At 68.7% G+C, this 46584-nt stretch carries 52 protein-coding genes; 25 read left to right on the top strand and 27 right to left on the bottom strand.

The genetic code is table 11. The annotated features are described in order from the left end of the window. Positions 1-90: 90 nt before the first annotated feature. From dpsA (IEX91_RS04480) to IEX91_RS04460, 5 genes are all read right to left on the bottom strand, one after another. A complete protein-coding gene (dpsA, locus tag IEX91_RS04480) occupies positions 91-651 on the bottom strand; it encodes a DNA starvation/stationary phase protection protein DpsA (protein ID WP_188877345.1) in 561 nt (186 codons plus the stop codon). After that, complete coding sequence (gene dpsA / locus IEX91_RS04475) at positions 648-1223, bottom strand: DNA starvation/stationary phase protection protein DpsA (RefSeq protein ID WP_188877344.1); 576 nt, start codon at positions 1221-1223, stop codon at positions 648-650. The genes dpsA (IEX91_RS04480) and dpsA (IEX91_RS04475) overlap by 4 nt, the downstream gene beginning before the upstream one ends. Continuing rightward, a complete protein-coding gene (gene dpsA / locus IEX91_RS04470) occupies positions 1223-1768 on the bottom strand; it encodes a DNA starvation/stationary phase protection protein DpsA (protein ID WP_188877343.1) in 546 nt (181 codons plus the stop codon). The genes dpsA (IEX91_RS04475) and dpsA (IEX91_RS04470) overlap by 1 nt, the downstream gene beginning before the upstream one ends. 126 nt (positions 1769-1894) lie before the next feature. Beyond that, on the bottom strand, positions 1895-2539 hold the full coding sequence (locus IEX91_RS04465; protein WP_188877342.1) for an SDR family oxidoreductase: 645 nt from the start codon (positions 2537-2539) through the stop codon (positions 1895-1897). Positions 2540-2748: 209 nt separating this feature from the next. Continuing rightward, the gene (locus IEX91_RS04460; protein WP_188877340.1) at positions 2749-4086 is read right to left on the bottom strand and encodes an RNase J family beta-CASP ribonuclease; all 1338 of its coding nucleotides are present in this window, start codon (positions 4084-4086) and stop codon (positions 2749-2751) included. A 281-nt stretch (positions 4087-4367) separates the two neighbouring features. Here IEX91_RS04460 and IEX91_RS04455 point away from each other — a divergent pair, with 281 nt between their 5' ends. Beyond that, entirely contained in the window at positions 4368-4631 is a 264-nt protein-coding gene (locus IEX91_RS04455) for a hypothetical protein (RefSeq protein ID WP_188877339.1), read from the top strand. 8 nt (positions 4632-4639) lie between these two features. Here IEX91_RS04455 and IEX91_RS04450 read toward each other — a convergent pair whose 3' ends face one another. Beyond that, the gene (locus tag IEX91_RS04450; protein ID WP_188877338.1) at positions 4640-5029 is read right to left on the bottom strand and encodes a nuclear transport factor 2 family protein; all 390 of its coding nucleotides are present in this window, start codon (positions 5027-5029) and stop codon (positions 4640-4642) included. Between the two features lie 106 nt (positions 5030-5135). On the opposite strand from IEX91_RS04450, the gene IEX91_RS04445 reads away from it, so the two are divergent. Beyond that, a complete protein-coding gene (locus tag IEX91_RS04445; protein ID WP_188877337.1) occupies positions 5136-9455 on the top strand; it encodes an Eco57I restriction-modification methylase domain-containing protein in 4320 nt (1439 codons plus the stop codon). A gap of 554 nt (positions 9456-10009) precedes the next feature. Here the strand turns inward: IEX91_RS04445 and IEX91_RS04440 are convergent. Beyond that, positions 10010-10414: a nuclear transport factor 2 family protein gene (locus tag IEX91_RS04440; protein WP_211086339.1), complete on the bottom strand. Its 405-nt coding sequence runs from the start codon at positions 10412-10414 to the stop codon at positions 10010-10012. 107 nt (positions 10415-10521) lie between these two features. Between IEX91_RS04440 and IEX91_RS04435 the strand changes: the two genes are divergently transcribed. Beyond that, positions 10522-10992 (top strand): FKBP-type peptidyl-prolyl cis-trans isomerase, encoded by a 471-nt coding sequence (locus tag IEX91_RS04435; protein ID WP_188877334.1) that lies wholly within the window; start codon positions 10522-10524, stop codon positions 10990-10992. 31 nt (positions 10993-11023) lie between these two features. On the opposite strand, the gene IEX91_RS04430 is transcribed toward IEX91_RS04435, so the two are convergent. Further along, entirely contained in the window at positions 11024-11581 is a 558-nt protein-coding gene (locus IEX91_RS04430; RefSeq protein ID WP_188877333.1) for a class I SAM-dependent methyltransferase, read from the bottom strand. A 199-nt stretch (positions 11582-11780) separates the two neighbouring features. Here IEX91_RS04430 and IEX91_RS04425 point away from each other — a divergent pair, with 199 nt between their 5' ends. The 3 genes from IEX91_RS04425 (at position 11781) to IEX91_RS04415 (ending at position 14681) form a co-directional block, all read left to right on the top strand. Continuing rightward, entirely contained in the window at positions 11781-11978 is a 198-nt protein-coding gene (locus IEX91_RS04425) for a heavy-metal-associated domain-containing protein (protein WP_188877332.1), read from the top strand. 111 nt (positions 11979-12089) lie between these two features. Continuing rightward, positions 12090-13520, top strand: coding sequence for a permease (locus IEX91_RS04420; protein ID WP_188877330.1), 1431 nt, complete (start codon positions 12090-12092; stop codon positions 13518-13520). 108 nt (positions 13521-13628) lie between these two features. Beyond that, positions 13629-14681, top strand: coding sequence for a VOC family protein (locus IEX91_RS04415; protein WP_188877329.1), 1053 nt, complete (start codon positions 13629-13631; stop codon positions 14679-14681). Between the two features lie 33 nt (positions 14682-14714). Here IEX91_RS04415 and IEX91_RS04410 read toward each other — a convergent pair whose 3' ends face one another. Next, positions 14715-15323: an AsnC family transcriptional regulator gene (locus IEX91_RS04410; RefSeq protein ID WP_188877328.1), complete on the bottom strand. Its 609-nt coding sequence runs from the start codon at positions 15321-15323 to the stop codon at positions 14715-14717. A gap of 151 nt (positions 15324-15474) precedes the next feature. Here IEX91_RS04410 and IEX91_RS04405 point away from each other — a divergent pair, with 151 nt between their 5' ends. Next, entirely contained in the window at positions 15475-15909 is a 435-nt protein-coding gene (locus tag IEX91_RS04405; protein ID WP_188877327.1) for a universal stress protein, read from the top strand. A gap of 55 nt (positions 15910-15964) precedes the next feature. Continuing rightward, positions 15965-16381 (top strand): nickel-responsive transcriptional regulator NikR, encoded by a 417-nt coding sequence (gene nikR, locus IEX91_RS04400; RefSeq protein WP_188877326.1) that lies wholly within the window; start codon positions 15965-15967, stop codon positions 16379-16381. A gap of 155 nt (positions 16382-16536) precedes the next feature. Here the strand turns inward: nikR and IEX91_RS04395 are convergent, their stop codons facing one another. After that, positions 16537-17184 carry a hypothetical protein gene (locus tag IEX91_RS04395; RefSeq protein WP_188877325.1) on the bottom strand — a complete coding sequence of 216 codons (648 nt, stop codon included), beginning with the start codon at positions 17182-17184 and terminating at the stop codon, positions 16537-16539. A gap of 181 nt (positions 17185-17365) precedes the next feature. Here IEX91_RS04395 and IEX91_RS04390 point away from each other — a divergent pair, with 181 nt between their 5' ends. Next, positions 17366-18382, top strand: coding sequence for a zinc-dependent alcohol dehydrogenase family protein (locus IEX91_RS04390; protein ID WP_188877323.1), 1017 nt, complete (start codon positions 17366-17368; stop codon positions 18380-18382). A 5-nt stretch (positions 18383-18387) separates the two neighbouring features. On the opposite strand, the gene IEX91_RS04385 is transcribed toward IEX91_RS04390, so the two are convergent. Beyond that, the gene (locus IEX91_RS04385) at positions 18388-18936 is read right to left on the bottom strand and encodes a GNAT family N-acetyltransferase (protein ID WP_188877322.1); all 549 of its coding nucleotides are present in this window, start codon (positions 18934-18936) and stop codon (positions 18388-18390) included. 129 nt (positions 18937-19065) lie between these two features. Here IEX91_RS04385 and IEX91_RS04380 point away from each other — a divergent pair, with 129 nt between their 5' ends. Together IEX91_RS04380 and IEX91_RS04375 are read left to right on the top strand one after the other, a co-directional pair. Further along, the gene (locus tag IEX91_RS04380) at positions 19066-19581 is read left to right on the top strand and encodes a hypothetical protein (RefSeq protein WP_188877321.1); all 516 of its coding nucleotides are present in this window, start codon (positions 19066-19068) and stop codon (positions 19579-19581) included. After that, positions 19578-20105, top strand: coding sequence for a hypothetical protein (locus IEX91_RS04375; protein ID WP_188877320.1), 528 nt, complete (start codon positions 19578-19580; stop codon positions 20103-20105). Before IEX91_RS04380 ends, IEX91_RS04375 begins: the two co-directional genes overlap by 4 nt. A gap of 43 nt (positions 20106-20148) precedes the next feature. Here the strand turns inward: IEX91_RS04375 and speB are convergent, their stop codons facing one another. From speB to IEX91_RS04340, 7 genes are read right to left on the bottom strand one after another with little or no spacing between them, the layout of a single operon-like run. Then, on the bottom strand, positions 20149-21066 hold the full coding sequence (gene speB, locus IEX91_RS04370) for an agmatinase (protein ID WP_229772785.1): 918 nt from the start codon (positions 21064-21066) through the stop codon (positions 20149-20151). Between the two features lies 1 nt (position 21067). After that, positions 21068-21787: a cysteine hydrolase family protein gene (locus IEX91_RS04365; protein WP_188877319.1), complete on the bottom strand. Its 720-nt coding sequence runs from the start codon at positions 21785-21787 to the stop codon at positions 21068-21070. Further along, positions 21784-22764, bottom strand: coding sequence for an agmatinase family protein (locus IEX91_RS04360; RefSeq protein ID WP_188877318.1), 981 nt, complete (start codon positions 22762-22764; stop codon positions 21784-21786). The genes IEX91_RS04365 and IEX91_RS04360 overlap by 4 nt, the downstream gene beginning before the upstream one ends. A 43-nt stretch (positions 22765-22807) precedes the next feature. Then, positions 22808-23605 (bottom strand): ABC transporter permease, encoded by a 798-nt coding sequence (locus IEX91_RS04355; protein WP_188877317.1) that lies wholly within the window; start codon positions 23603-23605, stop codon positions 22808-22810. Next, a complete protein-coding gene (locus tag IEX91_RS04350) occupies positions 23602-24522 on the bottom strand; it encodes an ABC transporter permease (protein ID WP_188877315.1) in 921 nt (306 codons plus the stop codon). The genes IEX91_RS04355 and IEX91_RS04350 overlap by 4 nt, the downstream gene beginning before the upstream one ends. Beyond that, positions 24515-25606: an ABC transporter ATP-binding protein gene (locus IEX91_RS04345; RefSeq protein WP_188877314.1), complete on the bottom strand. Its 1092-nt coding sequence runs from the start codon at positions 25604-25606 to the stop codon at positions 24515-24517. The genes IEX91_RS04350 and IEX91_RS04345 overlap by 8 nt, the downstream gene beginning before the upstream one ends. A 1-nt stretch (position 25607) precedes the next feature. After that, complete coding sequence (locus IEX91_RS04340) at positions 25608-26738, bottom strand: extracellular solute-binding protein (RefSeq protein ID WP_188877313.1); 1131 nt, start codon at positions 26736-26738, stop codon at positions 25608-25610. A 268-nt stretch (positions 26739-27006) separates the two neighbouring features. Here IEX91_RS04340 and IEX91_RS04335 point away from each other — a divergent pair, with 268 nt between their 5' ends. After that, positions 27007-27741, top strand: coding sequence for an MBL fold metallo-hydrolase (locus IEX91_RS04335; protein WP_188877312.1), 735 nt, complete (start codon positions 27007-27009; stop codon positions 27739-27741). Next, complete coding sequence (locus IEX91_RS04330) at positions 27738-28046, top strand: putative quinol monooxygenase (RefSeq protein ID WP_188877311.1); 309 nt, start codon at positions 27738-27740, stop codon at positions 28044-28046. The genes IEX91_RS04335 and IEX91_RS04330 overlap by 4 nt, the downstream gene beginning before the upstream one ends. Here IEX91_RS04330 and IEX91_RS04325 read toward each other — a convergent pair. Genes IEX91_RS04325 through IEX91_RS04305 form a run of 5 tightly spaced genes read right to left on the bottom strand, consistent with a single transcriptional unit; the run spans position 28043 to position 32891 of the window. Further along, positions 28043-28750: an ABC transporter ATP-binding protein gene (locus IEX91_RS04325; protein WP_188877310.1), complete on the bottom strand. Its 708-nt coding sequence runs from the start codon at positions 28748-28750 to the stop codon at positions 28043-28045. The genes IEX91_RS04330 and IEX91_RS04325 overlap by 4 nt on opposite strands. A 3-nt stretch (positions 28751-28753) precedes the next feature. Continuing rightward, positions 28754-29659, bottom strand: a complete 906-nt coding sequence (locus IEX91_RS04320; protein WP_188877309.1) for an ABC transporter ATP-binding protein — start codon at positions 29657-29659, stop codon at positions 28754-28756. After that, positions 29656-30744, bottom strand: a complete 1089-nt coding sequence (locus tag IEX91_RS04315; protein ID WP_188877308.1) for an ABC transporter permease subunit — start codon at positions 30742-30744, stop codon at positions 29656-29658. The genes IEX91_RS04320 and IEX91_RS04315 overlap by 4 nt, the downstream gene beginning before the upstream one ends. Further along, positions 30745-31620, bottom strand: a complete 876-nt coding sequence (gene urtB, locus IEX91_RS04310) for an urea ABC transporter, permease protein UrtB (RefSeq protein WP_188877306.1) — start codon at positions 31618-31620, stop codon at positions 30745-30747. Beyond that, positions 31617-32891 carry an urea ABC transporter substrate-binding protein gene (locus IEX91_RS04305; protein ID WP_188877305.1) on the bottom strand — a complete coding sequence of 425 codons (1275 nt, stop codon included), beginning with the start codon at positions 32889-32891 and terminating at the stop codon, positions 31617-31619. The genes urtB and IEX91_RS04305 overlap by 4 nt, the downstream gene beginning before the upstream one ends. A gap of 460 nt (positions 32892-33351) precedes the next feature. On the opposite strand from IEX91_RS04305, the gene IEX91_RS04300 reads away from it, so the two are divergent. Genes IEX91_RS04300 through IEX91_RS04265 form a run of 8 tightly spaced genes read left to right on the top strand, consistent with a single transcriptional unit; the run spans position 33352 to position 39342 of the window. Next, a complete protein-coding gene (locus tag IEX91_RS04300; protein WP_188877303.1) occupies positions 33352-33759 on the top strand; it encodes an urease subunit beta in 408 nt (135 codons plus the stop codon). Further along, entirely contained in the window at positions 33756-35456 is a 1701-nt protein-coding gene (gene ureC / locus IEX91_RS04295) for an urease subunit alpha (RefSeq protein WP_188877302.1), read from the top strand. The genes IEX91_RS04300 and ureC overlap by 4 nt, the downstream gene beginning before the upstream one ends. Then, positions 35453-35785 (top strand): urease subunit gamma, encoded by a 333-nt coding sequence (locus IEX91_RS04290; protein ID WP_188877301.1) that lies wholly within the window; start codon positions 35453-35455, stop codon positions 35783-35785. The genes ureC and IEX91_RS04290 overlap by 4 nt, the downstream gene beginning before the upstream one ends. Then, a complete protein-coding gene (gene ureG, locus IEX91_RS04285; RefSeq protein WP_188877300.1) occupies positions 35782-36411 on the top strand; it encodes an urease accessory protein UreG in 630 nt (209 codons plus the stop codon). The genes IEX91_RS04290 and ureG overlap by 4 nt, the downstream gene beginning before the upstream one ends. Then, positions 36412-37470 (top strand): urease accessory protein UreD, encoded by a 1059-nt coding sequence (locus tag IEX91_RS04280; RefSeq protein WP_188877299.1) that lies wholly within the window; start codon positions 36412-36414, stop codon positions 37468-37470. A gap of 12 nt (positions 37471-37482) precedes the next feature. Continuing rightward, complete coding sequence (locus IEX91_RS04275) at positions 37483-38157, top strand: urease accessory protein UreE (protein ID WP_188877298.1); 675 nt, start codon at positions 37483-37485, stop codon at positions 38155-38157. Then, complete coding sequence (locus IEX91_RS04270) at positions 38154-38915, top strand: urease accessory protein UreF (RefSeq protein WP_229772784.1); 762 nt, start codon at positions 38154-38156, stop codon at positions 38913-38915. Before IEX91_RS04275 ends, IEX91_RS04270 begins: the two co-directional genes overlap by 4 nt. Before the next feature lie 43 nt (positions 38916-38958). Beyond that, positions 38959-39342: a ribbon-helix-helix domain-containing protein gene (locus tag IEX91_RS04265; protein WP_188877297.1), complete on the top strand. Its 384-nt coding sequence runs from the start codon at positions 38959-38961 to the stop codon at positions 39340-39342. A gap of 12 nt (positions 39343-39354) precedes the next feature. On the opposite strand, the gene thiD is transcribed toward IEX91_RS04265, so the two are convergent. Further along, positions 39355-40563 carry a bifunctional hydroxymethylpyrimidine kinase/phosphomethylpyrimidine kinase gene (gene thiD, locus IEX91_RS04260; RefSeq protein ID WP_188877295.1) on the bottom strand — a complete coding sequence of 403 codons (1209 nt, stop codon included), beginning with the start codon at positions 40561-40563 and terminating at the stop codon, positions 39355-39357. Between the two features lie 149 nt (positions 40564-40712). Between thiD and IEX91_RS04255 the strand changes: the two genes are divergently transcribed. Then, positions 40713-41624, top strand: coding sequence for a TIGR03571 family LLM class oxidoreductase (locus tag IEX91_RS04255; RefSeq protein ID WP_188877294.1), 912 nt, complete (start codon positions 40713-40715; stop codon positions 41622-41624). 21 nt (positions 41625-41645) lie between these two features. Here IEX91_RS04255 and IEX91_RS04250 read toward each other — a convergent pair whose 3' ends face one another. Continuing rightward, positions 41646-42500, bottom strand: a complete 855-nt coding sequence (locus IEX91_RS04250) for an alpha/beta fold hydrolase (protein WP_188877293.1) — start codon at positions 42498-42500, stop codon at positions 41646-41648. 60 nt (positions 42501-42560) lie between these two features. On the opposite strand from IEX91_RS04250, the gene thiE reads away from it, so the two are divergent. Continuing rightward, positions 42561-43205 carry a thiamine phosphate synthase gene (gene thiE, locus IEX91_RS04245; protein ID WP_188877292.1) on the top strand — a complete coding sequence of 215 codons (645 nt, stop codon included), beginning with the start codon at positions 42561-42563 and terminating at the stop codon, positions 43203-43205. Continuing rightward, positions 43202-44029: a hydroxyethylthiazole kinase gene (gene thiM / locus IEX91_RS04240; RefSeq protein ID WP_188877291.1), complete on the top strand. Its 828-nt coding sequence runs from the start codon at positions 43202-43204 to the stop codon at positions 44027-44029. The genes thiE and thiM overlap by 4 nt, the downstream gene beginning before the upstream one ends. A gap of 37 nt (positions 44030-44066) precedes the next feature. On the opposite strand, the gene IEX91_RS04235 is transcribed toward thiM, so the two are convergent. Then, entirely contained in the window at positions 44067-44513 is a 447-nt protein-coding gene (locus IEX91_RS04235) for an Hsp20/alpha crystallin family protein (protein ID WP_188877290.1), read from the bottom strand. Between the two features lie 197 nt (positions 44514-44710). Here IEX91_RS04235 and IEX91_RS04230 point away from each other — a divergent pair, with 197 nt between their 5' ends. Next, on the top strand, positions 44711-45511 hold the full coding sequence (locus IEX91_RS04230) for an aldo/keto reductase (RefSeq protein WP_188877289.1): 801 nt from the start codon (positions 44711-44713) through the stop codon (positions 45509-45511). A 1-nt stretch (position 45512) separates the two neighbouring features. Here the strand turns inward: IEX91_RS04230 and IEX91_RS16250 are convergent, their stop codons facing one another. Further along, positions 45513-46346 (bottom strand): SDR family oxidoreductase, encoded by an 834-nt coding sequence (locus IEX91_RS16250; RefSeq protein WP_211086362.1) that lies wholly within the window; start codon positions 46344-46346, stop codon positions 45513-45515. Positions 46347-46584: the final 238 nt, after the last annotated feature.

The raw sequence follows: 46584 nt of genomic DNA, 5'->3' as shown, positions 1-46584 counted from the left end.
CGCGGGGCACAATATCGGTGCGGTAAAGCCCCGTCCTCAAGCAGTGACCGAGGGCCGCAAGGCCCGAGGGAGCGAGTAGGGCGGGGTAGTTTACTCGTCGGTGCGGACGAGGGTGTCGTCCGCGAGGAACTTCTCCACGTCGTGCGCGTCCGTCTCGATCGTGCGGAGGTGCCCGCGGAGGATCTCGACGGTGGTCTCGTCGCCGAGCTCGTGGGCGAGGGCGACGTGGTCGCGGAGCTGCGCGACGAGAGTCGCGTACGCCTCCAGGTCGTGTTCGAGGGACGGACGGAGCGCGTAGACGTCCGCGCCCTCGATGGTCATCGGGGCGTGCTGGCGGATCCCCATCGGGCCGTTGACCGGGACGCCGCCGAGGGCGTGGACGCGAATGGCGATCTCGTCCGTCGCCTCGGAGAGGCGATCCGCGGCGTCCTCCAGGAACTCGACGACGGGACGGACCTCCCGACCTTCGAGAGTCCAGTAGTGCTTGCGCAGCTGATTGAAGAGGATGTAGAGGCCGGAGAGATCGGCGTTGAGCGCCTCGACGACGCGCGCGGCGGCCTCCCGATTGAGGCGGAGTTCGTTGTCGACGACGGTGTCCCACTCCTGGCGGAGCGCGTCGTCGCCGGGGTTGCGGAGGTGCGGCGCGCTCATCGGGATCCCTCCGTGACGAGCGCGTCGTCCGCGAGGAAGTCCTCGATGTCGCTCGCGTCGTCTTCGAGGACTTCGAGGCGATCCTGCAGGAGTTCGACCGTGGCCTCGTCGCCCAGTTCCTTCGCGAGGCCGACGTGCTCGCGCATGCTGGCGACGAGCGTCGCGTAGGCCTCCAAGTCGCCCTCGAGGGAGGCTCGAAGGTCGAAGTGGTGTTCGGCCTCCAAGTGGACCGGCGCGTACTCCTGGAGGTTCGGGGGCGTGCTCGCCGGAACGCCGCCGAGCATCGTGATTCGCTCGGCGAGGTCGTCGTTCAGGTCGCGGGCGCGTTCGTACTGCTCCTTGAGCACGTCCGCGACGTCCTCGTGTTCGGCCCCTTCCGCGGTCCAGTAGTGCTTTCGCAGTACGTAGAAGAGGTTGAACGCGCCGGCGTGGTCGGCGTTGAGCGCCTCGACCATCCGTGCGGCGTCGTCCCGATCGAGCCGGACGGCGTTCTCCGTGATCGTCCCCCACTGTTGGCGGACGGACGCGCCGTCGAGCTCGCGAACCAGACGCCCGGTCCGTGGTTCAGCCATTAGTTGGTCGCGCTTTCGAGGACGAGGGTGTCGTCTTCGAGGTAGTGATCGACCTCGTGCGCCGCGTCTTCGAGGTCTTCGAGGACGTCGCGCAGGAGCTCGCTCGTCGCGTAGTCGCCGAGGTCCTCCGCGAGCCCGACGTGGTCGCGGACCGACTCGATGACGTCGCCGTACATCTCGCGGTCGTTCTCGAGCGACGTGCGGATGTCGTAGACGTCCTCGCCCTCGAAGTCGACGGGCGCGTGCTCTTCGAGAGCCGCGGGACCGCTCACGGGGACGCCGCCGAGCGCCTGCGCGCGCTCCGCGATGTCGTCCGCGGCGTCCTCGGCCTCCTCGGCGCGCTCGCCGAGGAACTCGTGGAGGTCGTTGAACTCGGCACCCTCGACGTTCCAGTGGTGCTTGCGGAGCTGGTGGTAGAGGACGTACGACGCCGCGAGGTCGCGGTTCAGCGCCTCGATGATCTGTTCGGCCTTCCCTCGATCGAGTCGCAGCGCGTTCTCCTCGACGGTACCCGCTTCACGACGGATCGTCTTCTGGGTGTTCATCGTATTACCTACTATGCGCCCTCCCCACTTAAGGCTTTCCGCCAACGGGAACAATTCTTGTCCCATCAAAAAATTAGGGTTACCTAAAACAAAACCATCGCCGCCGATCGGTAGCCACGCCGCACCTCACGCGTCGAGCGGCGATCGAAGCGCCCGCTCGATCGGCGTCTCACCCGAAAGCAGTTCGAAGGTCAGATCGTGGGTGCTCGCCATCGGCAGGGACGCGACGAGCGTCGCGGCGACGTCCTCGCGGGGGATCGTCGCGTCCGACCGATCGAGATCGGCGCCGGTCCGGATCCGTCCCGTGCCCGGCTCGTCCGTCAACGCCCCGGGTCGCACGATCGTGAACGTCAGCGCGCTCTCCCGGAGGTACGCGTCCGCGTCAGCCTTCGCGCGCAGGTACTCCCGGAGTTCCTCGGGGCTCTCCGCGGGCGCGTCGGCGTTCATCGCGCTCAGCATGACGAAGCGCTCGACGCCCGCGTCCTCGCAGGCGTCCACGCAGTTCTCCGCACCGTCCCGGTCGACGCCCCACACGTCCGCGCCGCTCGATCCCGCGGCGAAGATCACGGCATCGACGCCGGCGAACGCGTCGTCGAGCGAGGTACGATCCGTCACGTCGCCGCGCACCGGCGTCGCGCCGAGCGCCGCGACGTCGTCCTCGTACGCGTCCGTTCGCACCATCCCGTACGCCGTGTGGTCGTCGTGTTCCGCGAGCAGACGGGTGACGTGCTGACCGACCGCGCCGTGCGCACCCGCGACGAGTACGTCCATACGGACCCGTGGGTGCGCGCCGCCCAAGAGCGCTGTGCCCGGCGAGGCGCCGAGCGCGCGGGCGGCATCCGGCCGCGGCTAGCCGGCCGAAAAGAACGGAGAACGGGAGAGTCACGCACACGCGCGGAGCCGAGCGTCAGCGAATCCGCGTTTACTCGCGCCTCACGACGTTCAGCGCTCGTGTGTTCGTCCGACGCAGAGGCGTCGGACTACTCGGTCAGCTGGACGACGTTACCGTTGCGCGAGATGTGAAGGTCCTCGCCCGTCGTGTACCCCTGGGACTCCGCCAGATCGACGTACGGCGCGACGCCGGAGAGCGACTGGTGGGCGGGGATGATGTTGTCCGGGCGGACGGCCTCCAGCATCTGGTAGTGGCCCTCCTCGCGGAGGTGACCGGAGACGTGGACCTCGTCGTAGATGCGCGCGCCCTGCATCTTCAGGAGCTTCTCGGCCGCGTAGCGCTGCCCCTCGTTGGTGGGCTCGGGGATGACGCGGGCGGAGAAGACGACCTTGTCCCCCTCGTCGAACTGGAACGGCGTCTCGTCGCGCGCCATCCGGGTGAGCATCGCGCGCGGTTCGCCCTGGTGGCCGGTGACGACCGGGAGGAAGTTACCCTTCCCCTCGTTCATGATACGCTTGAATGCGCGTTCGCGCGAGCGGCGATGCCCGTAGATCTCGAGGTCGTCCGGGATCGGATAGCCGAGATCGCGCGCCGTGTTCGTGTACTTCTCCATCGAGCGCCCGAGGAGGATGGGCTTCCGGCCGATCTCCTTCGCGAACTCGACGAGGCTGTAGACGCGCTCGACGTGGCTGGAGAACGTCGTCGCGACGATCCCGCCCGTGTAGTCCTCGAAGCTCGTGAGGGTGTCGCGGAGGTGTTCGCGTGCGAGCGACTCGCTCGGCGTGCGGCCCTTCCGACCGGCGTTCGTGCAGTCCTCGATGTAGCAGAGGACGCCCTCGTCGCCGAGTTCCTCGAAGCGCTCCATGTCGAAGGGGTCCTCGAGGACCGGGTTGTGGTCGATGCGCTTGTCGAGACCGTAGACGATCGCGCCCTCCGGCGTGTGGAGGACGGGGCTGACCGCGCCGACGATCGAGTGCGTCACGTGGACGAACTCCATGTCGACCTCGTCGCCGATCTCCATCGTCTCGCCGGCCTCCATCTTCACGAGGTCGTTGTCGACGTCGAACTTCGACTCGTCGTCGATCTCCTGACGGACGAGTTCGATGGTGAACGGGGAGCCGACGACGGGCGCGTCGTAGCGGTGGGCCAGCTTCCCGATGGCGCCGATGTGATCGAGGTGGCCGTGCGTCGGCACGATGGCCTTCACGTCGCCCTCGAGTTCGGACATGACGCGATCGTCCGGGATGGCGCCCATGTCGATCAGGTCGAGGCTGTGCATCTGCTCCGTGCGGACGTCGTCGTGGATGAGGACCTGCGAGAGGTTGAGCCCCATGTCGAAGACGACGATGTCGTCGTCCACACGGACGGCCGTCATGTTGCGGCCGACTTCCTCGTAGCCGCCGATTGTCGCAATTTCGATTTCCATATGTATAGCCGATCAATGCGTTCCTGCGACGACGCCCGCAACCGTCGACGACGCAGCGCCCACCCGACCCGTACGGTCGAGCATGGCGGTGCGTCCCGGACGAACGCGTCGTCGCGGACCGCACGTCTTTCGGATACGTGAACTGTGGGGTCCGGGGCTTAAGAGCTTCCGGGTTCCCACCGCCGCGGGGGACGGAGTCGAGCGTCTCGATACGTCTATCGAGGCCGCAATAGCCCTCGGTATCGGGTTTCTTGGACGCGCCGCCCGTCCGATTCGACCGTATGTCACGCGCACTCCTCTTGCGGTGTCCGGTCTGTGACGCGACGCACGCGTTCCGCGGCGACCGAGACGACCACGAGAAGGCGGAACTGCTCGACGCGACTGCCGATCACCTCCGTAACCACTCGCTCGGCGAGAGCGCCCGCGCGATCAGGAAGCACGAGGCCGTCGCCGACGCCGAGGAGCGCATCCTCGCCGACGACGAAGTCACCCGGCTCCCGACCGACGGCTGGGCGGAGACCGCCGAGGCCGCTGTCGTCGACTAAAGCGCGCCTCAGTGCTCGATGCCGCCCACGACCTCGGTGTGCGCGATCAGCCACTCGCCGTCGACGCGGCGGTACTCGTCGCGGTACGCCGCCTGTTCCGTCCCGGTCTCGCCGTCCACCGCGTAGTGGAGCGTGAGGTACCACCGGCCGGTCGCGGCGTCGCCCTCGACGTCGATGACGGGGTTCGTGAGGACGTGGGCGGTCTCGTCGAAGGCCTCCTCGATGCCCGCGGCGAACTCGCGGAGTTCCCCGCGCCCCTCGAAGCGCTCGCCCTCAGGGGTGTCGAAGCGGGCGTCCGCCGTGAAGCAGTCGACCACGGCGTCGTACTCCCGGTCGTCGATGCGGTACGCGTACTGCCGTTTGACGCGCTCGATGGCTCGGATGTCAGATGGGGACACACCCCAGGTTCGTTCGGCGAGCCACATAATACGCGGGTGCGGTGTGCTTAAGTCGCCGTAGGGAGTCGGATCGTCCCAACCGCTGACAGTCGGCGCGCGCCACACGATGCACTCGACACCCACCTACCGAACGAACCGGGACCTCTTCTCGAACCACTATCTCGACGACCACCTCCGCGGGACCGAACCGTGGACGTCGGTGGACGACGACGACGTGCGAGCCGCCTACGAGTCGATCCGCGAGCGCTGGCTGGCGAAGCGTGATCGCGTCGCCGACTACAACGAAGCGCAGCTCGAACGGAACTTCATCCGGCCGATCTTCGACGACCTCGGGATCCCCTTCGAGATCGAGGAGACCGTCCGGCGGACCGCGCGCCGTCCCGACTACGGCTTCTTCCCGAGCGCCGACGCGGCCGACGCGGCGTTCGACCGCGAGGACTTCTACGAGGAGGCCGTCGCCGTCGCCGACGCGAAACGCTGGGGGCGCAAGCTCGACACGCGCGGCGAGGCCAAACGCGACTTCGAGAACCCGAGCTACCAGATCCACGCCTACTTACAGGAGACCCCGGCCGAGTGGGCCGTCCTCACGAACGGCCGACAGTGGCGGCTCTACTACGGGCCGACGAGCCACCGCCTCGACTCCTACTACGAGATCGACCTCCCGGCGCTCCTCGACGCGATGGAGTCGGGCGACGCCGGGCTGGCCGCGTTCAAGGAGTTCTACTGCTTCTTCCGCCACGAGGCCTTCCTCCCGGACGCCTCGGGCGACTGCTTCCTCGACGACGTCCACGACGAGTCGAGCGTCTTCGCGGAGGCCATCGGCGAGGACCTCCAGAACAACATCTACGAGGCGATCCGCGTGCTCGCCGAGGGCTTCCTCGACCGCCACGACGACCTCTCCGAGGACGACCTCGATCTCGTCCACGACGCCTCGCTCATCTACCTCTATCGCCTCATCTTCGTCCTCTACGCCGAGAGCGAGGGCCGCGACCTCCTCCCGACGGACAACGACATCTACGCGGAGAGCTACGCGCTCAACGACCTGAAACGCGAGGTCGCGTCGAAGCGCGACGAGACGCGCCAACACTACCAGCCGTGGCAGACGACGCTCTGGGACACGCTCGCCGAACTCTTCGAGCTCATCGACCAAGGGAGCGAAGCGAAGGACATCGACCCCGATACGCTCTCCGTCCCCGCGTACAACGGCGGGCTGTTCCGCACCGATCCCGACCCGGACGACAGCGCGGAGGCGCGCTTCCTCGCCGCCCACGAGGTCGGCGACCGGCACCTCGCCGAAGTCCTCGACCTCCTCACGCGCCGCGAGCGCGAGGACGGGGAGGAGAGCGCGAGCGGGAACCGGGCGGACGCGGACGGCCGGGTGTTCGTCGACTACTCCTCGCTCGACGAGCGCCACCTCGGGTCGATCTACGAGGGTCTCCTCGAATACCGCCTCGACGTCGCGGACGAGGCGCTCACGCTCGACGACGGCGAGTACGTCCCCGCCGACGAGGGCGACGCCGTCGCGGTCGAGACCGGCGAGGTCTACCTCCGCACGGACGCCGGCGAGCGCAAGGCCACCGGGTCGTACTACACGCCCGAGTACGTCGTCGAGTACATCGTCGACGAGACGCTCGGCCCGCTCGTCGACGACATCCGCGAGGACCTCCTCGCCCAGGACCCCTTCGAGCAGGCCGGCGGCGGCCAGTTCGCCGCGGAGTTCGCCGAGCGCGTCTTCGAGTTGAAGGTCCTCGACCCCGCGATGGGCTCCGGGCACTTCCTCGTGAACGCCGTCGACTACCTCGCGCGCGAGATCATCGACGCCCAAGAACGCCAGGACCAGCAGGCCGCCGCGGCCGGCGACGACGCGCGGATCAGCGACCCCACCACCGAGGAGGGCGAACTCCGCGACATCAACTGGGCGCGCCGGAAGGTCGCCCAGCAATGCCTCTACGGCGTCGACCTCAACCCCCTCGCCACCGAGCTCGCCAAGGTCTCCCTCTGGCTTCGCACCCTCGCCGCCGAGCAACCCCTCGCCTTCCTCGATCACCACCTCAAAACCGGAAACTCCCTCGTCGGGAGCGACATCGAGGCCGTGCTCGGCGACGCCGACGACGCCGACGAGGGCGGGCAACTCACCCTCCAGCAGTCCTTCGACCACACGCGCCAGCGCGCCCTGGAGCACGTCATGGAGCGCTTCACCGACCTGCTCAGCATCGACAACGAGACCCTCGCGGACATCAAGGAGATGGAGGCCGTCTACGAGGACGTCCGCGACGACGACCTCTACCAGCGCCTGCTGGCGATGGCGAACGTCCACACGGCGTCGGAGTTCGGCCTCGACGTCCCCGACGACGCCGAAGAACGCATGGCCGAAGCCTTGCGTGACGACTCGTGGGCCGACGTCGAGGACCAGGATTGGTTCACGAGCGCGCAAGCCATGGCCGAGGACGAAGCCTTCTTCCACTGGGAACTGGAGTTCCCCGTCGCCTTCTACGGCGACGACGGCGAACGGCTGGCGAACGCGGGGTTCGATGCCGTGATCGGGAATCCGCCGTACGTGAAGATACAAAATCTCCGACAGAGTCACTCAGAGCTAGCCGATTATCTGGTGAATAGTCCGGAGTACACAACAACGGAGGCACGGTTCGATATTTATGCGCCGTTCGTTGAGCGCGGATACTCATTAGCGTCAAAAGGACGTTTGACGTACATACTCCCGAATAAATTCTTCAAATCCGACGGCGGAAAGGGTCTCAGAGAATACCTACTCGATAAGCAAGCCATCTCCGAGATCGTTGACTTCGGTGATTTTCAGGTATTCGATGGAGCGATCACGTACACCTGTATAATGTCGTTATCGGAGCGGCAAGATCAGTTCCAGTATATCGAGGCGTATGATGGTGTTGACAGCCCAGAAGAGGTGGGGTCGTTGCCGAGCGTTGAAGTCGAGTTAGAAGATTTAGACGACAATCCGTGGACATTGGTGGGGCCGAGGGAGAAGCCAATTCTTTCGCAGATGGAGACAGTCGGGAACCGACTGGAGACGTACACCGAATACATCTCCGAAGGGGTCGTTTCTGGCGATAACGACGTGCTGTTCGTGGAGGTAGTGGAAGAACGGGGGAATGAAACTCGAATCAAGTCAAGCGTGAACGGGAACGAGTATCCGATAGAGAGTGATCTCGTGCATCCACTGATAGCCGGAGATGAGATATATAGGTATTCGCCGCTAAAGACAGACTTGGCAGTGATATATCCGTATAGTATCGACTCGGGATCCACTGAGCTGATTAGCGAGGATATTATTAAATCTAAATACCCAAAAACGTACGAGTATCTGGGTTCGTTTAGAGAGCGGCTGGGCGACAGGGGAAGCAAGACTATGGAGTATCCTTCATGGCACGCGCTGTGGCGTCCGCGTGAGAAATCCCTCTGGGAGAGCCCGAAACTCCTCGTACCGGACATCTGTGAGCGGAGTGAATTCACCATCGATGACGAAGGGGGAGTGTATATACCAAATTCTGGGTACGGGCTTGTTCCGAAGGAAAATACGAAAGGGATGAGAGCATATCTCCTCGGAATCCTAAACAGCACCCCAGCGTGGTTTTATATCTATCATAATTCGCCGGTTCTTGAAGGAGATTTCCGGCATACACTCGCATCGTATCTCTCCGCTATCCCAATCCCACCAGTAGAGAAGTCATTCGGTGAGATGCTATGTGATCCCGGGGAGGTGCAAGCGATGCCCTACGAAGCGATTCGGGAACAAAACCCCGATCAAGAAGCGATTTCCTACTTGGTGCGACGGATCCTTTCACACAAATCTGACCGCGCATCCCTCAATCTCTCCCTCCTCGACTACCTCGGGAACTACGCCGAGGGCCCGAAACTGCCCGACGTCGGGCTCTATCAGCCGACGGGCGCGACCGTGTTGGACGCGACGACGGAGGCGTACGAGAAACTGCGCGTCGGCGAGGTGCGGACGGTCCGCGACGGCCGTCGCGTGACGGTGGAGGCGACGGCGCGCTACAAGCCGGAGGACGAGGACGCACACGAGACGGACCGCTGGGGCTACACGGAGACGGACTACCACGAGGCGTTCGCGCTCGCGGACCTCGACGAGACGGAAGCGACGCTGATCGAGGCGTTCGTCCCCGTCGCCGTCGCGGAGGCGGACGGGTTCGCGGGCTTTCGGGACAACGCGACGAAGACGAACTCGCTCGTGGACCGCCTGAAAGCGATCACGCTCCCCGATCCCGACGACGTCGCGGCGGACCTCGAACGCTACGCGGAGACGAGGGAGCGCGCCGCGGAGCTCGACGAGAAGATCGAGGAGACGGATCGGCTGATCGACGAGATCGTCTACGACCTCTACGACCTCACCAAGGAGGAGATCGAGATCATGGAAGAAGCGGTCGGCGAGTAGAGCGGGAACGTCGAGCGCGAAGTGCTCGGAATTTTTCACCCTCGCGGGACCTGCGGCCCCGCTAGTCGCGCACTCGCGTTGCTCGCGCGGACCGTGTTTTTGCGGTGAGCGGTCGCCGGAGGCGACTCGAACCCGAAAAAGATGGTCGACGGTCGTGGAAGAGGCGGTGGGGGAATAGGTCGTCACGTCGTCGACGGAGCGGAGCGACCGACACACCCCGCAACGAGTGACTGACGGGATCGGAGGGGGACGTACTACCGACCGGACACACCCCACAACGAGTGACTCCGGAATCGTCGCACGAAGGGGGGAGCCAATCGCGGTAGTCGTCGAAGTCACTCGGTGTCCGGTGTGTCCCGTCGTTGAGAGGCGAAAAGGCGTGAGTGGAGACACAGCTCATAACGAGTGACTGACGGGGTCGAAGGGAGTGATGCACTGCCGCCAGACACACCCCACAACGAGTGACCAGGTAGGTCGGACACGACTCGGACTATCGTTCTTTCACTCGGTGTCGGGTGTGTGGGCGCGACACCGTCGTCGCCTGAAATCCCGATTCAGCGCGGCAGTCGGACGCCGTAGGTGAGGTCGACGTCGGCGATTCGCCACGTGTCGTCGACGCGCTCGAAGGCGTCCTCGTAGGTGGCCTGCTGGACGGCGGTCTCGCCGTCGGCGGTCTCCTGGTAGAGCGCGAGGTACCAGCGGCCCGTAGCCGTGTCGCCCTCGACGTCGACGACGCCGTTCGTCAGGGTGTGGGCGGTCTCGACGTACGCGTCGTCGAAGACCTCGGTGGCGAACGTCCGGAGTTCCTCGTGGCCCTCGAAGGCCGTTCCGTCGTCGCCACAGAAGCGGCCGTCGTCGGTGAAGAGGGCGACCCACGCGTCGTAGTCACCGTCGTCGATGCGGTACGCGTACCGGTGTTTGAGTCGCTCGATGGCGGCGACGTCGTCATCGTGGTTCACATCGGCGACTGGGACGGCCGCGGGCATAAGGACTGGCGTCGCGGCGCACGGTGCCCGCGGCGCGCCTCGATACCATCGCTTTTCCGCGTGGGGGCACTCTCCCGAGTGTGAGTATCACCGACGGCAACACGGTCACGTTCGAGTACACTGGACGACTGGACGACGGCACGGTCTTCGACACCTCGCGCGAGGACGTCGCGGCCGAGGAGGGACTGGCGGACGCCCAACCGGAGCGCGACTACGACCCGCTGACGGTCGAAGTCGGGGCCGGCGCGGTCATCGAGGGCATGGAGGACGGCCTGCGCGGCCTTTCGGCGGGCGACGCGGAGACGTTCGAGATCCCGCCGGAGGAGGCGTACGGCGAGTGGAGCGAGGAGGCGGTACAGGAGTTCGAGACGGACGAGCTGCGCGGGATGCTGGGCGAGACGCCCGAGGAGGGCGCGTACCTGCAGGCGCAGAACGGCCAGCAGGGCGAGGTCGTGCACGTCGACGAGGAGACGGTCCGCGTGGACTTCAACCCGGAGCTGGCGGGCGAGACGCTGACGTTCGAGGTCGAAGTCGTCGACGTCGAGGACTGACGGGACCGAGTAGCCCGGCGGAACGGAGGAGCTACCGGATCGCGGTGACGGCGAGGGTCTCGACGCGCTCGTCCGCGCGTTCGACGTCGAAGCCGGCGTCGGCGAGCATCGTCGCGGCCGCGTCGGCATCGTAACGCTCGCTCAGCGGCGGGCCGGTCTCCCCCGCGCCGGCGGCGCTCCAGTCGACGACAACGAGGCGAGCCCCGGGTCGGCAGACCCGCGCGAGCTCGGCGACGCTCGCCTCGTCCGCGAACTCGTGGAACGTCATGGTGCCGTACGCGCCGTCGAGGGCGTCGTCGGCGAACGGCAGATCACCGACGGCAGCGGCGACGAGGTCGACGTTCGAGGCGACTCCCTTCTCGCGGTAGTAGTCATGCATCTCGGGTTGGACGTCGACCGCGTGCAGCGTCCCGACGAAGGGGGCGACGTCGTCCGCGTAGAACCCCGTCCCGCTTCCGAGGTCGGCGACGGCGGCTCCGGGATCGGGAGCGAGCGACCCGAGAAGCTCCTCGCGCGAACAGTAGCGGTAGCGGTCGGCCGCGTCCTCGAGGGCCGCGGCCTTCTCGGTGTCGAACGTGTGAAAGCCCATGACTTGCCTTCGCGCGCCAGCGTCAAAGTCGGCGGGGGCGCCCAGCCACGGCCGCGTGCATCGGCATCGTCGATCGTCGGACGGCACAGACGACATCGCGGCGCACCGATCGAGTTGGGAATCCGAAGCCGAACGCCGATCGGAGTTCGCTTCCGAAGGCGCAAACGGCGTAAGTGGGGCCACCCTACGAGTATCCGTCATGACGAAGACCTACACCGTCACGGGAATGTCGTGTGACCACTGCGAGCAGAGCGTCGAGGACGCGGTGGGCGAGCTCGACGGGGTCGAAGACGCCGAGGCCGACAACGAGGCGGACACGCTCGTCGTCGAGGGCGAGCCGGACGACGACGCAGTCGTCGCCGCCGTCGACGAGGCCGGCTACGAGGCCTCGGCGTAACGCCGGCCGCGAGTCGACCGCCACCGGTCCGCAGAACGCCCCGTCGCGCCGGCCGTCGTCGCGCGTCGACGGGAGAACCGACCGCCGATCCGCCCAGCACGAACGTCACCGATGGACACGCGCGACTACCTGATACTCGCCGGAATGGCCGTACTGGTCGTCGTCGTCGGCGCGATAGCGACGACGAAGCCGCTCGACGCCTTCCTCCTCGACGGGGCGATCGAGGCCGCGAGCACGACCGCCGCGATGGTGTGGATCACGTGGTGGGCGCTCGTCTTCGGCTTCGCCATCGCGGGCGGCGTCGAGGCGTGGGTGGACTCGGACGACATCGCCGACCACCTCGCGGGCGACGGCCCGCGCGAACTCGCGCTCGGGACGTTCTTCGGCTTCGTCTCCTCCTCGTGTAGCTACTCCGCGATCGCCACCGCGAAGAACCTCTACAAGAAGGGCGCGAGCGCCGGCGCGAGCCTCGGCGCGTTCATGTTCGCCTCGACGAACCTCGTCATCGAGATCGGCTTCGTCATCTGGCTGCTGCTCGGCTGGCAGTTCGTCCTCGCGGACTTCCTCGGCGGCCTCGTCCTCATCGTCCTCCTCGCGCTCGCCTTCCGCTACCTCGTCCCCGACGACCTCCTCGAACGCGCCCGCGAGCACGCGACGGACGACGACGACACCGTCAGCTGTCCGAACTGCGGGATGGACGTCGACCCCGACGAGACGGAGTACACCCGCGAGGTCGAGGGGACGACCTACTACTTCTGCTCGCGCTCGTGCGTGGAGTCGTGGGACCCCGAGGCCGCGAACACGACGATCCGGGAGCGCGCGACGTCGCTCGCGGGCTGGCGCGACCTCGCCGACAAGCAGTGGAAGGAGTGGGGGATGCTCTACGACGAGATCGCGCTCGGCTTCGTCTTCGCCGGGATCCTCGCCGGCTTCGTCCCCCAGTCCGTCTGGACGGCGCTCTTCGGCGCCGAGGTCCTCGGCTCGCCCGCGATCACCGTCGTCTCGATGGCGCTCCTCGGTGCGGTCGTCGGCGTCGTCACCTTCGTCTGCTCCGTCGGCAACGTCCCCTTCGGCGCGTTGCTCTACACGAAGGGGCTCCCCTTCGGCGGCGTCCTCTCCTACATCTACGCGGATCTCGTCATCCCGCCGATCGTGGAGGCGTACCGGGAGTACTACGGCGGGACGTTCGCGGCCGTCCTCTCAGCCCTCATCTTCGTCGCCGCGGTCGTCACCGGCGCCCTGCTCCACGGCGTCTTCGTCGCGCTCCACGGCCTCACCGGGATCGTCTTCGTCCCCGATCCGGCGACGGTGACCGTGACGGAGTTGCACATCGAGCTCAACTACAAGGCGGCGCTGAACGCGATCGCCGTCGTCGTCTTCGCCGTCCTCTACTGGCTCCACCGGACGGGCGACGGCGCGACGGACGGCGGCGGGGGCGGCGGCCACGGCCACGATCACGGTCACGACGAGGAACACGCTCACGATCACCACGAGGGGGAACACGCGTACGGCCGCGAAGGCGGGGACGTCGCGGTCGACTGAGCGCGCGGCGGGTGCCGGGGTCGCGCCGACACGCGAATCGACCCCGGATCGGGGCGGTGACGTCGGGGTTAGCGCGCTTTGAAGGCGCTCGCGCTCCTTCGAGTACCTATGGCAGACCCGAACCCGACGCCGGGCATCCACCACGTGACCTGCGTGGCGAGCGACCCGCAACAGAACCTCGACTTCTGGGTGGAGACGCTCGGCCTCCGCCTCGTGAAGCGCTCGATCAATCAGGACGACCCGGGCACCTACCACTTCTTCTTCGCGGACGCGGAGGGGACGCCCGGGACGAGCATGACGTTCTTCCCGTGGGGCGATATGCGACGGGGGAAAGTCGGATCCGGGCAGGTCGCCCGGACCGCCTTCCGCGTCCCCGCGGGGAGTCTCGACTACTGGGAGGCGCGCTTCGACGACTACGGCGTCGACTACGACGACCGGGTGGAGCGCTTCGGCGAAACCGTCCTCCCCTTCCGCGACCCGGACGGCCTCCCGGTCGAGCTCGTCGCGGTCGAGATCCCCGACGACGATCCGACCGTCCCGTGGGAGGCGTTCGTCCCCGCCGAGCACGCGATCCGGGGGTTCCACTCCGTGACGCTCTGGCTCACCGATCCGGACCGGACGATGGACCTCCTCGAAACGATGGGGCTCGAACGGGCCGGCACCGAGCAGTCCCCGAGCGACACCCCCGGCGACGAGCGCACGCGCTTCGCGGCCGCCGGCGCGGTCGGCACGTACGTGGACGTCCTCCCGACCGTGGCCGCGAGCCGGCAGGGCCACGGCACCGTCCACCACGTCGCCTTCCAGACGCCGACGGACGACGACCAGGACGAGATGCGCACCGCCGTCCGCTCGATGGGGCTCCGTCCCACCCAGCAGATCGATCGCCACTGGTTCCGCTCCGTCTACTTCCGGGAGTTCGACGGCGTCCTCTTCGAGCTCGCCACGTCCGACCCGGGCTACGCGAGCGACGAACCCCTCGACGACCTCGGCGGCCGCCTCGTCCTCCCCGGGAGATTCGAGGACCGACGCGAGGAGATCGAAACGAACCTCCCGGAGGTGACGATCCCGACGCCGGAAGACGCGCCGGGAGACGCATCGAGCGATGGCGACGAGGACGGCGACGATCGAAACGCCGACGTCGAGGCCGACGCGGACGACTAGCGGGACGACCCGGAAGATGGAGAAAGGGGAGGGCTACGGTTCTCCCGATCCGTCGATCCCGTCCGCGAGCTCCTCGTACCGCTCGACGAAGCGCGCCTCGCAGGTCGGACAGCAGAACCGATAGCGTTCGCCGCCGAGGCGCGCGCTCGTCCCCTCGTCCGTGACGGTGTTCCCGCACTCCGCGCAGGCGACGGCGAGATCCGCGTCCGCGAGGTCGTTCGTCCAGTCGCTGGCCGCGAGAACGGAGACGTCGTAGTCGGCGACGACGGCCGTGTCGAGCGCGTCCGCCAGCCACGACTCGACGTCCGCGTTCGGGAGGCTGACGTGCGCGACGACGCGCGCGTCCGCGCTCCGATAGACGTGTTGGGTGCCCTCGGCCTCGCGCAGGCCCGCATAGACGTCCGTGGCGTGACCGGGGTCGACGGCGACGTCGACGAGGAACGCCACGCGGTCCGCGAACGTCGAACGGTCGACGTCGACGGTGAAACGAGTGATGACGCCCGCCTCCCGGAGCCGCGAGACGCGATCCGAAACGGCGGGCCCGGAGAGGCCGACCTCGTCCGCGATCTCGCTGTACGGTCGACGCGCGTCCGCGTGGAGGAGTCGGAGGATCTCCCGGTCAGTCTCGTCCAGATCGTGCACGCCCCGACTAGCGCCCGCGGAGGCAAGGCGATTTCGGGGTGCCCCGGGGCGCGGCGGGACCGGCGCGTCGGGAGCGCGCCGCGAGCCCAACCTACTTCATCGGGGACGGCGAAGGGACGCCCGTGCGACGAAGCGCTACGGGTGAGCTGGTGTGACGTACGAGAACGTGCTCGTGCCGACGGACGGGAGCGGCGGCGTGCAGGATTCGGTGACGCAGGCGCTCGACATCGCGGAACGCGCCGGCGCGACGGTCCACGCGCTCTACGTCGTCGATGGGAGCCTCCGGAAGCGCCTCGGTGACGCCGCGTTCCCGGACGACGACCTCCGCGTCACGGGCGAGAACGCCGTCGCGTCGATCGAGGGGGCGGCCCACCGCGCCGGCCTCGGCGCCGAATCGGAGATCACCGAGGGCGACCCCGCGGACGAGATCCTCTCCTACGTCGCCGACAACGCGATCGACCTCGTCGTGATGGGGACGCACGGCCGCGAGGGCGCCGCGCGCGCCGTTCTCGGCAGTACGACCGAGCGCGTCCTCCGCCGCGCCGACGTCCCCGTCCTCGTCGTCCGCGCGACCGACCACGAGTAGGGGCACGCGGCGACGAGGCGGACCGCTTAACCGGACCAGTACCGAACGACCGGTCATGAGCGACGGCCTCGAACGAATGAGCGTCACCGTCCCGTCCGACCTCCGCGACACCCTCGACGACGTGGTGGAGACGGGGGACTACGCGAGCCGCTCGGAGGCGACGCGCGACGCGCTCCGGGCGTTCGTCACCGAATTCAATCGGCAGACCGGGCTCGCCGGGGCGCTCAGCGGCACCGTCGTCGTCCTCTACGATCACGACCACAGCGGCGTCGCCGCGGCCATGACCGACCTCCAGCACGACTTCGCGGACACCATCATCGCCGTCCACCACGTCCACCTCAGCGACCACCTCTGCCTCGAATCCATCGCCGTCGAGGGCGACGGCGAGCGCATCGAGGCCCTCCTCGACAGCCTCCGTCCCCTCGAAGGCGTTCACCACGTCAAACTCACCGTCGTGGACGCCGAGGGCTGAGCCACGCTCGTCCGGAGTCGATGGCGATCGTGATAGTGTGGCTCCGTCGAAGCCGTAAAGAAGCGTCCGACAGACGCCGAGAGCGCACCATCGCCCGGTTCACGCACACCGTCGGTCGGTCGCGCTGACCGAGGGATGACCGATCGGCGTCGTGCTCAGAGACCGAAGTGCGCGTCTCGCTCAACGACGGTGTATCCCTGCGCCGCGAGCGCGTCGTCGCGGTACCGGTTCGCGACGAGCTGTTGGGGGATGCGTCGTAGGCCGAAGCGGCGATTCGAGGTATATTCAACCTCGATGACGGTACGGTCGTTCGTCTCACCGATCGTCGAGGTGTACGTGGCCCAGGGCTGAGCGTTTACCGTGACCTCTGATTCGACCAGACAGTCGCCGTTTGGTGCGGCGTCCGTTCGCGTGCGGACGCTCACCGCGACGGAGCGCAGTCCGAAAAGGTACGAGACGGTGTAGATAGCGACGCCGTCGTCCGTGGTTACCTCGTCGGCCGCGCCCCACTGAAGTGCGAGCACGGGCGGGATCGGGCCGGTAAACTCATCGACGACCGCGTCACGCTCCGCGTCCGTTCGGAGTCGAAACGTCCCCCTCGATTGAAGGACTGGAGAGCGTGCGGTGACGAGCAGGACGGCCGCGACGACGACCGCTGGTAGCAGTGAGGTCGCGAGGTACGTCCCGAGGAACAGCGACACCGCGAGCACGACGACGAGCGCGCTAACGGGGCGTTCTCGCCTGAGATAGCGCGTCACGACGTCGAGCGCTTCCGGTGGCCGCTCGATATCGTCGGAGGGCATCATGGAGACCACCCGTCGTCGGATCATTAGCTCTGTTGAAACGCGCTCGGAGTCTCCGGGTACGACGCGCCCGGGCGTGAAAGGACGAACGTCTCTCCGAGAGCGGTTTCGGGGGGTCACCAGAGCCGGTGGTTTCCGACACCTCCCGGAGCTACAAGCCCCGTCCGGTCCATCGTCCCGTATGCGCGCGTACGAACTGCGAGAGCACGACCCCGAGTTCCAGGGACTGGAGATCGTCGAGCGCGAACGCCCCGAACCCGGCCCCGACGAGGTGCTAGTGGAGATCGAGGCGGCCTCGCTCAACTACCGCGACCTCGCCATCGCGGCGACGGAGTTCGGCTATCCGGGCGAGGAGTATCCGATGATACCGCTCTGCGACGGCGCGGGCGACGTCGTCGAGGTCGGCGAAGACGTCGAACGCCTCGAAGTCGGCGATCCGGTCGTCGCGCCGTTCTTCCCCGACTGGGTGGACGGCCCGGCGACGCCGGAGAAGACGCACACGGCGACAGGCGGGAACCGACCGGGGACGCTCGCGGAGTACGCGGTCTTCCCGGCGGACGCGACGCCGCGGATGCCGGCGTCGCTGGACTACGAGGAAGCCTGCACGCTCACGTGCGCGGGGTTGACGGCGTGGACGGCGCTCGAAGAGCACGGCGACCTGACGGCGGGCGAGAGCGTCCTCTGTCTCGGGACCGGCGGGGTCTCGACGTTCGCCCTGCAGTTCGCGGACGCGACGGGCGCGACCCCGATCGTCACGTCCTCCAGCGACGCGAAACTCGAACTCGCGGAGACCCGCGGGGCCGAGGCGACGATCAACTACGAGGAGACCCCGGAGTGGGACGAAGCGGTCCTGGAGGCGACGGACGGCGTCGGCGTCGATCACGTCGTCGAGGTCGGCGGGGCGGGCACGCTCGAACGCTCGCTCCGAGCGGTGCGGTACAACGGCGAGGTGCACCTCATCGGCGTGCTCTCGGACCCGAACTCGGAGATCGCGCCGCGCGCGATCCTGGAGAACGCGAGCAGCGTGCGCGGCGTGAGCGTCGGGAGTCGGGCGGCGTTCGACCGGATGGCGCGCGCGATCGACGCGAACGGGATCGAGCCGGTCGTCGATCGGATGTTCGACTTCGAGGACGCGACCGCGGCGTACCGCTACGTCTGGAACGGCGAGCACACCGGGAAGGTCGTCATCGAGGTCTGATCCGATCAGGCGAGGTCGCGCTCCATCTCGAATTCGAGGGCGCGCTCCTCCGTGATCTCGAAGTCGTAGTGCTGGTAGAGCGATACCGCGGGGCCGTTGGATTTCTCGACGTGGAGCCAGACCGTCTCGACGCCGCGCTCGCGGCCGTATTCGAAGAGCGCCTCCATCGTGTGCGTCCCGACGCGGGCGCCCTGATAGTCGGGCTGGACGAAGATGGCGAGTTCGTGCGCGTCGCCGTCCGGGACGAGGACGGCGTGGGCGACGGGGTCGCCGTCGTGCTCGACGAGGACGTGTTGGGCGCCGAGGTCGCCGAGGCGTTCGATCCATGACCGGACGGCGTCGAGCCCCATCGGCGGGAGCCCCTGCGCGCGGTCCTCGAACCCGAACGTCCCGTACATCCCGGCGAGGGCGTCCGCGTCGCCGTCCGGGAGGACACCGCGATGTCCGGTGATGTCGAGCTGTCGCCCCGCGCGATCGGTGACGGCGGCGACGTGGACGCCACCGTTAGTTGACGAAGTGGTACCGATTTCGGATTCAGAGGGGCTTTTCGACATCTTGTTCTCGAATCTGTGTACGTACGCATCATACAAATAGGTTTTTGTGCCCATATTTTCACTAGATATGTTGTCTGCGTGGATAGGGAATCGCCCACCTACAAGCGAATCGCGGACGACAGCGACCGTATGTCGGTCCTGGATCTCCTGATCGGCGCGAGTGTCGGCCAACGCGTCGTCGTCGTCGGAACGCTCGTCCTCTACGGCTATCTGGCCGTACGTCGGCCGTCGACGGCGCGCGCGGCGGCGGAACGCGGGGCGAAGACGCTGGGCATGCTCACGACGCTCGTCCTCGCCGCGCTCCTGTTGGCGAGCGCCATCGGCCGACTCCTCCCGCGAGACGCCGTCGCCGGACTGATCGGCGGTGCCGCGGGCGTGCCGGGCGTCGTGCTCGCCGGCCTCGTCGGGGGCGCCCTCCCCGGCGGTCCCTACGCCGTCTACCCCATCATCGCCGAGGTCGCGGACAACGGCGCGGGACTGGCGGCCGTCCTCGCGCTGCTCGTCGGCTACGGCGGGATCGGGCTCTTGCGCGTCCCGTACGGCCTCGTCTTCTTCGAGGAGCGGATCGTCGCCGCACGCGTCGCCATCGGCGTCGTCGTGACGGTCGCGTTCGCCGCCGTCATCGCGGTGGTGATCGGTGCGTGAGTCGTCTCGACGTGCTCGTCGGCGACTCGTGGGGACAGCGCGTCGTCGTCCTCGGCACGCTCATCCTCTACGGTTATCTGGCCGTCACTGACCCGGGCGTCGCCCGGGCCGGCCTCGCGGGCGGGCTCTCGACGATCACGAGCCTCGCCACGACCATCGTCGCCGCGTTCTTCCTCGCGAGCGCCATCGGGGAGCTCCTCCCGGAAGAGAGGCTCGCCGAGTTCCTCGGCGCGTCCGCGAGCGCCCACGAGGTCGTTGCCGCCGGTCTCGTCGCCGGCCTCGTCCCCGGCGGACCGTACGCCGTCTACCCCATCATCGACCGGATGCGCGATCGGGGCGCGGACACGCCCGCCGTCCTCACGATGCTCACCGGCTACAGCCTCATCAGCGTCGGGCGCGTGCCGTACGGCCTCGTCTTCTTCGGCCCGCACGTCGTCGGCCTCCGACTGCTGATCGCGGGGACCGCGACGGTCGCCGTCGGGACCGGGCTGTTCGGCGTCGGCGCGCTCCGCCGCGGTACGTGAGGCGCGGCAACGCGAGTTCTCCCTCTCTCCCCGTCCCGAGGAGTCAGGCGATCGACCCGCCCTCGCGCGCCGCGCACAGCGCCTCGAAGAGGACGTTCGCGGCGAGCACCGCCGTCACGTCGCCGTGATCGTACGGCGGCGCGACCTCGACGACGTCGACGCCGACGAGGTCGCGCGTGAGCGACAGGAGCTCGCGCGCGCTCATTCCGCCCGGCATCGGCGTCCCCGTTCCGGGAGCGAACGCCGGATCGACGACGTCGACGTCGATCGTGGCGAACGTCGGGCCGTCGACGTGCGCAGCGATGGCGTCGCCGATCGACGCGACGTCGTGGGCCGCGAACTCGTCCATCGTAAAGTAGTCGATCCCGGCGTCCGCGAATCGCTCGACGTCCGCGGCGCCGTAGAGGCCGCCGCGGTCGCCGATCCGGATGGACGTCTCGGGGTCGATCAGCCCCTCCTCGATCGCGTGGTGGACGGTCGTGCCGTGGTTGTACGGCTTCCCGAAGTACTCCATCCAGAGGTCGGCGTGGGCGTCGAACTGCACCAGCGAGACCGGACCGTGCTCGGCGGCGACGGCGCGCAGGACGGGAAGCGTCGTGGAGTGATCACCGCCCGCGAGAACCGGAAAGACGCCGCGGGCGAGCACGGACGCGACGCGCGACTCGACCGCCTCGAAGGTCGCCTCGGTGTAGCCGGGGACGACCGGCGCGTCGTCGTGGTCGACGATCGAGAGGTCGCCGAGCGATGTGTCCGTGGCGGGGTTGTACGGTTTGAGGAGGGTCGACGCCGCGCGGATCGCGCGCGGACCGAATCGCGCGCCGGAGCGGTACGTCGTCGCGTCGTCGTACGGGACCCCGAGGAAGGCGACGTCGGCGTCAGTCCCGTCCAAGTCGGGGCGGTGCGGCGAGCGCATGAACGTCGCGACGCCGGCGAAACGCGGCGTTTGGAGCGGGTCGCGCACCCTACTTGCTCACGTCCGTCGATACCGCGCCGACGTCGTCCGTGACGCGGCCCGTCTCTGTGACGCGCCGAACGACCGGGTTCCCGTCGTAGTCGGCCAACGCGCCCGTCACGTCGTCGAGCCCGCGGACCCCGCGGGGCTGGAGGTAGCGCATACAGCGGAGGCCGATCTCGTGGAGCTCCGCCGTCGGGGCGGCGACGCACTCCTCGACGGCGCGAAAGGCGTACTCGCGCTCGTGAGCGCCGTGGGCAGTGTAGTGGACGCAGACGTTCGTCATGGTTCCCGCGAGGAGGACCGTATCGACGTCGTACGTCGCCAGCAGGTGTTCGAGCTCCGTCCGGTGGAAGCAGTTGTATCGGCGCTTCTCGACGACGTACTCCGCGGGCGGGAGGTCGTCGCCGTCGGCATCGACGTCGAGGTCGGGGTGCAACCGCTCGGCGGCCGACCCGCGGAGAGTGTGTGGCGGCTCGCAGGACTCGAGTTCCGCGCCGTAGTCCGCGAAGTCGGGGCGGTGGAGCTCCTTGAACCAGATCACGGGCACGTCGGCGTCGCGGGCGGCCGCGACGAGCTCGTTCGTGTGCTCGATGATCGCGTCGTAGCCGCCCGCGACGGAGCCGGCGTCGGAGACCATCGCCTCGTCGGTCTCGGGGTCTCCCTGCTGGAGGTCGATGACGAGGAGCGCCGGCGTGTCGCCGATCGGGGAGCCGTCCGTCGGGATCACAGGAATCGACTCTCCAGGAAGCGGACGACGGCGTTCGCGCCGAGCATCGGCGTCATCTCGTTCGCGTCGAGGCCCGGGGCGACCTCCATCAGGTCCATCGCGCCGATCGCGTCGCAGTCGCCGAGGAGGTCCATCGCGCGGAAGAGGTCGGCGGCGGAGATCCCGCCGAACTCCGGCGTGCCCGTCCCGGGGGCGAAGGCGGGGTCGGTGACGTCGATGTCGACCGTGAGGTAGACGTGATCGACGCCGTCGCTCGCGTGCTCGATCGCGTCGGCGACGCAGGCATCGATCCCCCGCTCGCGGACGTCGGCGGCGGTGTCGAGGTGGACGTCGCCGTCCGAGACGAGATCGGCGAACGCGGGGCGTTCGTACCCGCGGAGGCCGATCATCGCGTGGTTCTCGTAGCCGCCGTGCTCGGAGTCGTCGATGCGCGCCATCGGCGACCCGTGCCAGTGCTCGCCGTAGAGGTCGCTGTCGTCCGTCGTGTCGCTGTGCGCGTCGAGGTGGACGAGTCCGACGTCGGCGTCGACGGCGTCGGCGTACCCGCAGAACGCCGGGTACGTGCAGTAGTGATCGCCACCGAGGACGACGGGGAAGGCCCGCTCCGCGACCGTCTCGACGTACCCCTCGATCTGCGAGCGGGTGCGATCGACGTCGTTGGGGACGACGGGAACGTCGCCGCAGTCGCGGATCTCGATCTCGCCGTAGTCGACGGTGCGCTCGGTATCGACGTTGTACGCGCCGTCGGGCGCGCCGACGAAGTACTCGTACCACGCGCTCGCTTCGCGGAGCGCCTTCGGCCCGTACCGCGTTCCGGGACGCCGCGAGACGGCGCCGTCGTAGGGCGCGCCGACGACGGCGATGTCCGCGTCGACCGTTTCGGGATCGGCCGACGGCGCCTTCAGAAAGGTCGATGCGCCGGCGAAGCTGAGTTCGGGAAGCGATTCGTACGCTGCGTCGGTGGGTTCGTGACTCATGTGTGTCGATGGTGGGTGGTTGCGGTCCTGTGCGGGCGTGTCGTCACTCCCAGATCCCCCCGGAGAGCCGGTCGATGCCGAACATCACGGCGACGGTCGCGAGGATGAACACCACGCTGATCGCCGCGATGATCGGGGAGTAGGAGTAGCGCAGGCTGGTGAAGATCTGGATCGGGATCGTCTTGAACGCGAAGCCGGCGACGAGCCACGCGATGATGTACTCGTTGAGCGAGAGGATGAACGCGAAGAGCGCGCCGGAGAAGACGTTCGCTCGGACGAGCGGGAGCGTGATGGTTCGGAGCGTCGTCAGCCGCGACGCGCCGAGGTTCCGCGAGGCCTCCTCGTAGCTCCGGTCGACCTCGTCGAGCCCCTGCGAGATCAGCACGAAGGGGAACGGCGTGACGAAGACGGCGTGCGCGACGACGAGGTTCGACACCTGGCCGACGACGCCGAGGCTGACGAAGAACGTCATGAACGCGACGCCGAGGATGACGGGCGGGAGGAGCGTCGGGACGGTCGTGAGCCCCGCGAGGAGCGCCCCGAAGCGGTAGTCGTACCGGTAGAGCGCGTAGGCCGACGCCCCGCCGATGGTGGTCGCGAGGATCGCGGAGCCGAGGGCGACGACGAGGCTGTTGCGGAGCGCCGTCATCCACTGCGACGACGCGGCGAGCTCGTGGTACCACCGGAGCGAGAACCCCTGGGGCGGGAACTGGAGGAACTCGCCGGGGGTGAACGACATCGCGGCGATCGTCACCAGCGGGAGGAGGATGAACACCAGCACCGCGGAGACGTACGTGCGAAGCGCCAGCCGGCAGATCGCGTCCCGGATACGCGTGTTCACGCCTCCACCTCCGCGTCGCTCGGGTCGGGATCGGAATCGCGGACGATGAGCGCGACGCCGCCGACGACGACGGCGATGAAGACGACCAACACGACGCTGATCGCGGCCCCGAAGGGGACGTTCCCCTCGACGCCGACCTGATTGCCGATGAGGACGGGGAGCGTCCACTGCGACGGCCCGCCGAGGAGACGGGGGAGGACGTAGACGCCGAGCGAGAGGATGAAGACGAGCGTCGTCCCGCTCGCGATCCCGTTCTTCGAGAGCGGGAGGGTCACGCGCAGGAACGTCGTGACCGGCCCCGCGCCGAGGTTCCGCGACGCCTCCTCGAGGCTCCGGTCGATGTCCTTGATCGTGGTGTAGAGCGAGAGCACCATGAACGGGAGGAAGACGTAGACCATCCCGACCAGGAGCGCGCCGAGGCCGGGCGTGAGCGCCTCCCCGGACGGGACGAGACCGAGCGCCGCCAGCGCGCGCGTGACGATCCCGCGCTCGCCGAGCAGGACCTGCCACGCGTAGCCGCGGATGATGAACGTCAGCCAGAGGGTCGAGACGACCGTCGTCAGGTACGCTTGGCGGCGGAAGCCGCCGTCGAGGCGCGCGAGGTAGTACGCGAGCGGGTAGCCGAGGACGAGACACGCTAAGGCGGTCGCGACGGACACCTCGAAGGTGAACAGCGTCCGACCGAGGTAGAGGTCGCTCGTGAGGAAGCGAGCGTAGTTTTCGAGGGTGAACCCCGGCGCGAAGTAGCCGCCTTCGACGTTCTGGTAGAAGCTGAAGACGAGCAGGAGGCAGAACGGGACGCCGAAGAGCACCACGAGCATCGCCACGGGGTACGAGGCGACGAGGTACTTCGGCGACGGGAGCGACCCGGTGAAGGCGCGGCGGTCGTCGGCGTCGACGTGGGTCGTATCAGTCATCCGTGGTCCCGACGAGTAGGCAGTCGTCGACGGGGGCGCTGGCGACGACGGGATCGCCGACGTCGAGTCCCGGACTCTCCGCGTCGCGCACCGAGATGAGCGTTCGCTCGCCGGTGTCGACGTGGTACTCGACGCGATCGCCCATGAACTGGCGGAGTTCGATCCGCCCCTCGAAGGCGTTCACGTCCGGGTCCGCACCGCCGTCGGCGGCCGTCGCGTCGAGCGCGGTCCGCTCTGGGCGGACGACGACGGAGACGTCGTCACCCGGCCCCGCGACCTCGTCGGCGGTCGCCCGGAGCGCGTGATCGCCGCAGTCGACGGTCGCGACGCCGTCGTCGAGGCGCGTCACCGTCCCTTCGAGGACGTTCGCGGTCCCGATGAAGTCGGCGACGAACCGGGAGTTCGGGTCGTTGTAGATCTCCTCCGGGGGGCCGACCTGCGCCAGGTGTCCGTCGTTCATCACGGCGATCCGATCGGACATCGTGAGCGCCTCGGTCTGGTTGTGCGTGACGAGCAGCGTCGTGATATCCGTCTCCTGCTGGATGCGTTTGATCTCGACCTGCATCGTCTCGCGCAGTTTCTTATCGAGGCTCGCTAGCGGCTCGTCGAGCAGGAGGACGTCGGGCCGGGGAGCGAGGGCACGCGCGAGCGCGACGCGCTGTTGTTGGCCGCCGGAGAGCTGTTCCGGCGTTCGGTCGGCCGTCCCGGGGAGTTCGACCAGATCCAGCATCTCCTCGACGCGGGCGTCGACGTCGACGTCCTCGTGGCCGTCCTGAACGCGCAGGCCGTACGCGACGTTCTCGGCGATCGTCATGTGCGGGAAGAGGGCGAAATCCTGGAACACCATCCCGGCGTTGCGGTCGTCCGGAGCGACGTCCGTCACGTCGCGGCCGTCGATGCCGACCGTCCCGCTGGTCGGCGACTCGAACCCCGCGATGGTCCGCAGCGTCGTCGTCTTCCCGCACCCCGAGGGGCCGACGAGGGTGACGAACTCGCCGTCCTCGACGACGAGGGAGACGCCGTCGACGGCGTGCACGTCGTCGTTGTACCACTTGTCGACGCCTTCGAGAACGATTCCGGTCATGTCACGACTGGATGATCAGCTCGTTCCACTGTTGGTTGATGAACTGCTCGCGCTCGATGTACATCTCGTAGTTGGGGACGATCGCCGCATCGAGGCCGGGACCGACGATCTTCTCGAACGTCTGGTCGTCGAGCGAGGAGTGCTGCTGCTCGACCGTCGGCGCGGTGTAGAGGTTCCGCGAGACCGTATCCTGGACCTCGGGTCGGGAGGCGTAGTCGATGAACTCGACGATCGCGCCGCGCTTGTCGCTCGTCCGCGGGGCGACCCACCGACCGCTGTCGAGGAGCGACCCCTCGTCGACGAACGTCGAGGTGACCGGAGCCCCGTTCTCCTCCATCACCACCGTCACGTCGTTGTAGAGCATGCCGGCGGGCGCGTCGCCGCTCTTGAGCTGCGCCTCGAAGTTCGCCTCGTTCGTGTACCAGAGACTGGACTGCGGTTTGACCGCCGCCAGCTTCTCGAAGACCTGCGTGATACCGTCTTTCGTCGAGAGCAGGTCCTCTCCATCGAAGTGCGTCGCCGCCGTGATGTCGAGGAGGAAGCTCGTCTGTGCGGGCGTCAAGAGCCCGAGTTGGCTCTCGTACTGCGAGTCCCAGAGAGCCGTCCACGACGTCGGGGGGTCGGCGAGCACCTCCGTGTTGCTGACGAGGTTGATGAACCAGGCCTGTGAGCCGACGCCGATGATCTCGTCGCTGTCGCTCGCGCGGGTGATGAGGTCGTCTGAGACCTTCGGGACGTTGTCGAACTCGTCGTCGGACCACGACATCCAGAGGTCCGAGTGACGACCGCGAAGAGTCCCGATCGCGGACATGTCTGCGACGTCGACGGGCGCGTTCCCGCCGCGGACGGCGCTCTCGAGTTTCGGCAGGACGTTCGCCGCACCGCCCTGTGCTTGGGACTCCACCGGGATCCCCGTCTCCTCGCGGAAGGGCTGAATGAGGTGTTCGTCGAGGACCTCCTTGAACACGCCCCCGAAGACGGAGACGACGAGCGGGTCGTCCTCGGTCGGCGTCACCGTCGTCTCGGTCGAGGAGCCCGATCCGCCGCCACCGCCGAGACAGCCGGCGAGTCCCGTGAGGGCGAACGCGCTCCCCGCCGCACCGGTCAGGTACGACCGCCTTGAAGTGCCCATTCTATTTGTTATATTCTTTTTTGGTTCTGTTTTGCCATCCATATTGGCGCATTCTATGCGTTTTGTTTTCTACTGAAAGGCTTTTCTCTTATATCCACCAACTGGAGGCATAGGAGTGGGGTCGGGTTTGGTCGATGACCACGGGTATAACCAACACATATTGTATAAGGTCACCCCCGGACGGTGGACGGATACGGATTGTTTGGTCCAGTACCCAACAGTACGTGGAAAGCGCTTATCCGCGTCCGTGTGGAGACGCCGGTCGAAGATGACCGATCGACCGCCGACGGCCGACGCGCCCGATCAGAGACGATCCGCGACCGAGACCGGGAGCGACGGGGTGCGCTCGCCCGCCGAGGGCGTCCGCGAACTCCGGCTCGGGCCCGACGGGAGCGATTACTTCCGCGCGTACGTCGTGACCGGCGAGCGCCCGACGCTCTTCGACGCCGGTCCGGCCGAGACGAACGAGACGCTGATCGAGCGGCTCCGAGGCCTCGGCGTCGAGGTTGAGCGGCTGGTCGTCACGCACGCGGACTTCGACCACGTGGGCGGATACGACGCCGTCGTCGACGCGTTCGACGTCGAGACGTACGTGCCGCGGGAGTCGGACGTCGCGGACGACGTCGCCACACCCCCGGACGTGCGCTACGGTCACGGGGACGACGTCGCGGGCTTCGAGGCCGTCCACGTCCCCGGGCACAAGCCGGACAACTACGCGTTCGTCGACGAGGGACGCGACCTCGGCATCCTCGGCGACGCGGTCATCGGCGCCGATCGACGCGGCCTCCCGGCCGGCTACTTCCTCCTCCCCGAAGCGATCTACTCGCACGACCTCGTCGCCGCGGAGCGGAATCTGGAGCGGCTGCTCGACTACGAGTTCGAGGTCGGGCTCGTCTATCACGGCTCGTCCGTACTGGATCGGGCGCGCGAGCGCCTCGAGGCGTACGTGGAGTTCCCGAACAAACCGGAGTGGGACGGGGACGACCCCGGGGTCGGGTCGTGATCGTCGCGCTCTCCGAGGTCCCGCTCGTCCCGGAGACGCGAGAGCGCGCGCTCGACGTCCTCGCGTCGATGGCCGCGGAATCGCGCGCGGAGGCCGGCGTCGTCGACTACCGCGTGACGACCGACGTAGAGGAGCCGAACGTCGCGCACATCGTCGAGCGCTACGAGGACGAGGCGGCCTTCGACGCCCACGAGAACAGCGCGCACCTCGACGCGTTCCAGTCCGAGATAGCGCCCCTCATCGACGGGGAGGCCACCCTCTACCGGTACGCCGTCGAGCGCGAGGACGTGCTCCCCGGGCCTTAGACGGCCAAGTACGAGGCGATGGCGTCCTCGTCCTGCAGTTCCTCGGGACCGACTTCGTCGACGATGCGCCCGCGTTCCATGGCGTAACACCGATCGGCCATGTCCTGGATCGCGCCGAGGTTCTGCTCGACGAAGAGGACGGTCGTCCCCAGCTCGGCGTTGAGCTCGCGGAGGTTCTCGCTGATCTCCTCGACGATAGAGGGCTGGACGCCCTCGCTGTGCTCGTCGAGGAGGAGCAGGTCGGGGTTGCCGACGAGCGCGCGCCCGATGGCGAGCATCTGCTGTTGGCCGCCGCTCATCGTCCCGGCCTTCTGGGTGCGGCGCTCGTCGAGGATCGGGAAGTAGTCGTACACCGCGTCGTAGAGGTCGCGTTCCCGATCGCGGTTGACGCCCTCGCCGACGAGGAGGTTCTCCTCGACGGTGAGGTCGGGGAAGACGTCGCGGCCCTGCGGGATGTAGCCGATGCCCGCGTTCGCGCGCTCGTCGGCGGTCGTCCCCGCGAGATCCGTCCCCTCGTAGCGGACGACGCCGGAAGCGGGTTCGAGCAGGCCGATGATCGTCTTCATCAGCGTCGACTTCCCCGCGCCGTTCTTCCCCATGACGCCGACGATTTCGCCGTCTTCGACGGTGAGGTCGACGTCTCGGAGGACGAGGGTGGAGTCGTACGCCGCGGACACCCCCTCGCAGTCGAGGACGGGCGGCACGGCTCACTCACCCCCCAAGTAGATCCGCCGGACGTCGTCGTCGTCGCGGATCGCTTCGATCGAGCCCTCGCGGAACACCTCGCCGCCGTGGAGGACGGTCACCTCGTGGGCGATCTCCGCGACGAAGTCGATGTCGTGCTCGATGACGATGAACGCGATGCCGTCGTCGTTGAGTTCGGTGACGAGGTCCGCGACCTCGTTGCGCTCCTCGACGGAGAGACCGGCGACCGGTTCGTCGAGCAACAGGAGGTCGGGTTCGAGTGCGGCGGCCATCCCGATCTCCAGGCGGCCCTGCTGGCCGTGCGACAGCTCACCCGCCGGGGTGGTGGCGCGCGCGGCGAGGTCGATGCGTTCGAGCGCGTCGAGGATCGCCTCGTCGAGGTGCGCGTCGGCGTGCGTCCGCTGGACCGAGAGGCGCATGTTCTCGTACGCGGTGAGTTCGTCGAAGACCGAGGGCACCTGAAACTTCATCCCGATCCCGAGGTCGACGCGCTCGTTCGGACGACGCGTCGTGATGTCCGTGCCGTCGTAGTAGATCGCGCCGCTCGTCGCGTCGTGGCGGCCCGTGATGAGCTTCAACAGCGTGGACTTCCCGGCCCCGTTCGGTCCGATGAGACAGCGGAGCTCGCCCGTCTCGACGCTGAAGTCGACGTCGTCGATGGCGGTGAAGCCGCCGAAGCGCTTCGTGAGGCCGTCCGTCTGGAGGAGGGTGTCGGTCCCCGGGCCGGTGGCGGCGACGGCGGGCGATTGCCGACCGGACGTATCGGTCGCTCTCGTCGCGTCCGTCGTCCCCGAGTCGGCGGCGTCCGGGGTCCCGCCGTCCGGTCTCGCCGTCTCCGACGCGTCCGTCGTCTCTGCGGTCGATACCTCCGTCGTCTCCGTGTCGATGTCCGTGTCTGTCGCGGTCATTCTGGCGTACCTTCAGGTGCGTCGTTGCTCGCGCCGAAGCGATCGCGCGCGCCGCGGATCGCCGCGTCGAGTCGCGGAACGACCCCTTCGGGGACGAAGAGGATCGAGGCGAGGAGGACGACGCCGACGACGATCAGCGCGTACTGGCTCCCGGTCGCGGAGAGCTGTTGGCGGAACCACTCGATGACGACGGTGGCGACGACGGCGCCGAGCAGCGAGCGGCGACCGCCGACGGCGACCCACACGACGGGGATGGAAGCGAAGGTGATCCCGAAGACGGAGGGGCTGATGTAGTTCCCCCACGTCGCGTAGAGGACGCCCGAGAGCCCGGCGAGCGCACCGCCGAGCACGAAGACGAGCAGCTTGACTCGCCGGACGTCGTAGCCGAGCATCTCCGTGCGGTCCTCGTCCTCGCGCGTGGCGACCATCGCGTAGCCGAAGCGGCCATTGACGAGCGCGCGGAGGCCGAGGTAGCTGGCGACGAGCGCGGCGAGCGTGAACCAGTAGAAAGCCGCCCCGTCGAGGGTGATCGCCGTCTCTCCGACGCCGAAGGTGAGGCTCGGAATGGCGGGGATCCCGTTGAAGCCGCCGAGCGCGACCGAGCCGACCGTCCACTCCGAGCCGGCGGTCTGCGCCATGAAGGTGTTGAGGACGAGCGCGACGACGAGCGTCAGGATCGTGACGTAGACGTCGCGGACCTCGCCGTAGAACATGAAGTAGCCGAGCACGAGCGCGGCGAGCGCGGCGATCCCGACGGCGACCGGGAGCGCGAGCATCGTCGTCAGCGCGCTCTCCAAGTTCATGCTGAGCAGGGCGAAGGAGTAGCCGGCGACGCCGAAAAAGGCCACCTGTCCGAAGCTGAGGATCCCCGTGTACCCCCAGATGACGGTGAGCGAGAGCGCGAGAATGGCGTAGAGCAAGTAGAGCGCGGCGCTGGAGGCGGCGTAGCTCCCGAAGCCGATCGGGTAGCCGACGAGGCCGACGAGGACGACGAGGAAGCCGACCCAGAACGCGCGGCCGTTACCGAGCGTGTTCGGGCCCTCGAATGGCCGGCGGAGGCGGTCGAGGGCGTCAGCGAGGCCCATTCACTCGCCCTCCACGCGGTTGCGGACGGTTTCGACGAGCCCGGTCAGGCCGTCGGACAGGACGCGGATGACGACGATGGCCGTCAGGAGCATGGCGATCTGGCCGTAGAACGTCCCGAAGAGGTTCGTGAACACGGCGTCGATGGTGCCGAGCAGACCGCCGGAGAGCGTCGTCCCGAGGAGGACCGAAGGACCGCCGACGACGACGGCCACGAACGCCTCGACGAGGAAGGACGACCCCATCCCGGGGACGACGGTGAGCGTCGGGGCGTAGAGCGCGCCGGTCAGGCCCGCGAGCGCGGAGCCGATGACGAACGTCGCGGTGTACATCCGGTCGGTGTCGACGCCGAGGGCGCGCGCCGTGTCGGGGTCTTGGATCGTCGCCCGGGCGCGGATACCGAACTCCGTGCGCGTGAAGAGGACGTAGAGGCCACCGAGCACGAGAAGCGCGACGGGCAACAGGAGGACGCGGTACGTCGAGTAGGAGAACTCGCCGTACGCGATGTTCCCGAGCGGCGTCGAGACCTGCGGGATCGAGTTCCCGAAGAGGATCCGCATCCCCTGCGTGAGGATGAGCCCGAGCGCCCACGTCGCGACCATCGAGTCGAAGAGCCGATCGTACAGTCGGTGGATGATCGTCCGCTCCAAGATGAGCCCCATGACCGCGGTGACGAGGACGCCGATCGCCATCGCCACCGGGAGCGGCGCGCCCGCGTTCGCGGACAGCGTCGTGCCGTACGCGCCGATCATGATGAACTCGCCGTGACCGAGGTTGATGACGCCCATCATCCCGAAGATGACGGCGAGTCCGACCGCCGCGAGCACGACGAACGCGAAGTTGTCGGCGAACTGGAACAACAGGTTGAGGGCGTTCATTCTTGCGTGGCGTCGGCCTCCTCGTAGTAGTCCGCGGGGACATACTGGGTCGTCTCCTCGTTCTCGCGGAGGTTACAGCCGACCGTCTCCGAGAGGAACTGCTCGGAGATCTGCTGCTCGTCCTCGACGGTGATGGTGTGGTCCTCGTCGCACCGGAAGACGCGCATGTTGTGCGTCATGTGGTGGACCGGCCCCTGGAGCGAGATGTCGCCCTCGGGCGCGGAGACGTCCATGCCCTTTTCGAGTTCCTCGATGATGTCGGCCTGATTCGTCGAGCCGACGGCCTCGGCGGCGCGAGCGTACATCTTGATCGAGAAGTAGTTGTTGACCGCCTCCTCGTTGATGTACGCGGCGTCCGGGAACTTCTCGTAGTACCGGCTGACGAACTCCTGATTGCGGTCGGTCGGGATCTCCTCCATGTAGTTGAAGCCGCCGTAGACGTTCGCCATCGCGGGCGGGTCGAGGCGCTTGTGCTGGTAGCCCTGCGCCATCACCGTCGAGGTCCCCATCGGGACGTCGAGACCCGCGGAGGTCCGCTGGTTCCAGAAGGAGGTGTGGTTCGCGCCGACGAGCAGGGCCATCACGAAGTCCGGGTCGGCGTCCTGGATGTTGTTGATCGTGGAGCCGAAGTCGGTAACGGAGAGCGGGATGAACTCCTCGCCGATGACGTTCGCGTCGTTCTCGTCGGCGAGCACGCGGACCCAGTCCGCCGAGAGCTGACCGAAGTTGTAGTCGGCGGCGATGGTGTAGATGTCGGTGCCGAAGTTCTCGACCATGTACGGGAGAACGCTGCCGAGTTGCTGGCGCGCCGTCGCACCCATGCAGAAGGTGTAGGAGTCACAGACGCCGCCCTCGTACTGCGTCGTGTAGAAGTAGAGCTGTTCGTTCTGGTCGATGATCGGCCGGATCGTCTCGCGCGTCGCCGAGGAGTAACCCGCCCAGAGGGCGTCGACGTTCTCCTCGTTGATCGCCTGCCGCGTGAGCTGCTGGTAGCGCTGATTGTCGGACTGCGGGTCGGGCGCGAACGTCTCGATCTCGTTTCCGAGGATGCCGCCTTCCTCGTTGAGCTCCTCGATGGCGAGCATGCTCGCGTTGTACTTCGGCGTGCCGTTGAGCGCGAAGTTGCCCGAGCGGTCCTCGATGATCCCGAGTTTCACCGTCTCCTCGCCGCTCCCGCCGCCGGTGAGACAGCCGGCGAGCGCCGCCCCACCGATCGCACCGCCGGTGGCGAGGAACGAACGCCGCGAGAGCCCCGAGCGTTTCCCGCTCATTCGTGACACCCCACAACCTGGTCAATAGATGAGTATTTGCAGTTGAGTTTGGTGATACGAGCACCGTGGGCAGAATATTTTGAGCTATCGTCCATGTTTTCTCGACGTCACCCCGAATTCGAGACGGGCTGAAAAGGCTTTTCCATCGAATCGCATTCATTGTCCAATCCGGATTAAATTGTTTAAGGTGTGCGTACAGACGCGGTGAAAGCGCGCCCGTTCGTCCACGTACGAGATCTTATATCGGACAGGTACGGAATCAGTGAGGGGTCGCAGAGCCGCACGAAACCGTCGTCTACTGGGCGGAGCCGTCCGAACGCGGTCGTTTTCTATATACGCTCTGTCCTCGGTATTTTGCGTGCAAATATTGTCTTCTGTGCCCGTTCTTATTACGATATGGCTAGAATATCCCGCATAGGATGGAGAGATCGGATCAGGATCACGTGTCGAGGGCGAGCCGATGACGGACCGACTCGTCCCGGGGGCGATCGACCCCGGTGAGGGCGACGTGACGATCAACGAGGGCCGCGAGACGACGAGCGTGACGGTGTCGAACACCGGGGATCGGCCCGCGCAGGTCGGCTCGCACTTCCACTTCTTCGAGGCGAACGCCGCGCTCGCGTTCGACCGCGAGGCCGCGTTCGGGATGCGGCTGAACGTCCCGGCGGGGACGGCGGTCCGCTTCGAGCCCGGAGACGAACAGGACGTCGAGCTCGTCGCGTTCGGGGGGAAGGGCCGCGCGTACGGGATGAACGGGCTCGTGAACGGGAGTGTGACCGTCGATCCGGCCGCGGCGCTCGAACGCCTGCGCGACGCGGGGTACGCTGACACGGCCGTCGACGACGTCGGGGAGGGCGAGGAGTCGTGACCCGCGACGTCTCCCGCGAGGCGTACACGGAGCTGTACGGGCCGACCGTCGGCGGGCAGGTTCGGCTGGGCGACACGGACCTCCGCGTCGAAGTCGAGGCGGACTATCGGACGCCGGGCGACGAGGCGGTCTTCGGTGGCGGGAAGACGATCCGCGACGGGATGGGGATGGCTCCGGGCGTCACGCAATCCGAGGGCGCGCTCGACTGGGTGATCACGAACGCGACGGTCCTCGACCCCGTCATCGGCGTCGTCGCGGCGGACGTCGGGATCCGGGACGGCCGGATCGCGGGGATCGGAAACGCCGGAAACCCGGACACGATGGACGACGTCGATATGGTGATCGGGCCGTCGACGGACGTCTACCCCGCGGAGGGGAAGATCGTCACGCCGGGCGGCCTCGACGTCCACATCCACTTCAACTCGACCGGACTCTACGAGCACGCGCTCGCCTCCGGCGTGACGACGATGCTCGGCGGCGGCTACGGCGGGGGTGCGGCGACGACGACGACCGGGCCCGTGAACGTCGAGCGGTTCCTACAGGCGGCCGAGGAGTGGCCGGTCAACGTCGGCTTCTACGGGAAGGGGAACGCGAGCGAACCCGGACCGCTGCGCGAGCAGTTGGAGGCCGGGGCGTGCGGGCTGAAGATCCACGAGGACTGGGGCGCGACGCCCGACGTCATCGACACCTGCCTCACCGTCGCCGACGAGGAGGACGTCCACGTCGCCATGCACACGGACACCCTGAACGAGACCGGGTTCCTGGAGAACACCGTCGCGGCCATCGACGGCCGGACGATCCACCTCTTCCACATCGAGGGGGCGGGCGGCGGGCACGCCCCGGACATCATGGAGGCCGTGGGCGACGCGAACGTCCTGCCGTCGTCGACGAACCCCTCGATGCCGTACACCGAGAACACGTTCGACGAACACCTCGACATGGTGATGGTCTGTCACCACCTGAACCCGGACGTCCCCGAGGACGTGGCGTTCGCCGAATCGCGCATCCGTGCGGAGACCATCGCCGCCGAGGACGTGCTCCACGACACGGGCGCGATCTCGATGATGACGAGCGACTCCCAAGCGATGGGGCGGATGGGCGAAGTCGTCTCGCGGACGTGGCAGACGGCGCACAAGATGAAGAGCCAGCGCGGGCCGCTCGCCGAGGACGGCGCGGGCGACAACGAGCGCGTGCTGCGCTATCTCGCCAAGTACACGATCAACCCCGCGATCACCGCGGGGATCGACGATCACGTCGGCACGCTCGAACCCGGGAAGCTCGCCGACCTCGTCCTCTGGGACCCGGCATTCTTCGGGAGCAAGCCCCACGTGACGTTCAAGGGCGGGTTCCCGGTCTACGGCGAGATGGGCGAGTCGAACGGCTCGCTGATGACCTGCGAGCCGATCATGCAGCGCCCGCGCGCCGGCGCGGTCGGAAAGGCCAAACACGCCCTCTCGCTCGCCTTCGTCAGCCCCGCGGCGAAAGAGCGCGGCGTCGGCGACGAGTACGGCCTCGATACGGAGACGGTCGCCGTCTCCGGCACACGGACTATCGACAAGGGCGACATGGTGCGCAACGCGACCCGGCCGGACGACATCGAGATCGACCCCGAGACCTTCGAGGTGCGCGTCGACGGCGAACACGTCACCTGCGAACCGGCCGCTGAACTGCCTCTCACCCAACGCTACATGCTATGAATCTCACGCCGAAGGAACGCGAACGGCTCACGATCTACACGGCGGCGCAGCTCGCGCGCGACCGCAAGGAGCGCGGCATCGAACTCAACCACCCGGAGGCCGTCGCGTACATCTCCGATTGGATCTTCGAGGGCGCGCGCGAGGGAAGGGACGTCGCGGAGCTGCGGGCGGGCGCGACCGGTCTCCTCGGCCGCGAGGACGTCATGGACGGCGTCCCGGAGATGATCGACATGGTGCAGGTCGAGCCGATGTTCCGCGACGGGACGAAGCTCGTCACGGTGCACGATCCGATCCGCACCGACACCGCGCGCGAGGTCGGGAGCGAATGAGTTCGCGTCTCACGCACCGCGACGTCGCCACCGTGGGGATCGGCGGTCCCGTCGGCTCCGGGAAGACATCGCTCATCAGCGAGGTCGTCCCCCGGCTGCGCGACGCGGGCCTCGACGTCGGCGTCATCGCCAACGACATCCTGACGCAGGCGGACGCCGACGCCCTGCGCGAGCGATTCGCCGGCGTCGTGCCCGCGGACCTCGTCGCGGGCGTCGAGACGGGCGCGTGCCCTCACACGGGCATCCGCGAGGACCCCTCGATGAACCTCCGACAGATTGACGACTTCGTCGACGAACACCCCGAGCTCGACCTCGTGATCGTCGAGAGCGGGGGCGATAACCTCGCGGCGACGTTCGATCCCGAACTCGCGGACTACTCGCTCTACGTCATCTCGGTCGCGGAGGGCGACGACATCCCCGCGAAGCGCGGGCCGGGCGTCGTCGACTGCGACCTCCTCGTCGTCAACAAGACCGACCTCGCGCCCCACGTCGGGGCGGACTTGGAGAAGATCGAACGCGACGCCGAGGCCGTCCGCGAGGGGCCCCACGTCCTCACGGACTGCAAGGCGGAGACGGGCGTCGAGGACGTCATCGACCACGTCCGCACCGAGGTGCTGTTCGCGTAGATGGCGACGGACGAAGCGCACGCGACCGGCGGGAGCGAGGCGGCGCGCGACGAGGACGACGAGAGTGGGGAGACGACGGCGGCGGACGTCGCGAGGAGCGATGAAGGGTGGGCCGCGAAGAACGACGAGAACGGGGTGATCTTCGCGCACGCGCGAGACCTCCCGCCGGCGTTCGAGCCGTACGCGGAGGAGCCGCTCCCGCAGGTCGGGGTGGGGTCTCCGGGGAAGACCGGGGAGTTGGAGGCGACGTTCGCCGTCGGCGTGGACGGGACGACGGACCTCGTCGCCGATTACGCGCGCGTCCCGTACCACCTGAGCGGAACGCTCGATCACGACGTCGGACGGCCCGACTTCGCGTCGGCGTACGTGCAGAGTCCGACCGGCGGTGTCGCGCAGGGCGACCGGAACCGGATGGTCGTCACCGCGGAGGCGGACGCGCGCGCGCACGTCAGCACTGGGAGCGCGAGCAAGGTGCTCTCGATGGACGCGAACTACGGGCGCGTCGACGCGACGTTCGTCGTCGGGGACGGCGCGCACGTCGAGTACGTCCCCGAGCAGACGATCCTCCACCCGAACGCGCGCTACTGCGGCGAGACGGCCGTGACGCTCGGACGCGACGCGAGCGCGATCCTGACCGACGTCGTCGTTCCGGGTCGGCTGGCGCGCGACGAGGCGTTCGACTTCGAGCGCTACTACGCGCGCACCACGGTCGACGGTCCCGGCGGACGGATCCTCTCCGATACGACGCACCTCGCACCCGGGAGCGGGGGAACGGATCCGCGCCGCGCGGGCGTCCTCGGCGACTACGCGGTGCTCGGGACGTGCTACGTGGTGACGACGCGCGACGTCGATTCGACGGCGATGAGCGACCGACTGGCGGAGCGGCTCACAGACGGCCCGGCGCGTGCGAGTGCGACGGCGCTCCCGCGCGACGGCGGGGCGTTCGTCCGCGCGCTCGGTGACCGGGCGGACGACGTGCGCGAGGCGCTCGACGCGGCGTGGGACGAGGCGAGTCGCGCCCTGCTGGACGCCCCGGCCCCAGACCAGCGTAAATACTGACGCGGAGACACGATGGAACTCTACGACACCTACCTCGGGAACGAACGGACGGACGACGACGTCGCGGCGCGCGTCGCGGCGAGCGAGGACGGCGACGTCCGGCGCGTCACGCTGGACGAGACGACGAGACGGCGCTCGCGCTTCCGCACGGAGACGGACGACGGCACGGACGTCGGCGTCGTGACGACCGACGCGGGCGGCCTCGAACCCGGCGACGTCCTCGCGGGCGAGGACGGGCGCCTGCTCGTCGTCGGCCTCGCCGCGCGCGAGGCGCTCGTCGTCTCGATGGACGAGGCGACGGCGACGCCGACGGCGATGGCACTGGCGGCGAAGCTCGGCCACGTCGTCGGGAACCGCCACCGCGATCTGGCGGTGCGGGGGAGCGACGTCCTGATCGCGGTCTCGGAGTCGATCGAACGTCAGCGCGCGGAAGTCGCGGACCACCTCCCCGACGGCGCGACGGTCGACGTCCGCGAGGTCGATCCGACGCTGTTCGACGACGCGACGCCGGATCACGCCCACGACGAGGGAGGGGGCGGGCACGGCGGGGGGATCGGCGACCACGCGCACGACGGGAGCGATCACGACCACGTACGCGGCGAGGAGGAGCACGATCGCATCCACGAGGACGGAGACGCTCACCACGCGCACGGTGGCGTGCGGACGCCGGAGGGTGACGCGTCGTGAACGACGGGGACGCGAGCGACCCGGGCGCGGGTGGTACGGATACGAGCGGTACAACGGCGGACAGTACGGACGCGACCGACGCGCGCACGCGACTCGCGGCGTATCGGTTCGCGGATTCGTTCCTCCCGGTCGGCGGGAACACGGTCTCCTACGGGCTGGAGCAGTTCGTCCAATCGGGAGCTGTCGCCGACGGCGACGACCTACGCGAGGTGTTGGAGAGCTACCTCCGCCGACAGGTCGGCCCCTGCGAGACGGTGGCGATCCGGGCGGCGCACGCGGCCGCGGACGACCTCGATGCGGTCCGCGACGTCGACGAGACGGTGCGGGCGACGACGCTCGCCGCCGAGTTCCGCGAGAGCGCGACGAAAGCGGGTCGACGGCTCCTCGAAGTCGAGGCCGAGACCGGCGGCGATCCCGTCGTCGCGGCGTACGAGGAGCGGGTGGCGAGCGGCGACGCGCCGGGGAACTACCCGGTCGCGCTCGGGCTCGTGGCCGCGCGGCGCGGTATCGACGCCGGGGAGGCCTGTCTGGTGCACGCCCACTCCTTCCTCACGGACATGCTCGGGGCGGCCCAGCGGCTCCTGAGTCTCGGGCACGTCACCGCCCAGCGCGTCCTCGACGACCTCGCGCCCGTCGCGGCGGCCGTCGTCGCGGCGAACGAAGACCGGGATATCGAGCGGATGGAGGCGTTCGCACCGCTCGTGGACGTACACGCGATGGAACACGAGCGCGCCGACCGGCGGCTCTTCCTGAGCTAGGCGGGGGTAGTTTTACGCCGATCGAACCCCACTGCCTACGAGAATGGTGAAATCGACGGTCCGGTTCCCGGAGGAGGTGCTCGACGCCGCCGAGGAACTGGTCGAGCGCGGGCTCTTCACGAACCGCTCCGAGTTCCAGCGCTTCGCCGTCGAGTGCGTCCTCGAACAGGTCGACGAGGAGTACGAGCCGGCGATGCTGGACTACGACGAACTGTACGCCGAGGTGTTCCCGGACGAGGGGCCGGGCGAGGACGGATCCGAGGAGGGGTCGATGGACGACGAGTTCATCCGGACGGCCGCCCGCGTCCGCCAGTTGGCGATACGCGGCGACGTCGAGACGGCGACCGAGCTCCTCGACGGTCGGTATTCGCCGGCGGATCCCCGGGCGCTCCTCCTGGAGGACCTCCTGGCGGAGTACCGCGAGTAGCGCGCGGCGTTCTCAGGCGAGGCGATCGCGGAGCGCCGCGGCGCTCGGCGCGAGGAGCGTTGCCGTCCCGTCGGGGTCGCGTACCGCCGCGCCGTCGGCGTCCGCGGCGACGGCGGTCTCGGCGACGCGCTGCGCGGGCAGGTCGGCGGCATCGAGGTCGACCGGCGTCGCGTCCGCCGCGAGCGCGTCCGCGCGGTCGAGCGTGAGCGCGTAGCGATAGGCCGGGTCGCGCTCGCGCGCGGCGAGCAGCACCTCGCCGAGGCGGCCGGCGTCGCCGAACCGACCACCCGCGCCGCCCGCGACGTCGGCGAGCGATTCGGCGTACGGCGTCGCGCCCGCGGCGTCGGCGACGGGATCGAGCCCCGCGAGGTCGCGGACGACGGTGGCGACGTCGTCCCGGGTGGCGTCGTCGCGCAGCGTGGCGAGGTGGTGAACGCTTCCGGTGGGGCCGCCGACGGCGTGGGGGTACCGGATGGCGCGCGCGACGACGTCGATCCCGCGGGCGACGGCGGTTTCGAGGTCGTCGCCCCGCGCGAGTCGGGCCGTGATCGCACTCGAGATCGTACAGCCGGAGCCGTGGGTGCGTTCGGTGTCGACGCGCTCGCCCACGAACGTCCGAACCGCGTCGTCGGTGACGAGGACGTCGACGGCCCGCTCGTCGTCGGTGTACGAGTCGCCGCCGGTGAGGAGGACGGCGTCGGCCCCTCGCTCGCGGAGGGCTCGGGCGGCGGCGACGGCGTCGTCGCGGGTCTGAATGGCCGTCTCGGTGAGCGTCGCGGCCTCGTCCGCGTTCGGCGTGAGGAGCGTCGCGTGCGCGAAGAGCGCGTCGTAGGCCGCGGCGACGGTGTCGTCGGCGAGCACGTCGCCCGCGGTGGCGACGAGGACGGGATCGACGACGAGCGGGCCGTCGAAGTCGGTGACGGCGTCGACGACCGCGTCGAGGGTCTCGAGCGTACCGAGCATTCCCGTCTTCGCCGCGCGGACGTCGTAATCGTCGGTGACGGCGTCGAGTTGCGCGGTGACGTCTTCGGGCGGAAGGTGGTGGACGCCGTGGACGCCGCGGGTGTTCTGCGCGGTGACGCTCGTGACGACGCTCGTCCCGTACGCGCCGCAGGCTTCCATCGTCTTCACGTCGGCTTGGACGCCCGCGGCCCCGCCGGAGTCGCTGCCGGCGATCGTGAGCGCGACGGGGTAGTCGACCGGAGCGGCGCGTCGGGTCACGCGGCCACCTCCGCGGTGGCGCGCGTCGGGATCGTGAACGGCATGCCCGGGGATATCACGCGGTGATACAATAGCGTAGTGGACGCCGGATCGGGTGGCGCAGTACGCGGGACCGGCGGTTTTTGGTCGTCGCGTCCCCCAGTGCGTGCGTGGAGAACGCTAATCGGGGGTACGAGCGGCTGTTCGGGGACGACGGGTTGACGGTCGGGGCGACGTTCCCGCTGACGAGCGCCCGGACGACCCGTCCGAACGTCGGACGCGAGCTCGCGCTCACCGAACGCCTCGAAGCGCTGGGGTTCGACGGGCTGTGGGCGCGCGACGTGCCGACGGACTGGCCGAAGTTCGACGACACCGGCCAGACCTTCGACCCGTGGACGTGGCTGTCCCGGGTCGCCGCGCGGACGGACGATGTCGCGCTCGGAACGGCGAGCGTCGTGCTCACGCTCCGGCATCCGCTCCACGTGGCGAAGCAGGCGGCGTCGCTCGATCACCTCTCGGAGGGGCGACTCGTCCTCGGCGTCGCGTCGGGCGACCGGCCGCCGGAGTACGAGGCGTTCGGCGTCGCGGAGGACGAACGCGGTGCGGCGTTCCGCGAGAGCGTCGAGGTCCTCCGGGCGGCGTGGCGCGACGCGCATCCCGAAGTAGAGACCCGGTGGGGGACGCTCGACGGAACGCTGGACGTCGTACCGAAGCCGACCGCGGGCGACCTCCCGCTGCTCGTCACGGGCAACAGCCGCCAGTCCCGCGAGTGGATCGCCGCACACGGCGACGGCTGGCTCTTCTACCACCTCCCCGAGGACGCCCTGCGGAGCTATCTCGACGACTGGAACGAGCGGACGGCGGCCCCGTTCGTGACGACCTGTACCGTCGATCTCGCGGGGGATCCGGAGGCCGACCCGGAGCACGTGAATCAGGGCTTTCGCGCGGGCGCGGCGTGGTTCCGCGACTACTTCCGGGAGCTCGACGCGTGGGGCGTCGATCACGTGATCGTCGGCGTCCGCGGCGACGACCGCGAGCGGGCGTACGAGCGGGTCGCGGAGCGGGTGCTCGACCGTCTGTGAGGAGCGCAGGTCGATCGGTGCTCAGTCGGACTCGTCGAGGGCGTCCAGCACGGCCGCGACGAACTGCGCCGGGTCGGCGTGCATCGCCATGTGCGCGCACCCCTCTACCGTCACGACGGCGGCGTCGGGGAGTGCGTCGGCGACGGACGCCACGGCGCGTCGCATCGCGGGCGGGCTATCGCCACCGAGGAGGAGCGTCGTCGGGACCGCGACGTCGGCGAACGCGGCCGGATCGAAGCGGTCGGTCTGCGTCGCGCGGATCTCGCGCGGAACCGTTGAGATCGCGTCGAGGCGGGCGCGCCAGAGCTCGTCGCCGCGCATCGAGTCGATCACGACGTCACTCAAACCGACGGCGTCGCGGAGGAACGCGGCGGTCGCGGCGTCGGGACCGTCCTCGCGGCGCAGGCGCTCGATGTCGGCCGCCGCGCCGTCCGGTTCGGGGACGTCGCCGAGCGGCGGTTCGTAGAGGACGAGCCGATCGACGGCGTCGGTCTCGCGGACGGCGTGGAGCGCGCAGATCGCGCCGTACGAGTGCCCGAGAAGGGAGACGGGCGCGTCGGGATCGGCCTCGGCCGCGGCGCGTTCCACGACCGCGGCGACGTCCGCGTACTCCCGTTCGATGTCGTACCCCTCGGCGTCGCCGCTCTCTCCACGTCCGCGGCGCTCGACGACGTACAGCGTGAACGACTCGGCGAGCGCGGGTTCGACCTCTCGCCAGTCGATTCGATGGCCGGCGGTGCCGTGGACCAGCACGAGGGGCGGCCCGTCACCGATGCGCTCGTAGGCGATCGCCGTGCCGTCCGCCGAGGTAACAGTGAACACACTCGTTCGGAGGTCATCGATCACCATGTACGTGTGGGTGGCGAACGCACCCATCGGCGCCAGCGCTGACCACAACGGTTTTCTCGGCGCGCGGACCACTACGGGTTACAACCCGTGAATATCGAGTTCGGCACGTACCTCGTCACGCAGGGGAGTCGATCGCGTGGGCGGACGACCGAGGACATCGTCGCGGCCGCCGTCGCCGGCGGCGTCGACGTCGTGCAGTTGCGCGAGAAGGGCGCGACGGCGCGCGAACGTTACCACCTCGGGCGCGCGCTGCGCGAGCAGACGCGCGACGCGGATGTCGCCTTCCTCGTCAACGACCGCGTGGACATCGCGGCGGCCGTCGACGCGGACGGCGTCCACCTCGGGGACGAGGACCTCCCGGTCGCCGCCGCGCGCGACGTGCTCGGCGACGGGGCGATCGTCGGGCGCTCGGTGTCCTCCGTGGAGGCCGCCAGACGGGCCGTGCAGGCGGGTGCGGACTATCTCGGCGTCGGGGCCGTCTACGCGACTGACTCGAAGGACGTCCGCGAGGAACACGCGGAGATCGGACCCGAGACCGTCGCTGCCGTCGCGGACGCCGTCGACGTTCCGATCGTCGGGATCGGCGGGATCACGGCCGCGAACGCCCCGGACGTGATCGAGGCGGGCGCGGACGGCGTCGCTGTCGTCTCCGCGATCACCGCCGCGGACGATCCCGAGGCGGCGACGCGCGAACTCGCGGAGGCGGTACGGAGCGCGAGAGGAAGCCCATGACCACCGACTTCACCATCGCCGACTGCCTCGGCACGATCCGGGACGAACAGCCGCTGATCAACTGCGTGACGAACGCCGTCACCGTCAACGACGTCGCCAACGTCGCCCTCCACTGGGGCGGCCTCCCCGTGATGTCCGACGACGCGCGCGAGGTGGGCGACATGGTCGCGGGCGCGCAGGGCTGTCTCCTCAACATGGGGACCGTCAGCGAGGCCGGCGAGGCGGCGATGATGACGGCGGGACGGGCCGCGAACGAGCACGGCGTCCCGCTCGTTATCGACCCCGTCGGCGTCGGCGCGACGCCGACCCGTGACCGCGTCGCCGACGCGCTCGTCACCGACCTCGATCCGGCGGTCGTCAAGGGGAACTACGGCGAGATCACGGCGCTCGCGGGCGACGACGCCGACGTCCGCGGCGTCGAATCGGTGGGCGAGTACGCCGACGTCGCGGAGACGGCGGTGGCGCTCGCGCGAGACACCGACGCGGTAGTGGTCGCGTCCGGCGAGACGGACGTCGTCGCGACGGCCGACGCGGCCTACGAGGTCGCGGCGGGCAACGCCATGCTCGGCCGGATCGTCGGCACCGGCTGCATGCTCGGCGTGACGCTGGCGACCTTCGCCGCGGCGCTCGACGACGCGGAGACGGCGGCGCTCGCCGGCGCGCTCTCCTTCGGCGTCGCGGGCGAGGTCGCGGCCGAAGGCGCGTTCGGCGACTACGAGGGGCCGGCGAGCTATCGCGTCGCCTTCATGGACGCCGTCGCCGGACTCGACGGCGCGGATCATCCGGAGCCCGGCGCGCGGATCGAACGCGTCGTCGACGTCTGAACGGAATCGAAAGCCGAAGACACGGGAGAGCGCGGCGTTACTCGACTTCGATGCGGTGGCCGCCGGAGCCGTCTTCCTTTCCGAGCGTGACGGTGAGCACGCCGTTTTTCATCGTCGCGGCGACGTCGTCCGTGTCGATCGGCTCGGGGAGCGTCAGCCGACGAGAGACGGACTGGCCGTGGCGTTCGCGGCGGACGTACGTCGATTCGTCGTCGTCGCCCTCGCTCGACCCCGTCTCCGTGGTCCGCTCGGCGGTGATGGAGAGCGCGCGGTCCTGCACGCGGACGTCGACGTCCTCCTTCTCGAAGCCGGGGAGGTCGACGGTGACGACGAACTCGTCACCGGCGTCCTCGACGTCGGCGGCGAAACCGCCCGTGAGCGCGTCGCCGCCTTCCGCGTCGAACATCTCGGCCGCGTCCTCGAACTGACGGTTCAGCCGATCGAAGAGCCGGTCGATGTCGTCGAATGGGTTGCGTCGTGTCATACGTGTGGACGAAAGGCGGTCTCGAATATAGGCGTGACGGCGGTGCGGGCGAGCGGACACGGCCGCGTCGGAGTCGTCGGGAGGCGGACGGGCAGGGAGCCGACGAGACGAAGCGGACCGAGAACCGGGGGCGACGAGTCGTGTGAGGCGCGCCGGGGCCCGTAGTGTTTTCGGGCCGACGGACGTACGTCGGCGCGATGAGCGACTTCCACCGGCTCGGCCTCGGGACGTACGAGAACACCGATCCCGCGGACTGTCGGAACGCCGTTCGAGCGGCGCTCGAAGCCGGATACCGACACGTCGACACCGCACAGATGTACGACAACGAGACGTACGTCGGGGGAGGTATCGCCGACGCCGACGTCGAGCGCGACGAGGTCTTCCTCGCCACGAAGCTCGACACGGACAACCTCGCGCGCGACGCGGTCCACGAGACGACCGCGGAGAGCCTCGAAGCGCTCGACACGGAGTACGTCGATCTCCTCTACGTCCACTGGCCGATAGACGGCTACGACCCCGCGGAGACGCTGCCCGCGCTCGACACCCTGCGCACCGAGGGCGCGATCCGCAACGTCGGGCTGTCGAACTTCACGCCCGACCTCCTCGAAGAGGCCATCGAGCACCTGGAGAGCCCGGTCTTCGCTCATCAAGTCGAGATGCACCCGCTCCTCCAGCAGGACGGCCTCCACGAGCGCGCGCTCGCCGACGACCACTGGCTCGTCGCCTACTGCCCGGTGGCGCGCGGGCAGGTCGCGGACGTCCCCGAACTCGTCGAGATCGCCGGGAAGCACGACGCGACGCCGTATCAGGTGTCGCTCGCGTGGCTCCTCTCGAAGGAGAACGTCGCGGCGATTCCGAAGGCGACCTCCGAGGCGCACATCGTCGAGAACTACGGCGCGCTCGACCTCGATCTCGATGATGGGGACGTCGCGCGCATCGACGGAATCGAGCGCGAGGAGCGACTCGTCGACTTCCCCGCGGCGCCGTGGAACGAGTGAGTTACGCCCACCCGGCGCGTTCGAAGTAGTCGCGGATCGGCGACGGGGCGACGCCGTAGCGTTCCCGGAGCGCGTCGGTGTCGGCGCCGAGGAGCGCCCCCTCGTTCGCCCACCGGTAGAAGGCGGTGAGCGCGCGCGGGGCGGCTCTCGGTCCCCGGGGATCGGCCGTGATCGATCGATCGAGGAGGGCTTCGAGGACGTCGGCGACGTCGTAGAGCGAGTGCGTCCCGGAGACGATGGGGAGGCGTTCGCCCGCGGGCGCGCGCTCGTCCGTGAACGCGGCCGCGGCGGCCCGACCGACGTCGCGCGGGTCGGTCAGCGGGACGCGCGCGTGTCCGTCGAGCGGGAACGGGAGTCGTCCCTCTGTCTCGACGGTTCCGCGGACGCGCTCGAAGGCATCGAGGGGGACGCCGGGACGCAACGAGACGTGCGTGACGTCCCTGGAGACGAGGTCCGCGTCGATCCGACCGCGGACGTCGACGAGGGGGACGCCGGGGCGCGTGTCGGCGGCGAGGAGCGACGCGTGGACGACGGTAGCGTCCGTGCGGTCGGCGGCGCGCACGAGCGTGTCGGCCCGTTCGGCCGCGGTTCGCGCGCTCGCACCCGGACCGCCGACGGCGAGGAAGAGGGCGTCGGCGTCCGCGAGGGCGTCCTCGACGTGGTCGAGTTGGTCACGCCGGCCGCGGGCGAGGCGGACGCCGCGCTCCGCGAGGTCGCCGGCGGCGTCGGCGTCCGGGTCGCGGACGAGCGCCGTGACGTCGACGGCCGCGTGACGGAGCGCGAGCGCGGCGGCGTAGCCGTATCGACCGGTCGCGCCGGTGACGAGGACGCGCACGAACGTACGGAGGACGAGGTGCTACTGGGGGCTTTCGGTTCGGAACGGTGGATCGCTCGTCGAGACGGGCGACGAGGACCGACGACGAACGACCCCGGCGTGTCCGCCGTTCCGCACCGACACCACCGCGTCCGCGGTAATCGTCGGCGTGACCGATCGGGACGGCGGACGGGGCCACCGCCTACCCCACCGTGTCCGCAGTAATCGATCGCGGAGGGACGGCGGGCGGGGCCGCTGG

Source organism: Halarchaeum nitratireducens (assembly GCF_014647155.1).
Taxonomy (GTDB): domain Archaea; phylum Halobacteriota; class Halobacteria; order Halobacteriales; family Halobacteriaceae; genus Halarchaeum; species Halarchaeum nitratireducens.
This window is presented reverse-complemented; position numbering and strand designations above follow the sequence as displayed.

Bases quoted from the DNA above. Each gene is read 5' to 3' on its own strand.
- IEX91_RS04390 (WP_188877323.1), top strand. From the start codon at position 17,366: ATGCGCGCGTACGAACTGCGAGAGCACGACCCCGAGTTCCAGGGACTG.
- urtB (WP_188877306.1), bottom strand. From the start codon at position 31,620: ATGAACGCCCTCAACCTGTTGTTCCAGTTCGCCGACAACTTCGCGTTC.
- IEX91_RS04445 (WP_188877337.1), top strand. From the start codon at position 5,136: ATGCACTCGACACCCACCTACCGAACGAACCGGGACCTCTTCTCGAAC.
- IEX91_RS04230 (WP_188877289.1), top strand. From the start codon at position 44,711: ATGAGCGACTTCCACCGGCTCGGCCTCGGGACGTACGAGAACACCGAT.
- IEX91_RS04465 (WP_188877342.1), bottom strand. From the start codon at position 2,539: ATGGACGTACTCGTCGCGGGTGCGCACGGCGCGGTCGGTCAGCACGTC.
- IEX91_RS04305 (WP_188877305.1), bottom strand. From the start codon at position 32,891: ATGAGCGGGAAACGCTCGGGGCTCTCGCGGCGTTCGTTCCTCGCCACC.
- IEX91_RS04360 (WP_188877318.1), bottom strand. From the start codon at position 22,764: ATGAGTCACGAACCCACCGACGCAGCGTACGAATCGCTTCCCGAACTC.
- thiM (WP_188877291.1), top strand. From the start codon at position 43,202: ATGACCACCGACTTCACCATCGCCGACTGCCTCGGCACGATCCGGGAC.
- IEX91_RS04335 (WP_188877312.1), top strand. From the start codon at position 27,007: ATGACCGATCGACCGCCGACGGCCGACGCGCCCGATCAGAGACGATCC.
- dpsA (WP_188877345.1), bottom strand. From the start codon at position 651: ATGAGCGCGCCGCACCTCCGCAACCCCGGCGACGACGCGCTCCGCCAG.
- IEX91_RS04275 (WP_188877298.1), top strand. From the start codon at position 37,483: ATGGAACTCTACGACACCTACCTCGGGAACGAACGGACGGACGACGAC.
- IEX91_RS04290 (WP_188877301.1), top strand. From the start codon at position 35,453: ATGAATCTCACGCCGAAGGAACGCGAACGGCTCACGATCTACACGGCG.
- IEX91_RS04385 (WP_188877322.1), bottom strand. From the start codon at position 18,936: ATGTCGAAAAGCCCCTCTGAATCCGAAATCGGTACCACTTCGTCAACT.
- IEX91_RS04380 (WP_188877321.1), top strand. From the start codon at position 19,066: ATGTCGGTCCTGGATCTCCTGATCGGCGCGAGTGTCGGCCAACGCGTC.
- ureG (WP_188877300.1), top strand. From the start codon at position 35,782: ATGAGTTCGCGTCTCACGCACCGCGACGTCGCCACCGTGGGGATCGGC.
- IEX91_RS04420 (WP_188877330.1), top strand. From the start codon at position 12,090: ATGGACACGCGCGACTACCTGATACTCGCCGGAATGGCCGTACTGGTC.
- IEX91_RS04235 (WP_188877290.1), bottom strand. From the start codon at position 44,513: ATGACACGACGCAACCCATTCGACGACATCGACCGGCTCTTCGATCGG.
- IEX91_RS04340 (WP_188877313.1), bottom strand. From the start codon at position 26,738: ATGGGCACTTCAAGGCGGTCGTACCTGACCGGTGCGGCGGGGAGCGCG.
- IEX91_RS04425 (WP_188877332.1), top strand. From the start codon at position 11,781: ATGACGAAGACCTACACCGTCACGGGAATGTCGTGTGACCACTGCGAG.
- dpsA (WP_188877344.1), bottom strand. From the start codon at position 1,223: ATGGCTGAACCACGGACCGGGCGTCTGGTTCGCGAGCTCGACGGCGCG.
- IEX91_RS04455 (WP_188877339.1), top strand. From the start codon at position 4,368: ATGTCACGCGCACTCCTCTTGCGGTGTCCGGTCTGTGACGCGACGCAC.
- dpsA (WP_188877343.1), bottom strand. From the start codon at position 1,768: ATGAACACCCAGAAGACGATCCGTCGTGAAGCGGGTACCGTCGAGGAG.
- IEX91_RS04315 (WP_188877308.1), bottom strand. From the start codon at position 30,744: ATGGGCCTCGCTGACGCCCTCGACCGCCTCCGCCGGCCATTCGAGGGC.
- IEX91_RS04430 (WP_188877333.1), bottom strand. From the start codon at position 11,581: ATGGGCTTTCACACGTTCGACACCGAGAAGGCCGCGGCCCTCGAGGAC.
- IEX91_RS04350 (WP_188877315.1), bottom strand. From the start codon at position 24,522: ATGACTGATACGACCCACGTCGACGCCGACGACCGCCGCGCCTTCACC.
- IEX91_RS04460 (WP_188877340.1), bottom strand. From the start codon at position 4,086: ATGGAAATCGAAATTGCGACAATCGGCGGCTACGAGGAAGTCGGCCGC.
- IEX91_RS04415 (WP_188877329.1), top strand. From the start codon at position 13,629: ATGGCAGACCCGAACCCGACGCCGGGCATCCACCACGTGACCTGCGTG.
- IEX91_RS04320 (WP_188877309.1), bottom strand. From the start codon at position 29,659: ATGACCGCGACAGACACGGACATCGACACGGAGACGACGGAGGTATCG.
- IEX91_RS04280 (WP_188877299.1), top strand. From the start codon at position 36,412: ATGGCGACGGACGAAGCGCACGCGACCGGCGGGAGCGAGGCGGCGCGC.
- IEX91_RS04345 (WP_188877314.1), bottom strand. From the start codon at position 25,606: ATGACCGGAATCGTTCTCGAAGGCGTCGACAAGTGGTACAACGACGAC.
- IEX91_RS04265 (WP_188877297.1), top strand. From the start codon at position 38,959: ATGGTGAAATCGACGGTCCGGTTCCCGGAGGAGGTGCTCGACGCCGCC.
- IEX91_RS04250 (WP_188877293.1), bottom strand. From the start codon at position 42,500: ATGGGTGCGTTCGCCACCCACACGTACATGGTGATCGATGACCTCCGA.
- IEX91_RS04300 (WP_188877303.1), top strand. From the start codon at position 33,352: ATGACGGACCGACTCGTCCCGGGGGCGATCGACCCCGGTGAGGGCGAC.
- IEX91_RS04395 (WP_188877325.1), bottom strand. From the start codon at position 17,184: ATGCCCTCCGACGATATCGAGCGGCCACCGGAAGCGCTCGACGTCGTG.
- nikR (WP_188877326.1), top strand. From the start codon at position 15,965: ATGAGCGACGGCCTCGAACGAATGAGCGTCACCGTCCCGTCCGACCTC.